The following is a 57671-nucleotide window of genomic DNA, read 5'->3' as shown; positions in this document are numbered from 1 at the left end:
ATCGATGTGAAACAGTTTTTAGGCGTTTTAAAAACCAATTCGGCGGCCAAAACAGCACAGAAAAAACCGGCTAAAAGGAATGTCAATTTCTCCAATCAGCTCAAATTGGTTATAGATAAATGTACCGCCGTGATCAATCTGAAAGCAGATAAAATTACGTACGGCGCCATGACCGCAACCAATACCAAAGCCACATTGCAAATGCTGAATTCTAAGCTTTTGCTAAAAAACGGAACGCTGCAAACCTCTGGCGGAAGTATTACTTTTAATGGTGCGATAGAACCCAAAGCCAATTATTACATTTTTAGTTCGACAGCGCAGGTGAACCGTGTAGATATTGCAAGTTTTCTCAAATCTTTCAATAATTTTGGAATCAAATCTTTCAGTCCCAAAAACATCAAGGGCCGACTTAGCAGCAACGCTAATGTAACGGGTTTTATGAGCGGCAAAGGCGACTTGATCGTGAACTCCATGCGAGGAAAACTGACTTTTAATGTCAATCAGGGCGCGTTACTCAATTTTGAACCGATTATGAAAGTCGGGAAGTTTGCTTTTCCGCTTCGCGATGTCGAGAATATTACTTTCAGCGATTTGTCGGGCGATTTAAATTTGCGTGGCGAACAGGTCGACATTAATAAATTAACGATTAGCTCCAGTGTTTTAAATTTTGATATAAGCGGCATCTATTCTTTCGGCCGCGGCACCAATCTCGCGCTTACTGTCCCGCTTAGAAATTCTAAAAATGATGCCGAACTCGAAAAAGAAGAACGCAAAGCCGTTCGCGAACGCGGCATTGTCCTGCATTTGATCGCTTATGATAATGAAGGAAAAATGAAGATTAAGTGGGGGAAGAAGAATAAATAAATCCCGTATTTATTACGCAGTGATAGTTTTTTGCTTATTATTAATCTTGTATAAGATATAATTCATTTATTACGGTTTTCCATAATATATAATTACTTAATTAAAGTATATTTGTTTTTATATTATTATAATTTTTTATTTTTGTAAGAAATTATCCGATTAATATATTGCGAATGCTAACGAAAGCATTCGAATTAAATATTTATGAATAATTCAATTATGGAAAACAATCTCAATTTTATTGATTTATTTGCCGGGGCATCTGGTATGTCTGAAGGATTTATCAAAGCAGGATTTAATCCAGTTTCTCATATTGAGATGAATCCCGAAGCTTGTTTAACTATAAAAACCAGAGCTGCATATCATTATTTAAAATCAAAAAACAATCTTGATTTATATTACAATTACATAAAAGGTGAGATCACACAAGAAGCTTTTTATAATGAAATTCCAAATAAAATTCTTTCTTCTGTTATAAATATTGAAATAAATGACGATACAATTTCCGGGCTTTTTGAAAAAATAAAGCAATCAGGAAAAAAGATCGACTTAATAATTGGAGGTCCTCCATGTCAGGCTTATTCATTAATGAGAAGACACCAGGATAAAATTGAAGAAGATCCAAGAAATAAATTATATATCCAATATGGAAGATTTCTTAAACAATTTAAGCCAAAAGCATTTGTTTTTGAAAATGTTCCAGGATTGCTAAGTGCAAGTAAAGGAGAACATTTTAAAAATCTGAAAGCTTATTTCAGAAGAATTGGTTACGAAGTTTATCATGAAACTTTAACAGCCTCTGATTACGGCGTTTTACAAGCTCGCAAAAGAATAATTATTGTAGGTTGGAAAAAAGAAAATGATTTTGGATATCCGGAATTTGAAAAAATAATTCAGCAGTACAAAGTAAATGACGCTTTTCAGGATTTACCAAAATTAAAACCTGGAGAAGGATACAAAACAGTAAAATATACGCAAACAAAAAACGAATATCTTGAAAAATTTGAATTGCGAAATGGTGTCGATTTTGTTACACAACATATTTCGAGACCTCATAATTCAAGAGATTTAGCTATTTACAAAACCGCAATTCAAAAATGGAATAAAGGAAAAGAGAGATTATCTTATCCTGATTTGCCTGAAGAATTAAAAACACATAAAAATGAAACTTCGTTTATTGATCGTTATAAAGTAGTTGATGGTTTAGGTGTTTCTCATACGGTTGTTGCTCATATTGCGAAAGATGGGCATCATTATATTCATCCTGATGAAAAACAGTGTCGTTCAATTTCTGTTCGCGAAGCCGCAAGATTGCAATCTTTTCCTGACGATTTTTATTTTGAAGGTTCTCGTTCTGCAGCGTTTAAACAAATTGGCAATGCTGTCCCTCCTTTAATGGCGAATGCAATTGCTAAAAAAATGAAAGAATTATTATGCCAGATTTAATCGAAAATAATGACAAACAATCTTTGGTGAGTTTTAAACCCAGAGCTCGTTTACTTATTCAATTGGGCGATCAACTTATTAAAAATGAAAGTATTGCTTTAGTTGAATTAGTTAAAAATTCATATGATGCTGATGCAAACGTTGTTAATATATACATGGAAAATGCAGAAGATCAAGATATAGGAATAATTATTATTGAAGATGATGGTTTTGGTATGAGTCCTGAAATTGTTGAAAATGTATGGCTTGAACCTGGGGCAGATTTTAAAAGCAAACAAATTAAAGAAGAGAGAACATCTCCAAAATATAGTCGATCTCCGATTGGTGAGAAAGGAATTGGTCGTTTTGGAGTTCATAAATTAGGAAATATCATCGAATTAACAACAAAAGCTGATGGTTTTAATGAAGTATATGTAAAAATAAACTGGGAAGATTTCAATAATTATAAGTATTTAAATGAAGTTCCGATTAATATCATTGAGAGATCAATACCAAAACATTTTAAAAATGGTAAAACAGGAACTAATATTATTATTAGTAAACTACGAAAGAAATGGGAGAGAGGAATTGCGCGAGAAGTTAAACGCTCTATCACCGCATTGGCTTCACCTTTCAAAAACGATGATTCGTTCTTACCTACTTTTGATGTTTTAGATAAGCCTGGTTGGTTTGATGGTTTATTAAAATGGGAGGATGTTAAAGATTTCTCATTGTTCAAATTTAAAATAACAATGGAAAATAGCTCAATAACTGATTTCGAATATTCTTTCATGCCTTGGCCCACGATGACTAAACTTAATGAGAGACATATCAAAATTAATGACGATTTAATCAAGACATTCAAAACTTTAAAATATAAAAATGATAAAGGAAAAGATGAATCTTTTTCTCTTTCAAATTATGATATAGGAAAAGTAATATTTGAAGGATATGTTTTTGATCAAGATCCATTTTTATTAAAAATGGGTGTTTCAGACAAAGTTGGTTTCAAAAAATATTTAAAATCAAATGGAGGTGTTAAAGTTTTCCGTGATGGTTTGCGAGTTTATGATTACGGTGAACCTGAAAATGATTGGCTAAATTTAGATTTTAGAAGATTCCAACAACCTACCAAAGCAATTAGTAATAACTTAATATTAGGAGCGGTTTATCTTGAAAGAAAAAGTAGTTCTGATTTAGTTGAGAAAACAAATAGGGAAGGTTTTGTAGAAAATGATGCTTATAAATTTTTCAGGAATTCTGTTTTACATTCACTAGAAATAGTTGAAACATTAAGACTTTCAGATAAAAAAAAATTAAAAGAAATATATGGAGCTACCCCAAAATCAGCTCCTTTAGCATCCACACTAAGCGAAGCGAAAAATTATGTTGAATTAAATATAAAGGATACCGGTGTAAAAAAACAGATTATCAAATATCTAGATAAAATTGAAAGTGATTATAAAAAGATTAGTGAAAATTTACTTAAAGCTGCTGGAGCTGGATTAAGCATGTCAGTTGTTGTTCATGAAGTTGAAAAAATTCTATTTGAAATAGAAAAAGTTTTGAAAAGCGAAAAAACTTCAAATAGAGCGTTGCAATTAGTAACTCATTTATCATCATTAATAGATGGATATGCAGAGATAATAAGAAAATCTAGTCAAACATCAGAAAACATTTCTCAAATTCTTGATCAAGCTCTTTTTAATACTGAATATCGACTTATGTCTCACAAAATTGAGACTGTAAAACAGTATAAAACATATAGAGGCACTAATAAAATTAAGATAGCAAAAAATCTACTTATTGGAACTATAATGAACATCATAGACAATGCAATTTATTGGCTAGACCAACAGTCTTTTGTTTCAATAGAAAAAAATGAATCTTTCATAAAAAAAGTTTTTATTGATATAAGAGAAGAAGAAAAATTCTTAAATCTTATTATTGCAGATAATGGTACTGGTTTTTTAATCCCTACTGACGACATTACAGAACCATTTGTTTCTGCAAAACCAGGTGGTATGGGATTGGGGTTACATATAGCAAGTGAAATCATGGAAGCTAACAATGGAAGATTATATTTTCCTAATGAAGGAGATTTTGAAATCCCTAGTGAATTTAAAAAAGGAGCGATAGTTGTTTTAGCATTTAAAAAATAAAATTTATGAATTTACCAATTAATGGAAGAATTGCTATAATTGATGATCAAATTAAACATGCATTGCCTCTTATACAGGTTCTTTCAAAAAACAGATTACCACATTCGTACTATTCTGGAGACTTGCTTTTTCTTCCTAATGAAGATATTGATAAGGATAATGATGTTAGATTATTATTTCTCGACATTAATTTAATCGATAATGGAGAACATGAAAATAAGGTTTTAAAATCAAGGTTAATTCCTGTTATAAATAGAGTTATATCTGAAAATAATTATCCTTACATAATAGTCTATTGGAGTAGACATGAACATCATAAGGCTTTAATAGAAGATGATATCTTTACAAATGAGTTGGTTAGAAAAAAGCCTATTGGGTATATTTCTGCAGATAAATCTAGTTTCTTTGATCTTGAAGGAAATAATTCAGAAGATTTTGACGACAAAATAGAAGAATTATTTACAAATATAAATACCAAATTTGAAGATTACAAATCGTACCAAATCTTATTAGAATGGGAAAATCAAGTTCATAATTCTGCGGATAAAACTTTACAAAATATATTTTCTCCATACCATCAATTCGAAAATTGGACAAACAATAGTAATTATATAATTAATAAATTAGGAAAGGCTTATTTAGGAAACTATTTTGAAGGTTCAAATCCAGAAGATAAAATAAAAGCTAGTCTTGTTTCATTTAATTCAATATTCAAAGATACAGTTGAAAATAATGTTTACAATCTAAAAATTGAAAGTCCTGTGGACTTAGTTTACACAAATGATGAAACTAACAAAGATTTGATAATTTCAACAATAAATGAAAAACTAAATTTAAGTAAAGACATTAAATCACTTTCCGAATCAGGAAATATTATTTTGTATAATGAAAAAGAAGAGATATTTAGTGCTCTGCTGCATAGGTTATTTTCATTATTCAAAATAAAAAGCAGTATTAAGGAAAAAAGTGAGGAAGAAATCGATGAGGCAATTTTAAAGAAAATTGCTGATACGGAATTCAAAACAATAAGAAGAGACATAAAAAAATCTTGGAAAAAGATCTCAGTAGTAGTTACTCCTGTATGTGATTTTGTTCAAAAAAACAATAATATATATGATAGGGTAGTTAAAGGGGTTTTAATTCCTAAAGATTATCAACAATATATTGATGATAAATCAGAAGCAATTTTTATTTGTCCATTTTCAATTAATTACGATAATATTGACTTTGTTTTAGTTTTAGATTTTAGGTACTTTATTACAACAGAGCTTGCAAAGGAAAATAATATTAGTCCAATCTATAGAATTAGACAAGAATTATTAGCTGAAATACAATCTAGACTAGCTAGGCATATTAATAGGCAAGGAATTTTATTTTTGGATTAAATTTGTAAAACATCTTAATTATAAATTTTAGAATCAAATGGACGTCCACAACCCAGAGCAACGCTCCAAAAATATGCGTGCCATCAAAAGCAGAGAAACTAAAGCCGAAATTGCTTTGGCAAAAGCTCTATGGAATCTGGGTTACAGATATCGTAAAAACAACAAAACCATTTTCGGCAAACCAGACTTAACTTTCAAAAAACTAAAAATCGCAATTTTTGTAGATTCAGAATTCTTTCACGGAAAAGACTGGGAAACCAGAAAGAAACCACAAACCAATGCAGAATTCTGGGTTAAAAAAATAGAAAGAAATATTCAGCGAGATATTGAAGTCAATGCGTATTTAGAATCTCAAAACTGGAAGATTTTACGTTTCTGGAGCAATGACATTAAAAAGAATTTAGACTCTGTTGTATTAGAAATCCAAACTGAAATAAACGAACGACAATCCTCAAAATAAAAAAGCCACTCCTTTACAAGTGGCTTTTCTCATTTCTAAAAAAATCACTCAACCTCCAAATATGGATCCAGAATCTCGGCCAATTTATTAAGCCAGTAAAAACTGTCTTCGAGATTGATAATCTCCGGTTTTAAGGTTTCATTTTCGCGCATAGCATTTAAAGCAAGTAAATAATTAACTTGTCGGATGGTTTTTGCCATACTTTTGGTGTCAATAGAATTACCAAAAAACTCCGTTAATCTTAGTTGGGTTTCTTGTAAAAGGGCGTTTGTACTCATAATCTTGAAATTTAGGAAATATAAAGCCCATGTGGGTTAGCTGTCCTACGTCTTCAAGAAAACGTTGCAGTTGTTTCCAATACTGCCAGCATACCACATGGGCAAAAAGTTTTATTGTTTTCATACTCTTGAATTTTAGGAAGTACAAAAATACGAAAACAAATCATATTTGTAAGATTTTTACTTTATTATATTAATAAAGCTTAAAAATAGTTTCTTCAAATCTAAAGTACAAAATTGACCTTTAAATAATTAAATTTTTCATAATCTTTCCTTAACTCGCTTGTCTTTTCTAATCAAAAAAGATAGCTTTGAGAAACAATCATTAAATTATGAACCATTATGAAAGTACAAATCAACACTGACAAAAATATTGAAGGAAGCGCAAGATTAGAAAGTTATTTTTCTGCCGAAATTGAAAAAAGCTTAGATCGTTTTGAAGATAAAATTACCCGCGTAGAGGTACATTTTGGAGATGAAAACGGAGAAAAATTCAGTCTGAACGACAAAAGATGTGTCATCGAAGTGCGTCCCGTAAAATTACAGCCTATTACGGTTACAGAACATTCAGATACCTTAGAAAAAGCTTTTAGCGGCGCTTTGGCAAAAGCCAAAAAGTCCCTGACTACCACTTTTGAAAAAATTAAAGAACATTAAAAAGAGGTTCAGAGGCGCAAAGGGACAAAGGTTCAGAGAAAACTCATAATCTTTGTCCCTTTGTTTTTCTATTCTTTGTCCCTTTGTCCCTTTGCTCCTTTGTTCCTTTTTTTTAAGATTTCGGAAGAGGTGCTCCAACGGCGATATCACATCGGTGTCCCGGTTTTCCGTGTGGCGGGTTCATTCCGTCTGCTACTTTATTTTCTGTTCCTTCTGTGCTCAACAACGCCGGAACCGGATTGGAAGCTGGCGGAGAAACAGTGAAATTCTGAGAAACCGAACCACTTTCTGCTGTATTTGTTGTAGTAACCTTTTTTGCTGCCGGAGAATTTAATGGCGCTCCAACCGGAATATCACATCTGTGCCCCGGCTGCCCGTGCGGCGGGTTCATTCCTTTTGCTGTTTTAACCTGCGTAGTCGTAGTCACCACTTGCTTCTGATTCGGATTTACCTGAACCGCCTGCCCTGCCGTTGCCGAAACTTGCCCTTGCTGTGCAGGGGCAGAATTTAAAGGAGCACCCACTGCAATATCGCAACGATGTCCCGGCTGTCCGTGTGCCGGATTTATTCCTTTTGTATCACCCAAAACTGTGTTTGGATTTGCCATCTGTGCCGTTGTCTGCGTTGCCGGAGCTGCTGCTTTTGTGCTGTCTTTTGCCAGTCCAAGTCTTACCAGTTCTGACGTTGCGGTGCTTTCCTGCGGTTCTAATTCCTTTTTACAGGAAACTAAAACTAAAGAAGAAACAACAATTGAGGTTATTAGGATTTTTGAATTCATCGATTTGGGTATTTTTAAAGCGCTCAAATATACTTGTTTTTTGAATTTAAACCATATAAGTAATGTAAGATAATTTAAGTTTAACTTTGATTAGGTTTGTCTTTTAGTCTCGCAAAGTCGCATTCCCAAGGCTTCGGGCGCAAAGAGTATAAAAACTTTGTGTCTCTGCAACTTTTCTAGAAACAACCCTATCTTTAATTAACTTATGCTACTTATATGGTAAAAAAAGTAATAACTTTAAACTTTTAATCTATATTTTATGAAAAAAATCACTTTACTTCTTTTATTTATCGGCGCTTTCGCGAATGCGCAAACCGACAAAAACAAAATTAATCAGACTCTGGACGCCTGGCACAAAGCTGCTGCAGAAGTTAAATTTGATGCCTATTTTGCTGCACTTGCAGATGATGCTATTTATATAGGAACCGATGCCACAGAAAACTGGACAAAACCGGCTTTTAAAATTTGGGCAAAACCTTATTTTGATAAAAAAACAACCTGGAGTTTTAAGGCTTTAGAACGTCATATCTTTTTTGATAAATCGGGAAAAATTGCCTGGTTTGATGAATTGTTAGACACACAAATGAAAATCTGCCGTGGATCGGGAGTTTTAGTAAAAGTGGGGAACGAATGGAAAATTCAGCATTATGTATTATCGATGACTGTTCCTAATGATGAGGTCGACGCTGTTACTAAAATAAAAGCACCAATCGAAGACGTTTTGATTTCTAAGCTTCAGAAAAAATAAACATTTTTACTATTTCTTATTATAAACATAACTTTTCTAGCACTTTATAAGAGTCATTGCTTAATTAATTTTAATAAATTCGTTAAAAACGGTGCTTTTTTCCAACTTTAGAATACCATACTGTCAAAAAAACAAGCTGTATTTTACAAAATCAATCAAAATAAAACACTAACCTCTATTTTAACAGCCTTCAAAACGAGAATCTTTATTTTTTTTTAACTTTGACCCCAAAAAAAATAGGGTTAAACAAAGTATTTTAAAATGAAAATAGAAAAACGCTGGATTATTTCCTTTATTATGATCAGTGTCGTTTGCACAATTGGTGCATTTTGGCCAACGGTAACAGAAAATAGTTATGTTTTATCAGAATTTGGAACAACCGACCATATTGTTCCTGCCGATGTTGCCTGGATGCTGACTTCGAGTTGCCTGGTTTTAATTATGACACCGGGATTGTCTTTCTTCTACGGCGGAATGGTAGGAAAGAAAAACGTTATTTCGACCATGCTGCAAAGTTTTATCTGTCTGGGCGTGGTAACGCTTTTATGGGTTGTGGTAGCCTTTAGCTTAGCTTTTGGAGAACCGGTTGGTTTTGGTTCCGGCGATCATTTTTACAGCTTTTTCGGAAACCCGATGACTTTTGCCTTTATGGATTATGTTGGCGTTTTGCCACATAAACAATTGGCCAACACGATTCCGTTTATGCTTTTTGCTTTGTTTCAGATGAAATTTGCCATCATTTGTCCGGCTATTATCACCGGTTCATTTGCAGAGCGTGTCCGTTTTATTTCCTATTTAGTTTTCATTAGTTTATTTACCATTTTCATATACGCTCCTTTGTGTCACGCCGTTTGGTATCCTACCGGAGTTTTAGGAAGTTATTTTGGCGTTAAGGATTTTGCGGGAGGAACTGTAGTACACATGAGTTCTGGTTTCGCTGCTTTGGCGGGAGTTATTGTTTTAGGAAAAAGAAAAAACAGCCAGCATATTCCAACTAATATTCCGTTTGTTTTATTAGGAACAGGAATGCTTTGGTTTGGCTGGTTCGGATTTAATGCCGGATCTGCGCTTGCCGCGAATGGTACAGCGGCAATGGCATTTGCAACCACCACTACTTCTTCGGCTGCAGCCATGTTAACCTGGATTTTCTTTGACCGGATGAACGGCAGAAAAGTTTCTGCGCTGGGCGCCTGTATAGGAGCTGTTGTTGGTCTGGTTGCGATTACGCCTGCTGCAGGATATATATCTGTCCCCGAAAGTATGTTTTTCGGATTTGTAACGGCTTTGGTTTCTAATACTGCTGTAAATTGTAAATACTCAAAAAGATTTGACGATACTCTAGACGTTTTTGCCTGTCACGGTGTGGGCGGAATTATGGGAATGATTCTGACTGCAGTTTTCGCTCACGGCGAAAATGCAAGCTTACTTCACGGCGGTTGGAGTGTTTTCGGACATCATATGATGGCACTGGTTCTGGTTTCTATCTTTACTTTCTTCGGAGCCTATTTCTTATTTAAAGTAACCAACTTTATTATTCCGTTAAGGGTTTCAGAAGAATCAGAACACATCGGACTGGATTTATCACAGCACGATGAAACACTCGATCCAAAATTATTAGCCGTTCCTGAAACACCGGAATATAACTAGATTTATGCCACGAATTACACGAATTTCCACAAATTATTTTAAAAACTCAGCTTTGCTGATGAGCGGTTTCAACTAAACTTAAAAAAAGAAAAATTCGTGTAAATTCGTGTAATTCGTGGCATAAAAATATAAACCTCATTTCTAAGCCAATTCATTCGTTTATATTCCTTAATTTTGCCGAAAATTTTTGTAAAAGTGGGAAGTAAAAATAAATTAAAAAGATTCAGAGAAAACGAAACATTTCAAAACGTTTTTCAACCAACGCGCGAAGAAGTTGTAGGCGATTTAATGCCTTTAAAAGGGAAGTGGAATTCTGATTTCTTTAAAAATGATAATCCATTAGTTTTAGAATTAGGATGTGGTAAAGGAGAATACTCTGTTGGATTAGCAGAAAAATACCCGGACAGAAATTTTATCGGAATCGATATTAAAGGGGCGCGTTTCTGGAGAGGTGCCAAAACCGCTGTAGAAAACGGACTCCATAATGTTGCTTTTGTGCGTACGCAAATCGAATTGATCAATCATATTTTTGCCGAAGGCGAAGTAGACGAAATCTGGATTACTTTCCCGGATCCGCAGATCAAATACAAAAGAACAAAACACAGGATGACCAATTCTGAATTTCTTCAGTTGTACAAAAAAATCCTTAAAAAAGACGGGGTTGTAAATCTTAAAACCGACAGCGAATTTATGCACGGTTATACCCTTGGATTGCTTCACGGAGAAGGACACGAAGTTTTATACGCCAACCATAATGTTTATAAAAATGAAGGAAGTCCGGAAGTTGTAACCGCTATTCAGACTTTCTACGAAAAACAATATTTAGAAATTAACAAGGCAATTACGTATATTCGTTTTAAAATTAAAGACTAATTTAATTTTAAAAACAAATTTTCCAATTCATTACAGTATTGAATGGCATTACTAACTCCACTACTTTCAGGCTTTGTGGCCGCTTTCATAGGTATTATTCCTCCGGGTTTAATCAACATGACGGCAGCCAAAATCAACATGAAAGAAGGAAAGAAAAATGCTTTATGGTTTGTAATTGGCGCTGTTTTGGTTATTCTTTTTCAGGTTTCGGTGGCAGTTTTATTTGCCCGCGTTATTGACAACAGACCCGATGTTTTAACCTTATTACGCGAAGTGGGATTCGTGATTTTTTCGATCCTGACGATTTATTTTCTTTTTATTGCAAAAGAACCTATCTCCAAAAAGAAATCCAAGATTAAAAAGAGCAGTAAAAAAAGCCGTTTCTTTTTAGGAATGCTTTTGTCCGGTTTAAACTTTTTTCCCATTCCGTACTACGTGGTTGTAAGTGTAACGCTCGCTTCATACCATCTTTTCGCATTCGAAAACAATGTGATTTTCACTTTTGTTTTTGGTTCTGTTTTAGGATCTTTTGCCGCGCTTTACAGTTATATCGCCTTCTTTGGCAGAATCGAAAAGAAAACAGATTACCTGATGCGAAATATGAACAAAATTATTGGAAGCATCACCGGATTAATTGCTATTCTGACTCTTTTCAATATCCTGAATTACTATTTCGGTTAGTATTTTCTCGGAGATGCTGCAGATTTGGCAGATTATTTTTTATTTTTAAATCTCTCTAATCCTCTTATTCCGAATAAATTATGCCTGAAGAAAACTTTTTTGAAAGAGTATATGTAATTGCAAGGCAAATTCCGTTTGGGAAAGTGACCTCTTATGGCGCGATTGCAAAAGCTTTGGGCGCAGGCCGTTCGGCGCGAATGGTAGGCTGGGCTATGAATGCCTGTCATAATATGGATGATATTCCGGCGCACAGAGTAGTCAACCAAAAAGGACTTTTGACCGGAAAACATCATTTTGACGGAACTAACTTAATGCAGCAGCTTTTGGAAAACGAAGGCATCAAAGTAGTCAATAACCAGATCGTAGATTTGGAAAAACATTTTTGGAAACCGGAGATTCAGGAATAATATTTTTTGAACGATATAAGTTATAACATGTTCAATTTAGTTTCCTGCAAGGTTTCCAAAACCTTGTAGGTTTGAGTTAACCACAACGCCTTTATACCTACAAGGTTTTAAAAACCTTGCAGGAAAGTCTATCAGATGAGGCAAATCACAAAGTCGGTTTTATCTTCATCGGTATTGTAACTCAGATAACCGCCGTGCGCTTCGATGATATTCTTAGAAAGTGTTAAACCAATTCCTGCACCATCCTTTCTCGTGGTAAAAAACGGAAGAAAAACTTTGTCCCGGATTTCAGCATCTACTCCCCGCCCGTTATCAGAAATAACAATAAAAAAACGATTGTTTTCTGTGTAACCCGAAATAATTAATTTCTTTTCTGATTTTTCTTTTAAAGCATGAATACTATTGGTAATCAAATTGATAATCACCTGCTCCATCTGATTTTTATCAATTAAAATAGAACGGGAACTGTTTATTTCATTAATCAGCTCAATATTCTCGGCTTTTAAAACCGGATTCATAATTCGAAGACAATCATCAAACAAAGCATTAATTGGGGTCATTTGTTTGTTTGGAGTTGGAAGCATAGCCAGTTTTCTGTAATTCTCCACAAAAACCTGCAAATGATCGCTTCGGTTTATAATGGTCGAAATACTACTTTTGATGTCATCAAAATCATCTTCTTCCAATTGATCCTGATCGACAATGTGAAGTAAATTCTGCGAAAGCGCACGAATCGGCGTTAGGGAATTCATCAGTTCATGCGAAATAATTTTCATAAGATTGATCCAGGCTTCTTTTTCTTTTTTCTCAATTACACGCTGAATACTGTCCAGTAAAATGATAAAATATTCTTTATCATACGTTTGTGTAATCGAAGTCTGAAGCATAAAAGTCTGCAAATCCTGATCCTCAATTTTAATCGAAATCGCTTTTTTAAGTTCGGTAAAACCTACGTTTTCAATTTCAGTGCAAAGGCCCGGCAGATAGTTCTGAAGATATTTCCAGTGACTTACCTTTGGCACTTTAAACAATTTCGAAAAGCAATCGTTCATTATAAAAATCGACCAGGAATCATTTTCTTTTTCTAAAATTAAAGCTGCAGTATCAATGCCATTCAAAATAGAACGGTAAATCAATTCTTTAGAATTCTGATCCTGTTTCTGTACTTTCAAAGTATCATATAATTGGTACAAACTTTTGAAATTGTCTTTCTTGTTTTCTTCGGAAAAATTGGCCGTAAAATCATTGTGCAGAATAGAATTAATGGTTTTGTCATAGAACAACAGTTGGTTTTTGACAAAAAAATACATCTCAAATAAAAATAATAAACCAAAGAAACCCACCAGAATTCCGTTGTATCGAAAATCTTTGTAAAAAAGTAAAGCGCTGCAAAGAAAGAGTATCATTAAAAACAAAACTCTCGCAAACAAGGCGTTATAAAATTTCCAGTTCTTCATTATTACTCGAATTGTCTCCAACCTGAGCTGAAGAGATAATTATTTTATAGAAACAGGCTTTCCTGATTATTACATCCGGCTCAGCTGTACGCTATTCATTTTCTTTAATTTTTTAAATCGTATTTTTCAATTCTACGATACAAAGCGGCGCGCGATAACCCCAGCTCTTCGGCCGTTTTGCTGATGTTGCCATTGTGTTTGAATAATGCTTTTTCGATTGCAGATTTTTCCATTTCAGACAAGGCATTTTCGTCATTTTCCTCCATTTCTTCAAAATCCAGAATATCCAGATCCAGTACAGAAATGGTATGGTTTTCTGCCAAAATAATGGCGCGTTCAATTTTATTTTCCATTTCACGGACATTTCCCTTCCATGGATATTTTTCAAGATAAGGGGCTGTATTTTCATCAAAATGCCATCCCGAAGCTTCGGAACCAGGATTGTACTTTTCGGCAATTTGTTCTAAAATGAAGTTCGCCATAGGCACTATATCATCTTTTCTTTCCCGAAGTGCGGGCAGATTTATTTCCATGGTATTGATTCGGTACAATAAATCTTCACGGAAAGTTTTATTTTTCACCTCAGCTTTAATATCGCTGTTTGTGGCCGCAATTACACGGACATTGAGCGGTCTGGGTTTGCTTTCGCCTAAGCGTGTAACGGTTTTGGTTTGTAAAACATGTAGTAATTTTGCCTGAAGATGCAGTGGGATATTTCCAATTTCATCTAAAAAAATAGTGCCGTTCGATGCAGTTTCAAATCTGCCGGCAGTATCTGTTTTGGCATCTGTAAAAGCCCCTTTTGCGTAGCCAAAAAGTTCACTTTCGAATAAATTATCACTTAACGAACCCAAATCTACATGCACAAAAGGCTGATTTTTTCGTTCTGAGTGTTGGTGAATGTAAGCTGCAAAAACATATTTTCCAGTTCCGTTTTCGCCCAAAATCAAAACATTGGCATCTGTTCTGGCTACTTTTTCGGCAATAGAATACGCTTGTTTGATCTTAGCCGAAGTGCCGACAAAATACTTCTTTTCGGTTTGGTCTGCTTTTTCAACAGCAGCTTTTTTGCTGTTTTTTCTGTTTTCTGTAATGGCTTTATCAATTACTTCAAGAAGTTTTTCATTGTTCCAGGGTTTTAAAACATAATCAAAAGCACCGATTTTTATTCCTTCAACTGCAGTTTCAATCTTTCCAAAAGCAGTCATTAAAATTACAATCGTATGGGGCGAAAGCGTCTTAATTTCCTTAAGCCAATGAATTCCTTCACGGCCGTCTTCAAAACCAATTCGATAATTCATGTCGAGCAAAACCACATTTATTTCATTTTCGTTCAGAATCGAAATAATTTTTTTTGGATTGTTTTCTGTAAAAATGGTTTCAAAATGTTTTTTCAGAATCATTTTTGCCGAAAAAAGAATTTCTTCCTGATCGTCTACAATTAGTATTTGAGCTTGTTTTTTTCGCATGATCGGTTTTTTGTGTTCGCTTTCGAACGGTCAGGTGTTCATTATCGAACACTGCTGTTTTTGGTTTGTTTTGAAAGACTCTTTAAAATCAATGCTTTACAAATAATAAATTTTATGGCACAATAATTATCTATTGACTATCAGTAAATTATTAAAGAAATGGACAAGTTAATTCCTCGTAAAAATAAAAAATTTAGATATTTAACAATAGCAATTGCTGTTTTTTTAGTTCTCGCGGTAATCGTTTTTTTTTCGTTTAGTACAAAAAGAACGCTGAATGTAAAAACAGAAGAGATAACCATTCAGAAAGCAGAAAAAGCTTTTTTTGAAGACTTTGTCGTTTTTCAGGCCAAAGTAGAACCTTTGAATGTCATGCTGGTAAACGTAACCGAAGGCGGATCTGTGAAAGAAATTTTTGTAGAAAACGGGGCAATGGTTACCAAGGGTCAATCGCTGGCCCGTTTGTACAATCCGAATACCGAATTGAATTATCTGACTCAGGAAACTGCTATTATCGAGCAAATCAATAATTTAAATACAGGAAAACTTAATATCAGGAACCAAGAACTGAATTTAACCAAAGATCTTGTTTTGATCGAACATGATTACAACGACGCGAAAAGGCTGTATGACATGAATGCTAAACTATACGACAAGGATGTAATTTCTAAAAATGACTGGAATACGTTTAAAGAAAGTCTTCGTTTTCAGGAAGAGCGTAAAAGAACGATTCAGCAAAGTGTTCAGAAAGAAAAACAAAGTAATCAGGTGCAGATTTCGCAAATCAACCGCTCTATTCAGACTATGGAAAAGAGTCTGGAAATTCTTAGAAATAACAAAAAGAATTTTTTAATTACAGCGCCCGAAACGGGAAGATTAACTTCTTTTGAACCAGTCTTAGGAAAATCTTTTCAGGCCGGAGCGAGCATCGGAAAAATTGACTCGAATAAAGGGTATAAACTTACAGCAGAAGTAGACGAATTTTATCTGGAAAAAATCAGGGAAGGTTTGAAAGGTCAGGTAGAATTTAAAGGAAAAAACCTGGAAGTTTTGGTAACAAAAGTAATTCCCGAAGTTAAAAGCGGTCATTTTACTGTAGAACTGGCTTTTACCTCTAAAGATAATATCGTTTTGCAGGACGGACTTAGTTTTGGCGTGAAACTCATTTTATCTGAAAAGAATAAAACTTTAGTGATTCCGAAAGGAAGTTTTAATCAGGAAACGGCAGGAAAATGGATCTTTGTAGTGAAAGGAAATAAAGCTGAAAGAAGAAATATTAAACTAGGACGCGAAAATCCTTCGTACTATGAAATTTTAGAAGGCATAAAAGAGGGAGAATCGGTAATTACTTCTTCTTACTCAGATTATAAAGATATCGAAGTACTTTCTTTAGAATAGTTTGTTTTGTTTCAGGTTTCAGGTTTCACGTAAACGAAGCGAACCTGAAACCTGAAATCTCAAACAAGAACAACATCAATCATCAATCAAAAAACGAATACAATAACATTTTAAAACCAAAAAATTATGATCACAATTCAGAATTTAACCAAAGTTTTTAGAACAGAAGAAATAGAAACTGCTGCTTTGAGCGGTATCAATTTAGAAATAAAAAAAGGGGATTTTCTAACCATTATGGGGCCTTCCGGCTGTGGAAAATCCACTTTACTGAATATTATCGGTCTTTTGGACAGTGCAAGTGACGGAAGTTATAAATTACTGGATCAGGAAATGATTGGTTTGAAAGAAAAAGGAAGAGCAAAAGTGAGAAAGGAAAATATTGGTTTTATTTTTCAGAATTTCAACCTTATCGACGAGCTTTCGGTTTATGATAATATCGAATTGCCTTTGCTTTATAACAATGTAAAAGCATCAGACAGAAAACAAAAAATTGAGGCAATTGCAGAAAAACTAAACATTTCTCACCGCTTGAAACATTTTCCGCAACAGCTTTCGGGAGGTCAGCAGCAGAGAGTTGCCGTTGCCAGAGCTTTGGTAAATGATCCGAAAATTATTTTGGCCGATGAGCCAACCGGAAACTTAGACAGTAAAAACGGTAATGAAGTAATGGAACTTTTAACCGATTTGCATGCTAAGGGCGCTACAATCCTGATGGTTACCCACTCTGATTATGATGCTTCTTTTTCGCAAAGAACCATTCATATGAAAGACGGAGTTATCTTTTCTGAAAAATTAAATCAACGCAATGTTGATGTTTTTATGGACGCTAAATAAGTATAAAATGATTAAAATTATTGTCACTGCACTCGTAGTTCTGGTAGAATTGGTCTGCAAAATTTTTACGATTATCTAAAACCACAGGTTTAAAAAACTGCCATATCAACTATTAAATATAATCAAAATGATTTTTAACTGGTTTAAAATATTTATATATCATTTAAAGCAAAGCAAGCTGTTTTCGTTTTTAAATGTTTTAGGATTAAGCATCGGGATTGCGGGTGTGATTTTCGCAATTTTATACTGGAACAATGAACATTCCTATGATCAGTGGAATCCGGAAAAAGAAAACGTTTACATGGTTCTCAATAAAATTGGAACCACCGGCGATACGTGGGCGACGAGCTCGATTCCTTTTGGAGAAACCTGTAAAGCTACAATTCCGGAGATTGAGCAAATTTGTTTTTTAAATACCTGGTACGACGAAGAAATTGTCAGATACCAGAATCAAAAACTGGTGGCAAAAAAAATAATGTCAAGTGATGAGAATTTCTTTGATTTTTTTCCTTTCGAAATTATAAAAGGAGCCAAAACAAACATTTTAAAAGAAAAGAACAGTGTGGCCATTTCTGAAGAGCAGGCAAAAATTCTTTTTAAAAATGAAGATCCAATTGGCAAATCTATTTTCTACAATGTTTCCAATTATACCGTTAAAGCGGTTTATCGTATTAAGCGGCCTTCGTCTGTCGAGCCAAATTATGTTTTTAGTGGTGTAAAAAGAGAAGGCGATTTAAACAGCTGGGGAAATTTCAACTACGGACTGCTGGTTAAAATCAAAAAAGGGGCAAGTCCGGAAGTGGTTCGGAAGAAAATGCACAACGTTAACTTTGTCAACAGAACCGTAAAAGATGCCAAAGCCAGTGGACAGACTGTGGCGCAGTATGTTAAAGAAAATGGTGAAATCAAAGTATTGCTGGATCAATTAAAAACAGCACGTTTGCATAGCACAAAAACTTCGGGATCTAATTTACCCGAAGGTGTGGGCAATTTAAAATTGCTTTACATTATGGCCGGTTTATCTGTTTTAATTTTAGTTCTGTCTTTGGTAAATTACATCAATCTGGCAACTGCATCGGCAATTAAACGCGCCAAAGAAGTGGGAGTACGAAAAATTGTGGGCGCTACAAAAAATCAAATTATTGCTCAATTTATCTTTGAAACTGCCATAATCGTCGTATTGGCCATTTTATTTGCGCTGGCGATTGTAGAACTTTCGCTTCCATACTATAATAATTTTCTCAATAAAACAATGACTATAAATGGCAGCGAATTTTACCTGCAGCTCATTTCGATTTTTGGATTAGTAATCATTCTTGCAGGTATTTTCCCTGCCATTTATATCTCTAACTTTGAAACTTTAAAAGTACTTAAGGGTAATTTTTCCAGAAGCAAAAGCGGAATCTGGATTAGAAATTCGATGCTTATTTTTCAGTTCGGAATCGCAGCTTTTTTTATCATAGGCGCTTTAATCGTTAACTCGCAAGTAGATTATATGATGAATAAGGACCTTGGATTTAGCGGCGATCAGGTTATTTCTATCCCGTACAATAAGCCGGACCGATCAAAAAGAACGGAGAAATACCTGGCTGACAAACAGGAAATTCAAAAAATTCCAGGTGTTGTCGAAGTTTCTACTTTTGCAGGTTCTTTTGGAGGAAGCACAAGCTCGAGTTCGGGTTTTAAACACAATGGGATTTTTGTGCAGCCAAGAAATGTCGAAATGGATTTTGGATTTCTCGATATGATGAAAATTAAAATAGTAAAAGGGCGTGATTTATCTCCTAAATTTTCTTCGGATACTATTGGAAGTATGTTAATGAATGAAACTTTGGTAAAAGAACTGAATTTAAAAAACCCTGTGAACACGATTATAACTTCCGGATGGGGAAATGAAACCGGTAACCTGAAATTTAAAATTGTAGGTGTTGTAAAAGATTTTAATATTACCGGTTTACAGGATAAAGTGCCGCCAATGGTTTTTATAAATCTAAAAACGCTGAAATGGAATAATTTTAATAATGTACTTGTGAAAGTTTCTCCAAATAATTTATCAGAAACTTTAGAAAAATTAAAAACCTACTGGGAGAAAAACGTAAATCCAGATTATCCTTTTGATTACGAATTTGTTAACAAAGGATTTGCTAAAACTTATGAAGAGCAAGTAAAGCAAAAAAACTTGTTTTTTATCCTGAATCTTGTCGTTATTATAATTGCTATCTTTGGCTTGTTTGCTTTAGCATCATTTTCGATGGAGAGAAGACTGAAAGAAATTGCAATTAGAAAAACATTAGGAGCAGAAACCGATATTTTACTAAAAGAATTATCAAAACAATATATTCTTTTCTGTTTAATAGGATTCGCAATCGGAATTATACCTGCTTACATTTTACTGCAAAAATGGCTTGAGGATTTTGCTTTCAGGATCAACATTTCTGTTGTTCCTTTTAGCACCGCACTAATTTCATTAGTAGTGCTTACTTTGATAATTGTCTTAACAAAAGCATATCAGGTAACCAAAATAGACGTTTTAAAATATTTAAAATACGAATAAGCTTGTAGACCATTTTTTTAAAAAGCCCGACAGATTTGAGTTAGATCCGTTGGGCTTTTATTTTTTAGATTACTTCATGGTAACAGAGTCAGAATAAAGCAATTTGTCTAAACTTTCATCTCTGTCATACACATCGGGAAAAAAATTGATTTCACCATTATCCTGCACCCAGGCTGTAAAGTATCCGATATAAACCGGAATTTTATTTTTAAGCATACAAGTGGTTTCTTTTTCACCGCTCATAGCTTTATCAATTTTATCTGCGGGCCAGTCGGGATCGTCTTTCAAAATTGCCAGAGCCAGTCCTTTTGCTTCTTTTACATTGATACAGCCATGGCTAAAAGTACGTTTTTCAAAAGTAAACAAACTCTTTGCGGGTGTGTCATGCATGTAAATATCATTCGGATTTGGGAACATGAATTTTACTAATCCCAAGGAGTTTTTGGGTCCTGGTTTTTGTCTTACTTTGCCTCCATTCCATTCCATATTATGGTCTGCTAAATAATTTTTATCACTTGCAATTTGCAGTTTTAATTCGTTTTGAATAATACTGTTCGGCACATACCAATAGGGACTAAAAACAATTCTGTCCATGGTGCCGCTAAAAATTACAGTCTCGGTTAACCTGCTTCCGACAAAAATATCAGAAACCAGTTCGTATTTTCCTCCTTTTACATAGAACATTCTAAACGACGGAATATTAACCATAACATATTCATTTGCTTTTGCCAGTTTGGTCGGAATCCATCGGCAGCGCTCCATATTTAGCATAATAGTTTTGATTCTTTTGCTAACAGGCTCATTCATCTGATTGATATGATCTCGTGTTATGATATAATTTGGCGTAAGAACATGCCTTAATTTATAATTCATAACAGCATCCATTAATTCCCTGTCATAAAAAGAACTTTTAGAATCTTGTTTAAGATCGCCAATCACAAATAAACGCTGTCTAATTTGTTTTATAACTACTGAAGTGTCGTCGGGTCTCAGATCTTTATAAGTTGCGCTGTCGATCGTAATTTTCTGCCAGAGATTATCTTTTTCTATTTTACGGTATTTCTTTAAAGCATCCTGAAGTTTGTAATATTGACTGAATAATAAATAATCGTCTTCATTCAATCTGTTAGAATCGACAATTAGAGAATCTAAAATTCGCGAATAAGAAATGGTTTTTGCAGGAAGATACCATCCAATTTTTTTTAAGGTCGCAGGATCGACGCCGGAATATACTTTGCTGGCATAAAACACATACATGTTTGTCAGTAATAATTCTGTATCGGTCTGAGTGGGAATTATATTGTCACTTTCGTTAAAAGCTGCATCAATAGTATCTTTGTAGGGCATTTCACTTTCAATTCCCTGATCTTTAAGCAGGTTTACTTTTTGATAAAGTAAGGCGGCAAATTCAGATATACTTTTATCGTCGTACCAAATAGACTTGTATTGCTTAGTTTTATAAATCTCTTCCACATCTTTTTGATATTTTTTAAGTTTCGGATACTTTTTAAAAAATGTAGTAAGAACAGCTGCATCAATTGTTAAGGATGTATAGTTAGAAATAGCTGATGAATTTCTATTTTTTTTGATTTCAGGAAATGACACAAATGAAAATGCACAAAAGCTAACCAAAACGAGAAGTGCTGAAAAAGTAAAATTTCGCATATTTTTAAAGTTTAAGTGGTACAAAGTAACTTTATAAAAAATATCGAAAACCCAAAAAAGATTCCTAAAAACAGGTTTTCAAATACTTTTACAACTGGAAATTCATTAAATGAGAGATCAAATATACAGAAGAATAGCGAGATTTGACTTTAAATTAGAAGAAAAATTCGACAAAAAAGACAGTTGTCTAATGATAAAAATAAAATTACGTGAGTAACAGAGAATTTCAGCGTAATTTATTCCTGAATTAATATTTTTATAATACAGACCATAATTTCGAATAATCTCCCTATCAATAATTACAATTCAAAAACACTTAATTCCGAACTTAATCTGTTATCTTTGCAAACTGAAATCAGTTTAAATAAATATAATTTTATAAAGTGTTTTCCCAGAATAAAAAAATAGCCCATTTACAATGAAACTAGATAGAAAAGAAATTCTAAAAGCTTTAGAGACAATCACTATAGCCGGAGAAGGAAAAAATATGGTGGAAAGCGGCGCTGTAACCAATGTTATTACTTTTGGTGATGAAGCTGTGGTAGATTTAGTATTGCACACACCTGCAATGCACATTAAAAAAAGAGCCGAAGACGATATTAAAAAAACAATTCATGATTTAATATCACCTGATGCCAAAGTAAAAGTAAATATCAAAGTGGAAGCTCCGGAAAAGCCTGAGATAAAAGGCCGTGCTATTCCCGGAATTAAAAATATTATTGCAGTTGCCTCTGGTAAAGGAGGAGTAGGAAAATCTACTGTAACTGCAAACTTAGCGGTAACGCTTGCAAAAATGGGTTTTAAAGTTGGAGTTCTTGATGCCGATATCTACGGACCATCGATGCCAATTATGTTTGATGTTGAAAATGAAAAGCCAATTTCTACAACAGTTGACGGAAAATCTAAAATGAAACCTGTTGAAAGCTACGAAATAAAAATGCTTTCGATCGGATTTTTTACTGCCCCAAGTCAGGCCGTAATCTGGAGAGGACCAATGGCTGCAAAAGCATTGAACCAAATGATTTTTGATGCAGACTGGGGAGAATTGGATTTTATGCTTCTTGACTTGCCGCCGGGAACCGGAGATATTCATTTATCTATTATGCAGTCACTTCCAATAACGGGAGCTGTTGTTGTAAGTACACCTCAGGCAGTTGCACTTGCAGATGCTAAAAAAGGAGTGGCGATGTTTATGCAGGATAACATCAATGTTCCTGTTTTGGGAATTATTGAAAATATGGCATATTTTACTCCGGAAGAATTGCCTGAAAATAAATATTATATTTTCGGAAAGGAAGGAGCAAGAAATCTGGCAGCAGACCTTGAAGTTCCATTTTTGGGAGAAGTTCCAATTGTACAGTCTATTCGTGAAGCGGGTGACTATGGTCGTCCGGCAGCTTTGCAGACCTCTTCGCATATCGAAAAAGTTTTTGAAGAAATCACCAGAAACGTTGTTCAGGAAACTGTAAACAGAAACGACAGCCTGCCAGCCACAGAAGCCATCAAAATTACCACAATGGCCGGCTGTTCTGCAGTAAAAAAGAACTAAATAATTAAGCTAATTTGTCAATTGGATAAATATTTAATTAACAAATTTCTAATCAAAATAAATAATAAGAAAAAGAGATTATTAGACAATGAATGGATTATCTAATTTTCTAATTGACAATTTTCTAATTAAAAAAAATATGACAACAGAAGAATTAACCAATAATGTTTTATTGGCCTTAGATGAGATAAGACCTTTTTTAAAATCTGACGGTGGAGACATTTCTTTGATTTCTATTGAAGACGATAAGCATGTAAAAGTTCGTTTGGAAGGCGCATGTATTAGCTGCAGTGTTAATCAGATGACTTTAAAAGCCGGAGTTGAAACTACAATAAAAAAGTACGCACCACAAATTGAAACAGTGGTAAATATTATGTAACAAAAGTAAAATGTTGGCCTAAGTCTGATTCTGTATTAACAAGAATAATAATCCTTATTACGATTTCTTTAAACAAATCATAAAAAAGCCTTCAAAAAGCAATCATTTTTATCATATTCATAAAAAAGAACTCAAAGTTTTAAGAGTTTTGGTTACACATTTATTACATTTTAAATTAAATTTGTAAACTAAATCCTTAATCCTGAAACTTATGAGAAACTTTTACGCTCTTTTTTTATTATTGTTTGTAAGCGCCGTAAATGCACAGCAGGGCCAAACACTTTTTGCTGACAAAGCCTGGGTAAGTGAAGCTGAAGAATGGTCGGACTTTCAATATTCGGGACAAATAATTTTTTCTACGAATGGGAAGACTGAAGAAGGTGCTTTGAGAATTGGCAATTATGATTTTTTATATGACCTTTGCGAAGGAAAAGCAAAGTTTACCAATAAGGCAACTTATAGTTCTGCCGATTTTTCGCATCCGCGAAAACTTAGCGCTCAGACGGACAAACAAGGAATATTGAATTCTACTTACGAGGGAACTTTAATATTTCAATCTGACAAAGACTATTATTCTGTTATTGCCCTGGTAACCATACTGGAAAAAGGCGGTAATATCATTGGCGTAAAAATGCGTCAGAAAGATGGAAATCGCAAAGAATATGCCTTTAGCTTAAAAGAAAAGAGTTAAAACTAACAAAGAATTGAACACGTTTTCAAGTTCTATAATAAAATCCCAATAACCAAAATGGATGTATTAATAAAGATTAAAGATCGAGAAGGAGTTGTACATGAATTACAGGCTCCAACTGATATGGCAATGAACATAATGGAATTGTGCAAAGCATACGAACTTCCTGTTGAAGGAACCTGTGGCGGAATGGCAATGTGTGCTTCCTGCCAATGTTATGTTTTAAACGATGTTGCATTACCCGAAATGGGAGATGAAGAGGAAGCCATGCTTTCAGAAGCCTTTTATGTTAAAGCCAACAGCCGTTTGGGTTGCCAGATTCCAATTACTACAGAACTTGAAGGTTTGGAGTTGGAACTAGCTCCCGAATACTAAAATATAAAAAAGCGAGAATTATTAATTCTCGCTTTTTTTGTTTTAATATTTTTGGATTAGATCATCCAGAGAAAACTCTCTTAATAATAAATCTAAGTATTTACCGCTACTACTCGATTCTCTCTGATATGGCGCAAATAAACTTGTAGATTTAAACTCTCCATTAAGCTCTTTTAATGGATATACTTACTTGGTATTACTCTATCTTCGCTAAACGTAAAAAGCCCCAGCCACAAAAAGACCTAATTACAATAGAATAAGACATCAATCGAAGCAGACCATTATTTTGTAAGTATATTTGCACTTTTAACAGAAAAAGTTCAATGAAGAAGACATTATTAGCTCTTGTAATTTGCTTAATTACAATACTTTCATGCAATACAAGCACTCAAAAATACACGATGCGGCCAATCAGCAACTTTATGAAAAAAAGAGTACCTGAAAAAAGACAGAGTACAATTGCATACGATATAAAGGGAATTAGTAAAGAAGGAGCCGAAGCAAATGCAACATATTTGGGAAACGAAATTAAATCCTGTAAAATAAATATTTACGGAGAAGCTGATCACACAGAGCTTATCTACGATTTTGAGGCCAATCAAATTTTAGTCATTGAAAAGAAACAAATCTATGCTAACACAAAAGCTACCACTTCTGGAAATTCTGTTGTTGAAAAACGAGTAAATTTCATAATTGGATACGACGGGAAATATATTAAGAAACCTAACAAAGACAATGAATTTGATCATTTCTACCTCGAAATGAAAAAAGTAGTTCCTTTTAAAATTTTGTAAAAAACAAATAGCTTATCCTATTAGTTTAATGTCTTTTACTGGCTTAATCATAAGCCACTCTCTAATAATTTTACCACAAACGAGAACTAAATTCTCTACAATAGTAAAATTAAATAACCAAATGAAAAAATTTTTCAATTACATTAGCATTGCTTTACTGGCAATAACATTATTCTCCTGCAACAAAAACGAATGGACTCCCGAAAACGAAAAGGAATTTAAAGAAGGCTTGAAAGAGGGAATTTTAAAAAAAGGACAAGGCATCTTATCTGAAGAACAGATAAATTATATTACTGATTGTTCGACTGAAAAGATCAAGGCTAGAAAAATTCAAATGAATGATCTTCAAAAACCTGAAAATGTAGCCCTAATGAAACAATTTGGAAAAGAATGTGCTCAAGAATGTGTTTCTAAAAATATTAAAAACACACAATTATCGAATAATTGGACTCCAAAAACAGAAAAACAATATAAAGAAATTTTAAAAAGCTCTTTTAAACAAAGTGCTGTCAGCAGCGACAAAGCCGAATTTCTGGCAGATTGTGTTATAACCAAATTGAAAGAACAAAAAATTGGACCAGCAGACCTGCAAGATCGTAAAAACGGAGATCTAGTTCAAAAAGTTGGATTTACTTGTGCGCAGGAAATGATCAAAAAGAAATAATTTTTCTGAATCTAATTTATAAATCAAAAAAACCGTAATCACATTTCTGTAATTACGGTTTTTCCTTTATAACAATTTTATTTAATCTCAGATATTATACCAGACCTGCCTGAATTAAATATTCGGCAATCTGGATGGTGTTTGTTGCGGCACCTTTTCTTAAGTTATCGGCAACAATCCACATGTTTAATGTGTTTTCCTGACTTTCGTCACGACGAATTCTTCCAACAAAAACATCATTTTTTCCTTCAGCGTATAATGGCATCGGATAATTAAAGGTATCTAAATTATCCTGAACCGTTACACCATCTGTGTGGTGTAAAATTTCACGAACTTCGTTTACATCAAAATCATTTGTAAACTCCACATTTACTGCTTCACTGTGACCTCCAACAACAGGAACACGAACTGCAGTTGCTGTTACTCTGATGGTATTGTCCGCAAGAATTTTTTGAGTTTCACGAACTAGTTTCATTTCTTCTTTCGTGTATCCGTTTTCTTCAAAACTATCGCAATGTGGAATCGCATTTCTATGAATCGGATATTTATATGCCATTTCGCCCTGTGTACCAGCATATTCATTTTCCAATTGTTTTACTGCCTTAACTCCGGTTCCGGTGATGGATTGGTAAGTCGAAACAATAATTCTTTTAATATTGTATTTTTTATGCAAAGGCGCCAAAGCCATCACCATTTGAATGGTAGAACAGTTTGGATTTGCAATAATTTTATCTTCTTTAGTTAATACAGAAGCATTGATTTCCGGAACCACTAATTTTTTAGTTGGATCCATTCTCCAGGCCGATGAATTATCAATTACAGTTGTTCCCGCAGCAGCAAATTTCGGCGCCCATTCTAATGAAGTATCTCCACCAGCAGAGAAAACAGCAATATCTGCTTTCATATCAACAGCTGTTTGTAAACCTACTACTTTGTATTTGGTACCTTTATATTCAATTTCTTTCCCTACTGATCTTTCAGATGCAACAGGAATTAATTCTGTAACAGGAAAATTTCTTTCTGCCAATACTTTAAGCATTACTTCGCCAACCATTCCGGTAGCACCTACAACTGCAATTCTCATTTTTATATTTTTAAATAATTCAATAATCTATTTTGTAAGGCAAAAATAAGTATAATAAAAGTCTCCACAAGGTTGTTCACAAAAAATAACAAAATGTTATAAATTAAACAAATTGTAAAAAAACCGTCTTGTAAGAGACGGTTACGTTAGACTTAGTGTAGCGGTATTATACTTTATTATTTTTTAATAGATCTCTAATCTGAGTAAGTAATTCTTCCTGAGTTGGTGCTGCAGGCTTATTCGGAGCCGGCTCTTCTTTCTTTTTAAGACTATTTATTCCCTTAATAATCAGGAACAAAACAAAAGCTACAATTAAAAAATTTATAACAGCAGAAAGAAACATCCCGTATTTTACGCCACCAAAAGCTGTTAAATCTTCAATTTTAGACAAATGAGCTGCATCCAGAGCTGGTTTTAATACTAAAGGTGTAATTACGTCTTCAATAAATGAGCTTACAATTTTACCAAAAGCAGCTCCAATAATTACAGCAACAGCAAGGTCAACTACATTGCCTTTCATTGCAAATGCCTTAAATTCTGAAAAAAATCCCATATCTGATTTGTTTAGTTCTTAAATAAATGAATATCGAAAATACGTAATTTTCCTTAAAATCACTAAGAAAAATTGCTTTACCACATAATAATTTATAAGAAAGTCCGGAAAAAATGAGTTTTTATAACTTATATGTTGCAAAAAAATTACCTAAAAAACACTCTTTTTACACGTTGCGAAATACTGGTCATAATCTCGTACGGAATGGTTTTTAAAGCTTCTGCCATTTCTATAACAGTTGGGCTTTCGCCGAAAATAATTACAGAATCACCTTCTTTACAATCTATTTCGGTGACATTGACCATTAACATATCCATGCATACGCTTCCTACAATTTTGGCTTTTTGATTTTTTATGGTCACAAAACCAACTTCATTACCCCACAATCTTGCTATTCCGTCTGCATAACCAATTGGAATTGTGGCAATTTTAGTCTCTTTTTCTGCCATAAATCTTCGTCCGTACCCAACGCTATCGCCGGCAGGAATGGAGCGAACCTGAGAAATAATTGATTTTAAAGTCCCCACGTTTTCCAGGTATTTTTGTTCTGCGGGATCATTTGACACGCCGTACAAACCAATTCCTAAACGAACCATATTATATTGTGCATTTGGAAAATTACTAATTCCGGAAGTATTTAAAATATGACGAATCGGATCGATATTTAATTCTCTAATTAATGCTGAAGATAATTTCTCAAACAAGGCAATTTGTTGATTGACAAAACCATAATGTTTCGGATCATCACTTGTTGCCAGATGCGACAAGATACTTTGAACACGAACGTCCGAATTTCCTTTTAAAGTCTGAATTAGTTCGTTGAGTGTATTTTCTTCAAAACCCAGACGATGCATTCCCGTATCAATCTTAATATGAATCGGGTAATGGTTTAAGTTCTTTTCGCGTGCCATCTTCAAAAATGCATTTAATCCTTTTATGCTATAGATTTCAGGTTCTAATTCATATTGAATGATGGAAGGAAAACTGGTCGATTCGGGATTTAAAACCATAATGGGAAGTTTTATTCCGCCGTTTTTCAGCAAAATTCCTTCATCGGCAAAAGCCACACCTAAGTAATCTACTTTATGATGTTCAAGCAATTTTGCAATTTCCAAACCGCCGTTTCCGTAACCAAATGCTTTTACCATTGCCATCATTTTGACATTTGCATTCAGTTTTGATTTGAAATAATTATAATTCTGGCTAATGGCATCAAGATTAATTTCGAGAACCGTTTCATGCGTTTTTTCTTCGAGAAGAGAAACGATTTCTTCAAATTTGAATGACCTTGCCCCTTTTATTAAAATGGTTTCATTGTGGAAATTCAGGTTCTCAATCTCAGCAATAAAATCTGCTGTGCTGTCAAACATTGTACTGTTTTTAAATTTATCCGAAAAGGATGAAATCGTTGATCCAATACCAATGATACGGTTTATTTTATTGTCTGAAATTAATTGTGCTACTTTAGAATACAATTCTTCGTTAGAAAAACCACTTTGAAAAATGTCTGATAAAATTACTGTTTTAGACGTTGCTTTAATTTTCTGACTTTCTAAAAAATCTAATGCGATCTTAAGTGATTGAAAATCGGAGCTATAACTATCATCAATTATAGTACAATTGTTAATTCCGTTTTTCACTTCCAGACGCATCTGAACCGGATAAAGCATCTTAATTCTGTTTTGAATAGTTTCCTGATCGTATTGGAAATGTAATAAAACCAGCAAGCACGAAATACTGTTTTCTACAGAAGCCAGATCATTAAAAGGAATTTCTAAACTAAAAACTTCATTTTTATAATGGTATTGAATAAAAGTGTGCTCGTTTTTGTTTTCTTTTTTTTCTATAAAAACATCTGCAGTCTGATCTGTAAAACTCCACGAAAAAAGTTTTGTGTTTTTAAATTCATTTAAATACCCATCAACTTTTGCGTTTTTTTGATAAATAATAACTGAAGCGTTTTTAAACAAAACCAATTTTTCTTTGATTTTCTGTTCTGGGTTTTCAAAACCTTCGTCGTGTGCAGAACCAATGCTCGTAAGAACTCCTATGTTGGGTTTAATAATTTCTTCCAGTTTACTCATTTCATTAACCGTCGAAATTCCTGCTTCGAAGATTCCGAGATTGTGTTTTTCATTAATGGCAATTACCGAAAGCGGTACGCCAACCTGAGAATTGTAACTTTTTGGACTTCTGATTATATTGTAATCGGGACTTAATAAAAAATTCAGCCATTCTTTTACTATGGTTTTTCCGTTGCTTCCTGTTAATCCGATAACCGGAAAATGGAACAAATTTCTGTAATAAGCAGCAAATTTCTGAAGTGCTTCAAGCGTATTTGCTACCACTAAAAAATTAGCTTTTTCTTTAAGTTGCTCCGGAATATACTGAACAACAAAATTCTGAACACCGTTTTCCATCAGATCAGAAATAAATAAATGCGCATCATTGTTTACCCCGCTCAGGGCAAAGAATAAAGTCTCCGATCCGTTTTGCAGTGAACGGCTGTCAATTGAAATATGATCGATAAAAACATCTTCATTTTGGCCCATCCATTCAGCATTTAGAACAGAAACAAGGCTTTTTACATTTAGACTCATTTAGAAATTTCTTTTTTTCAAAATTAAAACATTACACACAGAAAAGCGTCAGAGTTCGCAACGAATTACGCCCATTTTCACTAATTTATTTTTAGAAGAAACCGAATAATGCTTTGTAATCAAATAATCTGCTGCGAAAATGGCTATTGTAAATTATGTTAAAATTCGTGTATTTCGTGGCAAAAAGTTATATTTGTTTGGTACCACAAATTTTTGCGTTTTGAAAAAGTTACTTCCCATATTCTCCTATATATTACATCCGATTTTCATATCGCTGTATGCAACACTATTTTATCTCTACTATAAAGAAGATATATTTAGTACGCAGGAAAAATATTTTGTTTTAATACAGATTTTAGTGATCAATGTAATTGTACCGGTTTTGTTCTACTTATTATTACGATCAACGGGTTATGTAAAATCGATTATGCTGAGTCAAACCTCAGAGCGTACTATTCCTCTGGTCTTACAGTGTTTTCTATATATTTTGCTGGTTAAAAGAAGCATTGTAATCACGCGTTATCCCGAACTGCATTTCTTTTTTCTCGGAGCATTGTTCAGCACTATTCTGGCATTGGTTTTTGTGCTTTTTAAAATCAAAGCAAGCTTACACATGGTTGCCATTTCGGGATTAGCCATTTTTATAATCGGATTAAATATTCATCTTCAAATGCATAATCCGTATTGGCCGGCATTGTTTATTTTGTTGTCGGGAATTGTAGCGTCCTCCCGTTTAGAAATGAATGCGCACACCTCAAGAGAAATTTTAATTGGATTATTTGTCGGTATCATGCCTCAGTTGCTTTTTCTGTATTTGTGGCTATAAAATATAAAAAATCAATCCTGCATTAAGTGTTCTCACATTTAGCTTTTCTCCCGAAAGGGTTGTCGCAGATTTAAACAACGGATTTAACCCGTAATAAACGTAAAGATTCCAGGTATTGTAACCCGCAGAAAGATAAGGTCCGTATTGAAATTTATTAATATCCGGATTATTATTGATTTTATAAGTCTTCTCCCCATCATCAAGAATAGAGGAATTCGAAAAGACATAACTCATTTTTATTCCGGCATATAAACGCCAGAATTTAGAACTCTCAAAAGTAGAATTACGCCATCTAAATTCGATAGGCAATTCTACAGAGTACTGTCGGTAACGATTAGAAACAAATTCGCCATAACTATTTACTCCATATATAAGTGCACCATTAGCATCCTGGGAAATATTGATATTCTGATAATAATTTTGATAACTCAGTCCTAAACCGGCTGCAATGGCAACAGTTCTCGTTTTATTAAGCGGCATGTCACGAAGAAATCCGCCCGAAAGTCCGAGAGAAAATTTATTCTGCTTAAAATTTTCAGGAACATCCGTAAACATATTATAGGTAATCGAAAAATAAAACTGATCTTCCCGATATAAAGAATCTATCTTAACCAATGGTTTTATCTCGGGCTTAATTTCATTTTGGGCAAAAGAGTAGAAACAAGTCAGTAAAAATAAGCAATTGTATATAATACGCATGTGAAGGTTTGGTTTTAGGTATTTTTAAATAAACGGTTTTCGCTGTCTGTTTATTTTATATACAAATATAATATAATGCTTTGTTTAGATGATATTTCTATCCAGTTATTCTGTTTAATGCTTTAAAGTCTTTTTATTACATTATTTTCAGCAATCGTTATTTGAAGTCAAAAATTTAATCTGTTTTTCTTTTTATGTTTTATACCTTTGCGAAGCATGAAAAGAAAGCAGCTCATATTAAGTTTCTCTTTTGCTGTCACAATATTATTTTCGATATTGTTTCAGTCCATACACAGTTATGAGCATATTGCAAAACAACTTTCCGAGAAACAATGTCATCATAAATACAGTGATCCAAGTGGTGAAATTACCCACCAGCATCATGATTTTGAGGTTTGTTTTGTTTGTAATTTTGCCTTTGAAAGTTACATTGCTCCCGAAATTTTTCAATTTCAATTTCACTCTTTTAACCGAGAAACTCCCTATTTCTTCCCTTTTTCAGAGAAGATTTTTTCTGTTTCAACGACTTCCTGTTATTTACGGGGACCTCCTTCAGTTATCTTTTCGTAGGTTTCGATATTCGAAAAAAACTAATTCTTTCATTAAAATTCCAGAGTAACATTCAGTTTCCTAATCTCTTTATAAACCGGGATTAGAATGCTTTGCTGTTCATTGGTCTTTTATTCGAAGAAAATTCAAATTAATTTATAGTCTCATTTTCAAATGAAAAAAATAATAATTGCCCTTATTTTAGGGTTTTCGGGCCTGCTTAGTGCCCAAAATTCGGTTTCGGGAACGGTAACCGACGCTCAGAATCAGCCATTGCCTGGAGTTTCTGTTTATGCACCGGAATTACATAAAGGAACTACAACGGATGAAAATGGAAAATATCAAATGAATAATCTTCCAAACGGAAGCCTTCGTCTGGCTTTTTCTTTTGTCGGATATGCCAATCAGAATAATACAATTCAGAAATTACTAAAAGAAAACACACTTGATATTATTCTTGCAGAATCTATTCTGGAAATGGACGAAGTTGTAGTTTCTACTCCTTTTAACAAACTGCAATCGCAAAACGTAATGAAAATTGAGCATGAAAGCATTAAAACATTACAGCAAAAAGGAACCTCAACATTAATTGAAGGTTTGGCTACGATTCCCGGAGTTTCTCAAATTTCTACGGGAACTTCAATCGGGAAACCTGTAATTCGCGGTTTAAGCGGTAATCGCGTTTTGGTTTATTCGCAAGGTGTCCGTATCGAAAACCAGCAGTTTGGAGACGAACATGGTTTAGGTTTAAATGATGCCGGAATTGAAAGTGTCGAAGTTATTAAAGGCCCTGCATCCTTATTGTATGGTTCTGATGCTTTGGGAGGCGTTTTGTATTTTAACCCGGAGAAATTTGCTGATGCAGGAGATTTCACAGCCAATTTCAGTCAAAAATATTTCACCAATACACAGGGAAGTAATTCTTCTATCGGATTAAAAACATCTACAGACAACTGGAAGTTTCTGGCCCGTGGAAGCTATAATACGCACTCTGATTATAAAATTGCAGATGGTGACCGCGTGACAAATTCACGTTACAACGAAACCGATTTTAAAACGGGAATTGGCTACAGCAACTCGAGTTTTTCCAGTGTATTAAGATACAATTACAATAAACTGGATATCGGAATTCCTGAAGATGGAATTGCAGAACAATCTTCAAGCAAGGACACTCAATTTCCGAGACAGGGAATTTTTAATCATCTATTGAGTCTGAATAATGTTATCTTTTTTGAAAACTCTAAACTGGATGTTGATTTAGGTTATATTTCGAATGACAGAAGTGAGTTTGAAGACAGCAACGAAGCGTCTTTGCACATGAAACTGAATACGTTTAATTATAATGCAAAATACCACCTTCCTAAATTCGGAAAATTTGAAACAATTGTTGGTGTTCAGGGAATGCATCAGACCAATAAAAATTCCGGAGAAGAATACCTGATTCCGGATGCAACAACAAACGATTTTGGAGTTTTTGGAACAGCCAATTACGAATGGGACAACAGCGTTATCCAGGCCGGCGTACGTTTTGATAACAGAAACATAACTTCAATAGCACACGGAACAGAAGGCGAAGAAGGTTACTTTCAGGCTTTAGACAAATCATTTGACAGTTTTAATGCTTCTTTAGGGTACAAAACCAAACTGGCAGAACCGCTTACACTTCGACTAAATGTTGCAACAGGATTTAGAGCACCCAACCTAGCTGAATTAACTTCTAATGGCGTTCACGAAGGAACAAATCGCTACGAAATTGGAAATGCGAATTTAAAAACCGAACAAAATGTTCAAACTGATTTAAATTTAGAATACAAAAACACGCACTTTGAATTTTTCGTAAACGGATTTTACAATCACGTAAACAATTATATCTACACCTCTCCAACCGGAGACGTTTTAGACGACAATGATGTTTTTGCTTATGTTCAGGACAATGCCCAATTGTACGGAGGAGAGGTTGGGCTGCATTTTCATCCGCATCCACTAGACTGGCTGCATTTTGAAACGAGTTTTGAAACCGTAACCGGTAAAAAAGACAACAAAGATTATCTGCCTTTAATTCCGGCAAATAACTGGAACAATACTTTAAGAACAGAATTCAATATCAAAAATTTCTTAAGCGAAGGTTTTGCCTCGCTGAATGTTTCTTCGACTTTCAGTCAAGATAATGTAAGCGGTTTTGAAACGGCTTCTAAAGGTTACACATTAGTAAATTTAGGATTTGGAGGAACCGTAAAACTGGGAAAAACTGCCTTTGATCTTAACTTAAACGGAAACAATCTGTTTGATAAAAAATATATTGCACACCTTTCAAGATTAAAGACTGACGGTATTCCGAATATTGGAAGAAATATCGTGCTTGGAGTAAATTTTAATCTGTAACATTTTTAAACCATATAAGCCCTTTAAGTAAAAAATAACATCACGTTATTAAATGAACTTATATACTTATATAGTTTATTTTTTCCGCCTTGATTTTTCACAACAAAAAGTGCTATTTTTGTTACAACCGACAAAATTTAAATATGAAAAAAACATTTCTTATAATGGCAATCACAACTGCAGGAATTTCGTTTGCACAAAATAAAATTCAATATCCCCAAACTAAAAAAGGAGAAACCGTCGATGTTTATTTTGAGACCAAAGTGAGCGATCCTTACCGCTGGCTTGAAGATGATAAATCTGCTGAAACCGGAGCGTGGGTAAAAGCTCAAAATGAGGTTACATATAGTTATCTGGATAAAATTCCGTTTCGCGATGAACTTAAAAAACGAATGGAAACGCTTTGGAACTTCGAAAAAATCGGTGCTCCGTTTAAGGAAGGAAAATTTACATATTATTCTAAAAATAACGGACTTCAAAATCAGTCTGTGATTTACAGAAAAGATCAAAATGGTAAAGAAGAAGTTTTCTTAGATCCGAATACTTTTTCTAAAGACGGAACAACTTCTCTTGGCGGTCTGGATTTTTCTAAAGACGGAAATAAAGCAGCCTATTCTATTTCTGAAGGAGGAAGTGACTGGAGAAAAGTGATTATTATTGATGCTGTTTCTAAGAAAGTTCTGGAAGATACTTTGGTTGATGTAAAATTCAGCGGGATTTCATGGCATGGAAACGAAGGGTTCTATTACTCTAGTTATGAAAAGCCAAAAGGAAGCGAATTATCTGCGAAAACAGATCAGCACAAATTGTATTTTCATAAATTAGGAACTTCTCAGAAAGACGATAAAGTAATTTTTGGCGCAGACCAAAAAAGAAGATATGTTAGCGGTTATGTTACAGAGGACAACCGTTTCCTTATTATTACTGCTGCCAATTCTACTTACGGAAACGAATTGTATATTATAGACTTAACAAAAGCAAACAGTCCTATCGTTACCATTGTAGATAATTTTGAAAATTCTTATTCCATTATTGAAAATGAGGGAACTAGATTATTTATTGAAACCGATTATAAAGCGCCAAACGGACGTGTTGTTACAGTCGATGCCAGTAATCCGAAAATGGAAAACTGGAAAGATTTCATTAAAGAGACCGAAAATGTTTTAGCACCATCAACCGGGGCGGGATACTTTTTTGCCAATTATACAAAAGATGCTGTATCTCTTGTAAAACAATATGATTATAACGGAAAACTAATACGCGAAATCAACCTTCCGGCTGTTGGAACTGCGGCAGGCTTCGGCGGAAAAAAGAACGAGAAAATTTTATATTACAGCTTTACAAATTATACTACACCGGGAAGCATCTATTCTTTTGAACCTAAATCTGGAAAATCTGAAATTTATCAGAAACCAAAAGTCGATTTCAAAAGCGATGATTACGAATCAAAACAAGTATTCTATACTTCAAAAGATGGGACGAAAGTTCCTATGATTATTACGTATAAAAAAGGAACAAAACTAGATGGCAAAAACCCAACTATTCTTTACGGGTATGGCGGATTCAATATTAGTTTAACACCAGCTTTCAGCATTGCGAACGCTGTCTGGATGGAAAATGGAGGTGTTTACGCCGTTGCGAATCTTAGAGGTGGCGGTGAGTACGGAAAAAAATGGCATGACGCAGGTACAAAATTGCAAAAACAAAATGTATTTGACGATTTTATCGCTGCTGCGGAATACCTAATTGCTCAGAGATATACGTCCTCTGATTATCTTGCTATTCGCGGAGGTTCGAACGGAGGTTTATTAGTAGGCGCTACAATGACACAACGACCTGATCTAATGAAAGTAGCGCTTCCGGCAGTTGGCGTTATGGATATGCTTCGTTACAACGCATTTACTGCCGGCGCAGGATGGGCTTTTGATTACGGAACTGCTCAGGATAACAAAGAAATGTTCGAATATTTAAAAGGATATTCGCCTGTTCACAATGTTAAAAAGGGAACAAAATATCCGGCAACTATGGTAACTACAGGAGATCACGATGATCGTGTAGTTCCGGCACACAGTTTTAAATTTGCCTCTGAATTACAGGAAAAACAATCAGGAGATAATCCGGTTCTAATTCGTATCGATGTAAAAGCCGGTCACGGAGCAGGAAAATCTGTTGCGGCAACTATCCAGGAGAATGTAGACATTCAGGCGTTTACTCTTTACAATATGGGTTTTAAGTCCTTGCCTAAGAAATAAGACTTTTAAAATTTTTTTAGCCACGAATTCACGAATTATTTTTGTGAGTTTGTGGCTATTTTTTTTTGCCACGAATTACACAAATTATTATTTCACGCAGATTTAAAATGATTTTGGCTGATTGATACAGATTTATATTAAATCTGCGCAGATCTGCAAAATCTGCGTGAAATAATAATTCGTGAAAATTTTGTCCAATTCGTGGCAAACCTTTTTTAAACAATCCTTAAATTTGAATAACTAAAAAACAAAGAATGGAAAATATTAGATGGGGAATAATCGGCTGCGGAAATGTAACAGAAGTAAAAAGTGGTCCAGCTTTTCAGAAAATACCCAATTCTTCTTTAGTTGCTGTGATGCGAAGAGATGCGGCTCTTGCCGAAGATTATGCCAAACGTCATAACGTTGCGAAATGGTATTCTAATGCACAGGATTTGATTAATGACCCTGAGGTTGATGCTGTTTATATTGCGACTCCCCCATCTTCTCATAAAGAATATACTATTTTATGCGCCAAAGCCGGAAAACCCGTGTATGTCGAAAAACCAATGGCGCTGACTTTTGAAGAATGTAATGAAATGATCAGCGTTTGCAAAGAGCATAATGTGCCCTTGTTTGTCGCCTATTACAGAAGAGCTTTGCCTCGTTTTTTAAAAATAAAGGAAATAATTGACAGTGGAAAACTGGGAACCATAAGACATGTCAATTGTGTTTTATATCATCCTTTTGAGGAACGTTACGACGACGAAATCAATCTTCCGTGGACTGTTTTACCGCATATTTCCGGAGGTGGAATCTTTGTTGATTTGGCTTGTCACACTTTAGATTTTCTGGACTTTGTTTTAGGTCCGATACAATCTGTCCGTGGACATGCGACTTCGCAATTAAAGGCATATCCGGCAGAAGATGCTGTCTCGATGTCATTTTTATTCGAAAACGGAATTCACGGTTCCGGAATCTGGAATTTTGCAAGCTTTGAACGTTATGATAATACCGAAATTGTAGGCGATAAAGGTAAAATTTCATTTTCAACTTTTGGAAATGACCCTGTTCATATTCAATATGCAAATGGAGAAAAAGAAAGTATTGCAATAGAAAACCCACTTCATATTCAGCAGCCGTTTATAGAAACTGTTATGGCTGAGCTTTTGGGTAAGGAAAATGCTGCACCATCAAAAGGAATTTCCGGTGCCAGAACAACCTGGGTTATTGATGAAGTTTTGAAGGAATTTAGAGCGGCTTCAAAATAAACTGCCTCCCGATAAATCAGCAGGCAATTGAAAAAAAACTTTGTCCAAGTGTAAAACTTTGACAAGTTGATGTGACTAATAAAAAAAGAGGATATTCAATTGAATATCCTCTTTTTTGTAAACTATAAAACGGAGTAAAATTATAGGCTATATTTAAGACCGAAAGTCAAACCAAGACCTGAAATTCCAACATAAGAACTAATATCATCTGTAGCTCTTGTATTATCAAAACCAGCAGCATTAGTTACCTTACTGTTAGATGTTGAATTAATTTGTTCCACATATTTAGTATGATTTGCAGAATATGAAGCATCTGGACGGAAAGCTGTTGCTGTATTTAATTTATCTACACCATTTTCAGTATATACTTCAGTTTCTTTTGTTTTTCCATGTACTGTAAAGTTACGATACTCTAATTCTGCAAATAAAGAAATATGTGTTCCTAACTTATATGACGTACCCAAAGCAGCCAAGAATCCAACGGTTGGATTTGGTTTAACAACATCTTTTGTATAAGTGTTTGTTACTCCAGCCGGATTAGTATATGCTCTGGTTGTTTCGATTGTTAAATCACCGTGCACCGGAACAATAACTCCCACTTTTGTATATGGTTCAAAACCGTGTGCTTCTCCTAAAAACAGTACAAGTGCAGGAGCAATATCATAAGCACGAATTTTTCCTTCTGCTTTACCAGTTGCAAAAGTTGGTCCCGCTGCAACTAATCTATTGGTTGTTTCAACCATAGTTTTACTTGCACTGCTAAAGTAATTAGCAGAAACCTCCACACCTAAACGTGGAGAAAAACGATATCCGGCAGTAATACCAGAACGGAAACCTTCTCCAAAAGAACCATGATTAGTTTCTCTCGAAATTAAAGTTGTTCCATTTGCGGCATATACATCTGTATTTGGTAACGCGCCTGAAACAGTTGGAAATTCTGTTGCAGCAGTTTGCAAAAAGTATGACCCACCTAATTTAAAATACCAGCTCTCTGGCTTTTCTGTTGTCTGCGCCATTGTGGCCATAGAGCAAACTAATAATCCTAATAAAAATAGGTTCTTTTTCATAATTCTGATTTGATTAATTTATACAAACTTAGAATATTTTAACATCATCTTAAAGTTTGCAAGGTTAGACTTGGTACGAAAACGTTGTAATTTTGCGCAATATTACTAAAAAACTATTATGCATGCATATTTTTAACTAAAAAAAATAACATCTGTTTAAATTTTAACTGTTAATTTTTTAGTTCAATTTAAAGTTAATCTGCATTTTCTCTAATTCCTGCAATAATTCTGTTGAGATTCTTACTTTTAAACGACGACTCGGCATAGTTAATTTGGTTACTACTTTTATCTCTTCCACTTCATTAACTTCCTGAACTTTGGTGTTTTCGAGAGCCACATCTTCGCCTTCATTTTCATCTTCAAAAACAGCGTCCTCAGGTTCAAAATCGGTTGGTGTTTCAACCTCAACAAGACGTTTTATTTTTTCTAATTCCATGATTTCAAATGTCACCGAATTATCTCCCTTATTTTCATTGAATAAATGACTTAGTCTGTGAATAAATTCAGCCTGTAAATCTTGAATATTTAACAGCACAATTAACTTCTTCGCAAAAGATTCTAAAATATCCTGAAGCTGTCTGATTTCTACAAACTGCATTCTTGGATCTGATTTTTTGCCGGTATCATGATTGACCCAGCCGTCTTTTATCACAATCTTTAAATAAGCAAAATTATTCTGAATCAGGAAATGTCTGAATTTTAAATATTCTTCGCCAAAAATCTTAAACTCATAACTCTCATCATATCCTTCTAAATTGAAAACCGCCCAGCCTTTTCCATTTTTGGCCACACGATGCTGAACGTTATTGATAATCCCGGCAAAATTTAGATTTTTCCCTACATATTCGTTCATACTTTTTAATGCTTCCAGTCGGGCATTGCAGAAGTATTTCATCTCAAATCTAAAATCGTCAAGCGGATGTCCGGAAATATAAATTCCGACCACTTCTTTTTCTTTCGCCAGTTTTTCCATGGTGCTCCAGTCTTCACACGGCGGCACAACAGGTTCAGCAATTTGTACTTCGCTGGTTTCTCCAAACAAACTTACCTGCGATGAATTTTCATTTTCCTGAAACTTCGATCCGTAACGCATGGCTTTTTCGTAGAATGTAATTCCGTCGCCATCATCATGAAAATATTGTGCTCTGGTTGTTCCTTCAAATGAATCGAAACCTCCGGCAAGTGCTAAATTTTCAATTGCTTTTTTATTCGCAGCACGCAAATCAATTCGCTTTGCTAAATCGAAAATTGACTTATAACGACCGTCTTTTCTATTTGCTACTATGGTTTCTACAGCTCCTGATCCCACTCCTTTAATCGCTCCCATTCCGAAACGAACTGCATAATCATCATTTACTGTAAATTTATAGTACGATTCGTTTACACAAGGTCCTAAAACCTGTAGACCCATACGTTTACATTCTTCCATAAAAAAGGAAACCTGCTTAATATCATTCATATTATTAGAAAGTACCGCCGCCATATATTCTGCAGGATAATGCGCTTTTAAATAAGCCGTTTGATATGCAATCCATGCGTAACAGGTGGAGTGTGACTTGTTGAAGGCGTAACTCGCAAAGGCCTCCCAGTCTTTCCAGATTTTCTCCAGCACTTTGGCGTCGTGGCCTTTGGCAGCTGCCTGCTCCACGAATTTCGGCTTCATTTTATCCAGTACGTCTTTTTGTTTTTTACCCATCGCTTTACGCAAAACGTCGGCCTCACCCTTTGTAAATCCTGCCAAAGACTGAGACAAAAGCATTACCTGCTCCTGGTAAACTGTAATTCCGTAGGTTTCAGACAAATATTCGGCACAGGCATCTAAATCGTATTTGATTTCTTCATCGCCATTTTTTCTTCGAACGAATGAAGGAATGTATTCTAAAGGACCCGGGCGATAAAGTGCATTCATGGCAATTAAATCTCCAAAAACCGTTGGTTTCAGGTCTTTCATGTATTTCTGCATTCCGGGTGACTCGTATTGGAAGATTCCAACCGTTTCTCCTCTTTGGAAAAGTGCATACGTTTCTTCATCATCAATCGGGAAAGTATCCGGATCCAAGTCAATTCCCGTTCTGTATTTTACCAGTTTAACGGTATCTTTTATCAGGGTTAGGGTCTTCAGACCCAAGAAGTCCATTTTCAGCAATCCCGCACTTTCTGCAACCGAGTTGTCAAACTGGGTTACATATAAATCAGAATCTTTTGCGGTTGTAACAGGAACATAATTTGTAATATCCGAAGGCGTAATAATTACCCCGCAGGCATGAATTCCCGTATTTCGCATCGAACCTTCCAGAATTTTTGCCTGCTGAATCGTTTCTCCGGCCAAATCACCTTCGTTGGCAATGGCAATTAATTCTTTGACATTATCAAATTCGTCCGAGCGAAGGGCTTTTTTAACCTCGTCCTCACTTTCAGAAATAAAACGTGCCAGATTCCATTTGGACGGCATCATTCCCGGAATCAGTTTTGCAATTCTATCCGCTTCAAATAAGGGTAAATCCAGTACACGTGCCGTATCACGAATTGCCGATTTGGTTGCCATTTTACCGTAAGTGATAATCTGCGCCACCTGTTTCTGACCGTATTTATTGATTACATAATCCATTACACGTCCACGACCCTCGTCATCAAAATCGATATCAATATCGGGCATCGATACACGGTCAGGATTTAAGAAACGCTCAAAAAGTAAGTCGTATTTAATCGGGTCAATATTGGTAATTCCGAGGCAATAAGCAACCGCAGATCCAGCTGCAGATCCACGACCCGGACCAACAGAAACATCCATTTTTCTGGCTTCGGCAATGAAATCCTGTACAATCAAAAAGTAACCCGGATATCCCGAATTCGAAATGGTTAAAAGTTCAAAATCCAAACGTTCCTGAATGGATTCTGTAATTTCGCCATATCTTCTTTTGGCCCCTTCCATTGTAAGGTGTCTCAAATATTTATTTTCACCTCTAACTCCCCCATCTGCCTCATCTTCAGGAACTACAAATTCCTCCGGAATATCAAATTTTGGAAGCAATACATCGCGATAAAGTGAATATCCTTCTACTTTATCCACAATTTCCTGAATATTAATTATGGCATCAGGAAGGTCAGCAAAGAGTTTTTTCATCTCTTCTTCCGACTTGTAATAATATTCCTGATTCGGAAGTCCGTAACGATAACCACGTCCACGTCCGATTGGCGTTGCCTGTTTTTCACCGTCTTTTACACACAACAAAATATCGTGTGCGTTGGCATCTTCTTTATTTAAATAATAAGTATTGTTGGTCGCAATCAGCTTTACATTGTGTTTTTGCGAAAACTCAATCAGCGTTTTATTCACACGATTTTCATCTTCCTGATTGTGGCGCATAACTTCGAGATAGAAATCTTCACCAAATTGCTCTTTCCACCAGATCAAAGCTTCTTCGGCCTGGTTTTCACCGATATTAAGGATTTTACTCGGAATCTCTCCGTATAAATTCCCCGACAAAACCATTATATCCCCTTTGTATTGCTCAACAATTTTTTTGTCAATTCTGGGAACATAATAAAATCCTTCCGTGTAGGCTATAGAAGCCATTTTAGCCAAATTGTGATAGCCGGCTTTATTTTTAGCCAGTAACACCACCTGATATCCGTTGTCTTTTTTGGATTTATCTAAATGATTTTCACAAATATTAAATTCGCAGCCAACAATTGGTTTAATTTCAGTTTCTGTTGGCTCTTCTCCGGCATCCACCAACGCTTTATTTTTTCCTGAAGCTGCTTTATTGTGATTCATAACCGCACTCACAAAATGGAAAGCTCCCATCATGTTTCCAGTATCGGTCATGGCAACGGCCGGCATTCCGTTTTTGGCGGTAGCGGCAACGATATTTCCGATTCCGATTGTAGATTGAAGAACCGAAAACTGGGTATGATTGTGTAAATGCGCAAATTTTGCTGCTTTAAAATCGGCTTTCTCAGATTCTGAAACTACTGTCGGCGTATCATCAACCTGTAAAGCTTTGATTTGCTCCCTGACTTTTTCAGAAGCCGCTTTTAAGTTGATGTGTTTTAAACCAATTAAAGGAAATTCCTGTGGGTTTCTTTCCTGAAATTCTCTAAAATATTCTTTCGGAACATCCAGCTCTTCTTTTGTAAAAACTTCTCTTCTTACCAATTCCAGGAAACATCGTGTAGTTGCTTCAACGTCGGCGGTTGCGTTGTGCGCTTCCGCGAAAGGTTTATCGAAAAGATAACTGTGTAATTCTGTTAAGGTCGGAAGTTTAAATTTTCCTCCACGACCTCCCGGAAGTTGTAATAATGAAGCTGTAACCTCGGTACAGGTATCCAGAACCGGCATAGAACTCATAGGAGAATCAACGCCCATTCGATGAAATTCAGCGCCCATAATATTCACGTCGAAACCTAAATTCTGTCCAACGATAAATTTGGTTTTGCTTAATACGATATTGAATTTTTCCAAAACTTCAGCAAGCGTAATTCCTTCCGCTTCTGCCAACTCGGTAGAAATTCCGTGAATACGTTCGGCATCATACGGAATATTAAATCCGTCTGGTTTTACCAAATAATCCTGATGTTCGATGAGCTGTCCCATTTCGTCGTGCAGCTGCCAGGCGATTTGTATACAGCGCGGCCAGTTATCAGAATCGGTAATGGGTGCGTCCCAGCGTTTTGGCAATCCGGTTGTTTCGGTATCGAATATTAAATACATATATTTTTATAGAAAAATCAAAATTTAAATTGCTCCAAATCTAAACTATCCACAACATAAACCTCTGATTTTATGTGTGATGAGATATTTCAAAAGTAAAAAATGGAGAAAGTCAAATTTAGTCATTTTTTTGGGTAAAGAAAATAGATTAACTCTTAAAATTCATTCTTGCGAACTATTCAGTTTTCCTCTTAAAATTCATAAAATTTAATAAAATTAAACCTTTTGGATGTCGTAGTATTGAGATGTTTTATTAAGTCTGAATAGCGTTGTAAAAAAGTACATAAAAGCCCATATAATTCATAAAAGCTTTCATTTCGAAACAATTTAAAAACTGACAATTATTACTATTTTTATTCTATTTGTTACATTTTTTCAAAACAAAACCTTTATTTTGCAATTATTATCTAATAAATTTGCAAACCATTAAAACATAAAACAATTAAGCAGAATTAAATATAAAAAAGAAAAATCCAATCATTTTCTAAATCATTTTTCTGTCAAAACTAAAGTTATAAAATCCAATTAGCAATTTGTAATTTAGTTTGGGTATCGTATATAATGAAATATTGAAATTGACTGTTTTTTACCTTTTTTTACTTTTGCTTACCTATTATAATGAACAGGGAAAGCTGTAGTTATAAAATTACAATTAAAAAAAATAAAAAATGAGTAAGACATTATTTGACAAAGTATGGGATTCACACGTTGTGCGTAAAATTGAAGATGGACCAGATGTGTTTTTTATTGACCGTCATTTCATTCATGAAGTTACGAGCCCTGTTGCTTTTTTAGGATTAAAATCAAGAGGCGTGAACGTTTTATATCCGGAACGCACTTTTGCAACTGCAGACCACAATACACCAACCATAGACCAGCATTTACCAGTTCAGGATGCTTTATCTGCCAATCAGCTTAAGGCTCTTGAAGATAACGCCAACGAATACGGCATTTCGCACTGGGGATTGGGTCACCAAAAAAATGGAATTGTGCACGTAGTGGGTCCTGAAAACGGAATTACTTTGCCAGGTGCTACAATTGTATGTGGTGACTCGCATACGTCTACTCACGGTGCTTTTGGAGCGATTGCTTTTGGTATCGGAACTTCTGAGGTGGAGATGGTGCTTTCTACTCAGTGTATCATGCAGCCAAAACCAAAGAAAATGCGTATCAACGTAAACGGTCAATTAAGTAAAGGTGTTGGTCCTAAAGACGTTGCACTTTATATTATTGCTCAGTTAACTACTTCCGGAGGAACTGGATATTTTGTTGAATATGCAGGTGATGTTTTCGAAAACATGACTATGGAAGGCCGTATGACAGTTTGCAACTTAAGTATCGAAATGGGTGCTCGCGGCGGTATGATCGCTCCTGACCAGACTACCTTTGATTTTCTTGAAGGAAGACTTTACGCTCCAAAAGGAGAAGCGTGGACTAAAGCTGTTGAATATTGGAAAACTCTTAAAACAGATGCAGATGCTGTTTTTGATGCTGAGTTAAACATCAAAGCATCTGATATTGAACCAATGATTACTTATGGTACTAACCCTGGAATGGGAATTGGTATCACCAAACATATTCCGAACGCTGACCAGGTTGAAGGCGGAGAGGAAACATACAAAAAATCTTTGGCTTACATGGGCTTCAATGAAGACGATGTAATGATTGGAAAACCAATTGATTATGTTTTCTTAGGAAGTTGTACTAATGGACGTATTGAAGATTTTAGAGCTTTCGCTGAAATTGTAAAAGGAAGAAAAAAAGCAGATAATGTTACCGCCTGGTTAGTTCCGGGTTCTCACGTTGTTGAAGCGCAGATCAAAGAAGAAGGTATTTTAGATATCCTGACAGAAGCTGGTTTCGTATTACGTCAGCCGGGATGTTCTGCATGTTTGGCAATGAATGATGATAAAGTTCCTGCCGGAAAATACGCAGTAAGTACGTCAAACAGAAACTTTGAAGGTCGTCAGGGTCCTGGTTCAAGAACGCTTTTGGCAAGTCCGATTATGGCTGCTGCAGCTGCAGTTACAGGAAAACTAACTGACCCGCGTGAATTATTTTAATTCTTGCTATAAGCTGTAAGCAATAAGCTTTAAGCATGCAAACGATTAAAAAAGGGCCTAAAGCTTACCGCTTAAAGCCTAAGCAAATAATAAATATGCTGTAGAAAAAAGCCTAAAGCTTACAGCCTACAGCCTAAAGCAAAAACAAAAATGGCATACGATAAATTTAATATATTGACCAGCAGCGCAGTGCCGTTGCCAATTGAGAACGTAGATACAGATCAAATTATACCAGCTCGTTTCTTAAAAGCTACAAAACGTGAAGGTTTTGGAGACAATCTTTTTAGAGACTGGAGATACAACGGAGATGATACTCCAAAAGCAGATTTCGTCTTAAACAACCCAACTTACAGCGGAAAAATCTTGGTTGGAGGAAAAAACTTCGGTTCAGGATCTTCAAGAGAACACGCTGCGTGGGCAGTTTACGATTACGGATTCCGTGCGGTGGTTTCTAGTTTCTTTGCTGATATCTTCAAAGGAAACTGTTTGAATATTGGTGTTCTTCCAGTTCAGGTGAGCCCTGAGTTTGCTGACACTATCTTCAAGGCAATCGAAGCTGATCCTAAAACAGAATTAGAAATCAACTTACCAAACCAAACGATTACTTTGTTAGCAACAGGACAACAAGAATCTTTTGCTATCAACGGATACAAAAAGAACAATATGATCAATGGTTTTGATGACATTGATTATTTACAAAATATTAAAGAAGATATTGTGACTTTTGCCGATAAACTTCCTTATTAAAAACAACCCACAAAAAGCAGTTATTCAAGCTTCAACTTTAGGGTTGGGTTTAATAACTGCTTTTATAATTTACCTACAATTAGTTCGATTTAAAAATATTAAAACGGATTAAAATCATATCATATTTAGAATGGAAAAAAGAAAAATTGAAATAATGGATACAACGCTTCGTGATGGTGAACAAACCTCCGGAGTATCTTTTTCTGCTGCAGAAAAACTGACCATTGCGCAATTATTGTTGGAAGAACTAAATATTGATAGAATCGAAATTGCTTCGGCACGTGTTAGCGAAGGAGAATTTCAAGGCGTAAAAGGCATTATGTCCTGGGCCGAAGAAAAAGGATACACTAATAGAATAGAAGTTTTGACTTTTGTTGACGGCGGACTTTCTATAGAATGGATGAAAAAATCGGGTGCCAAAGTTCAAAACCTATTAACCAAAGGTTCTCTGAATCACCTGACACATCAGTTAAAAAAAACACCGGAACAGCATTTTTCTGAAATCGCTCAGACAATTGCATTAGCCAAACAAAACAATATCGAAACCAACGTTTATCTGGAAGACTGGAGCAACGGAATGCGAAATTCTCCTGAGTATGTTTTTCAATATTTGGATTTTTTGACCAAACAGCCTGTAAAAAGAATTTTACTTCCGGATACTTTAGGCGTTTTAATTCCGTCGCAGGCATTTGAATTTATTTCAAAAATAAAAGCAAAATATCCTCAAACTCATTTTGATTTCCATGCGCATAACGATTACGATTTAAGTGTTGCCAATGTTATGGAAGCTATAAAAGCCGGAATAAATGGTCTTCACGTAACCGTAAACGGAATGGGAGAACGCGCCGGAAATGCACCGTTAGAAAGTACTGTAGCGGTTATCAACGATTACATGCCAGAGGTAAGCATCAATATCAAAGAAACTTCATTGTATTCTGTAAGTAAACTGGTCGAAACTTTTACGGGTTACAGAATTCCTGCCAATAAACCAATAGTTGGTGATAATGTTTTTACACAAACTGCCGGAATTCACGCCGATGGAGACAACAAGAACAATCTTTATTTTAATGATTTACTTCCGGAACGTTTTGGAAGAAAAAGAAAATATGCGCTCGGTAAAACTTCTGGAAAAGCCAACATTGAAAAAAATCTTCAGGAATTAGGTTTAAAACTAAACAATGAAGATTTGAAATTGGTTACGCAAAGAATTATTGAATTGGGCGACAAAAAAGAAACGGTTACCAAAGAAGATTTACCTTATATTATTTCTGATGTTTTAGACAGTCATACCTATCAGGACAAAATTACAATCGATTCTTATATGTTGGTTCATTCTAAAGGAATGCGTCCATCAACCACTTTATCTCTTAATTTAAACGGAGAAATAATCGAGGAAAATGCACAAGGCGACGGTCAGTTTGATGCCTTTATGAATGCTTTATCCAAGATTTACAAAAGCAAAAAATTAACCTTACCAAAATTAATAGATTACGCAGTAAGAATCCCGCCGGGAAGTAGTTCCGACGCGTTATGCGAAACGATAATCACCTGGACAAACAATGGAAAAGAATTTAAAACAAGAGGTTTAGATTCTGATCAAACGGTTGCAGCAATAATTGCAACGCAGAAAATGCTTAATATAGTTACTTAAAATAGGGACAAAGGTCCACAGGTGCAAAGGGACAGAGTTTCCACCCAACACCTTTGAACCTTTGTCCCCCTGAACCTTTGAACCTTTTAAACAAAAAATAATGAAATTAAACATAGCCCTTTTAGCCGGTGACGGAATCGGACCAGAAGTTATCAATGAAGCTGTAAAAGTATCGGATGCTGTTGCACAAAAATTCGGACATGAAATTACCTGGAAACCAGCTTTAACTGGTGCTGCCGCAATTGATGCAGTAGGCGAACCTTACCCGGATTCAACTCACGAAGTTTGTAAAAATGCTGATGCCGTTCTTTTTGGCGCGATTGGCCACCCTAAATATGATAATGACCCTTCTGCACCTGTAAGACCAGAACAAGGTTTGTTAAAAATGCGTAAAGCATTAGGTTTGTTTGCAAACGTAAGACCAACTTTTACATTCCCTTCATTATTAGATAAATCTCCATTAAAAAGAGAAAGAATTGAAGGAACTGATTTGGTTTTCTTAAGAGAATTAACTGGCGGAATTTACTTCGGAGAAAAAGGAAGAAAAGATAACGGAGACACTGCTTTTGACAACTGTGTTTACACAAGAGCCGAAGTACAGCGCTTGGCTAAGAAAGGTTTTGAATTGGCGATGACAAGAAGTAAAAAACTTTGTTGTGTTGACAAAGCAAACGTTCTGGAAACTTCACGTTTATGGAGAGAAACAGTTCAGGCAATGGAAAAAGATTATCCGGAAGTTACGGTTTCTTATGAATTTGTAGATGCAGTTGCAATGCGTTTGGTACAATGGCCAAACTCTTATGATGTATTGATTACTGAAAACTTATTTGGAGACATCTTAACAGACGAAGCTTCTGTAATTTCCGGCTCAATGGGATTAATGCCTTCTGCGTCTATGGGAGCCGAAGTTTCTTTGTTTGAACCGATTCACGGTTCCTATCCACAAGCGACGGGATTGAATATAGCAAACCCAATGGCTACTATTTTATCTGCTGCTATGATGTTCGAAAGCTTCGGATTGATGGAAGAAGGAAAAGCAATGAGAGATGCTGTAAACAAGGCTTTAGAAGCTGGAATAGTGACGGAAGATTTAGCTGACGGAGGAAAAGCTTACGGTACAAAAGAAGTTGGTGACTGGTTAGCTTCGAATATATAAATTTTTGTTTCAGGTTTTATTTGTTTCAGGTCTCAAGTTCTAAAACCTGAAACTTGAAACCTGAAACAAAAACAAAACAAAATATAAAAGGGATCAACTTTCGTTGATCCCTTTTATATTTTAGAAAAAAAATATTAATATCCTCCTCTGTTACCACCACGGTCATTTCCACCACGGCTGTTTCCTCCACCATAACCACCACGGTCATTTCCACCACGGCTGTTATTATTGAAGCTTCTTCTTTCACCTTCTGGTTTCGGCTCAGATTTATTTACAACAATTGTACGTCCTGAAACTACAGCTCCGTTCAATTCGTCGATAGCTTTTTGTGCCTCGCTATCATTAGACATTTCAACAAAACCAAATCCTTTACTTCTTCCAGTAAATTTATCAGTTATAATTTTAACAGAGTCAACTGCACCATAAGCCTCAAAAGACTCTCTTAAATCTGCTTCCTCAATACTGAACGGAAGACTTCCAACGAAAATATTCATAGATACTATTTTATAATATTAAGCAAATGTAGTCTTATTTTTCTCTAATCTACTATATGTTAGTTTATTTAAGTTTTTATTTTGTTTTTTAACAACTAATTTCAATCTTATTATATTGAAAATTTACTGCCCGGACCTACAGGAATCTTATAGAAAACCCCTTCTGTAAAATGTATTTGCTGTTTCTCTGCATCAGGATTAACATTAGGGGCTGCAAACCGAAACGTTCCGGAAATAGTTTTTTCTTCGCTATTATATTCAGTTACAATAATTTGTCCGCTGCCTTTTGCTTCGCCCGTACTAAATTCTTCTTCCCGTCCTGGATAAGTATTTTTATAAGTAGCCTTCGTTATATTATCGATTCCTAAAGTATAACTCTTTTCAGATGGCCCGGGAATATAAAAGTTTATTTTTTCGTAACCCAGCGAACCTTCAATCATAAAAATTCCGTTGGAATCAGTTTCTGCTTTGTAATTTTGTCCTCTCCAGAACACATTATCCTTTAAAGTCTGAAAAGCCGGATTATTAAAACGTATATCCTCTGTGCAGGAAATAAAAAGGAGTAAAAATGATAAAACGTAAAAATATTTTTTCATAAGAAATGAAGAATTTATACAAAAGTACCGCATTACAATAAAAAAATGCCCCGATTAAAAGCTAAATAAAAGTAAAAATTACTATCAAATATATTTAGTTCATTTTCAAACGCATTATTGATAAAAAAATTATATCTTTGCGCCCTTAATTAACAGAGGTCGAGTACCTCAAATTTAATCATACGATTATGTCAGTAAAAATTAGATTACAAAGACACGGTAAAAAAGGAAAACCTTTTTACTGGGTTGTAGCTGCAGATGCACGCTCAAAAAGAGATGGTAAATACTTAGAGAAAATCGGTACTTACAATCCAAACACAAACCCTGCAACTATCGACTTAAACCTTGATAGCGCTGTTAAATGGTTACACAATGGTGCTCAGCCAACTGACACTGCAAGAGCAATTCTTTCTTACAAAGGTGCTTTATTGAAACACCACCTTGAAGGAGGTATTCGTAAAGGAGCTTTAACTCAAGAGCAGGCAGATGCTAAATTAGCAGCTTGGTTAGAGGCTAAAGCAGGAAAAGTTGACGCTAAAAAAGACGGCTTAACAAAAGCGCAAGCTGATGCTAAAGCTAAAGCTTTAAAAGCAGAACAAGAAGTTAACGCTAAGCGTTTAGCTGCTGCAGCTCAGGCTGAAGCTGATGCTATCGCTGCTGCAACACCTGCAGTTGAAGAAGAAGTTGCTGAAGTAGAAGAATCTACTGAAGAAGCTCCTGCTGCTGAAGAGAATAACGAAACAACTGAAGCATAATTTTACCCAGCGATAATGCGTAAAGAAGAATGTTTTTATTTAGGTAAAATCGCTAAAAAATTTAGTTTCAAAGGTGAAGTCCTGATCTATTTAGATACAGACGAACCTGAGTTATACGAAAATCTGGAATCAGTGTTTGTTGAACAAAACAAACACTTGGTTCCTTTTTTTATTGAAACCAGCTCTTTACACAAAAACGACTTCTTAAGAGTTCGTTTTGAAGATGTTACTACCGAAGAAGAAGCCGATACTCTTTTAGGAAGCGGCATTTACCTTCCTCTGTCTATGTTGCCAAAACTGAGCGGCAACAAATTTTATTACCATGAAGTAATTGGTTTCGAAATCGAAGACAAACGTCTGGGTGTTTTCGGTAAAATCACTTCTATTAATGACTCTACAGCACAACCTCTTTTTGAAGTGTTAAATGGTGAAGTTGAAATTTTGGTTCCGATGATTGATCATTTCCTTGTAAAAATTGATCGCGAGAACAAAAAAGTAATTATGGATCTTCCTGAAGGTCTGGTAGAAATGTACTTATAAAACATTTCGTTTCCGTATTTGAGTTTCCGTTCTTCTATTGTGCTTTAATTTCTAATGTTATATTATGTCTAAATTCACTTTCAAACAATTTTCTGTTTTGCAGGACAAAACCGCTATGAAAGTAGGTACAGATGGTGTTTTATTAGGCGCCTGGGCTCCCGTAGACCACAAACTGTTTAGTATTTTAGATATTGGTGCTGGAACCGGAATTATTGCTTTGATGCTGGCACAGCGCACTTCTGCAGAACAAATTGATGCTTTGGAAATTGACGAAGAAGCTTATGAACAAGCCGTAGAAAATTTTGAAAATTCTCCCTGGGGCGATCGCTTATTTTGTTTTCATGCCGGATTGGATGAATTTATTGAAGAACCCGAAGATGAATATGATTTAATTGTTTCAAATCCGCCTTTTTACGCTGAAGATTATAAAACCGAAAACGAACAACGTGATTTAGCGCGTTTTCAGGACGCTATGCCTTTTGAAGAATTGGTAGAAGCGGCCGATTTATTACTTTCAGAAAACGGAATATTTGCATTGATTCTTCCGCATAAAGAAGAAGAAAAATTTATCGCTTTAGCTAAAGAATACGAATTATATCCAGTAAAAATTACAAGGGTAAAGGGAACTCCTACTTCAGAAATTAAACGTAGTTTATTGGCTTTTAGCCGAAATAAAATTGCAGAAATCGAAGTCGATGAATTAATTATTGAAATCGACAGACATATTTACACCCCGGAATATATTGAATTGACAAAAGATTTTTATTTGAAGATGTAGCCATCATACATCTTTGTCAAAGTTTTAAACTTTGACAAGATTTTAAATTTACGTTAAATGCAATTAGTTAAGATTATGTCTGCTCAAAAATATTCTTAAACTGATACAAAACTCTCTCCAGAAGACGCAGGTCTTCGGTTACAATTTCTGCTCGCCCTTTCATTTCCTGCTGAAAGATTATTTTTTTATTGTACGACGTTTTCAATCCGTTTGGAAGAGCGACATCGAGTAATAAATTACCGTCTTTATCGGGAACTAATGAAATGTTTTTAATTTTCCCGTTTAAAACACCAAACTCCCTGTCCGGATAATTGGCTAAACGAATATTTACACGTTGTCCGACTTTTATCTTTCCCGAATTTAAAGCCGGTGCTTTTACTTTTCCTATAAAACCGTTTTTTGCATCTGGAATTATAGAAAAAACATTATCACCTGCATTGATAGTCTGATTTTCATTCCAAACCTGCAAAAAAGTAACCACACCACTTATAGAAGATTTTAATGCATACGCCAGTTCCCAGTCTCTTATTACCTTTTTTAACTGATAAAAAGATTGTGACATACTGCGACCTAAGTTAACTTCTTCCCTTGTGCTGTTTATTTGCGAATTCTGACTCGATTTTGTATTGTCAATCAAAGAGGAACGCAATTGGGAAATGGACGTTAAAAGGCTTTTATAATTCTTTTGAGCCTGAAGATAACCGAGTTTTTTAACTTCCATTTCCTGGGCAGAAATAATTCCTTTATTGAATAAGACTTCAAAACGGGCAATTTCATTTTTCTGAAGCACGAGTTCGCTTTCGTTAAGTGTTTTTTGCTGTTGTAAAATATCCAGTCTTTCCTTGATCTGTATTTTCTCTGAACTCTGCGCCCGGCTTTCTACTTCAAACGGATGAAGATTCTGATTCAGCTGCTGCGCCTGATAATCTTTTTGAAAAACCGCATACGCACTTTCAATTTCTCCTAACTGTGTGTTTTTCAGCAAAGCAAACGGAAATTCTTTTTTTGAATTATTGACATCATATTGATCTACAAGACTTTTTAGCAGAAAAACATCTTTGTAATTCGCTGTATTTTCTATAATGGCCAAAGTACTGTTCTTCGCTACAAGCGTTTTATTTTTTACTAAAATCGCCTCAATGCGACCTGAAGATTTGGAGACGATTCTTTCCGGCGGAATGTTGGTTGTAATTACAATTTCTGTATTTACCACATCAGGATATTTAACGAACCAGGAAACGAAAAATAACATGATAATTATGGCAAATATCAGAACGGTTCCCCATCGTATCATCCAATGCGGAACTTTGGTCAGAATGTCCTGAACTTCTTCACTTCTTAATTCGAATGTTTCCTCCGTCATGATTAATTTCCTAATTGCAGTTGATTTCGCACTAATTCAAAATAATTCCCTTTTTGTTCCACCAAGGCAGAATGGCTTCCAATTTCTATAATTTTACCTTTATCTAAAACCACGATCTGATCGGCGTTCATAACTGTACTGAGTCTGTGGGCTATAACAACAACCGTTTTTTCCTTGAAGAAAATATCGAGTTTTTTCATAATTTCCTTTTCATTATTAGCGTCTAATGCGGAAGTTGCTTCATCAAAAAATAAAATTTCAGGATTTTTATAGACTGCCCGGGCAATTAATAATCGTTGTTTTTGTCCGGTGCTCATTCCTAATCCTTCCGCGCCAATTTTGGTATTAAATCCTAACGGAAGTCCGCTAATATATTCTTTTATATTGGCAACATCTGCGGCATAAACTAATTTTTCCTTATCAATTCTGTCGGCACCAAAGGCTATATTATTGGCAATTGTATCACTAAAAATAAAACCTTCCTGCATTACCGCGCCAATGTGCGAGCGCCAGGCTTTTTGCGAAATATTTTTAAGTTGTGAATTGCCTATCAGCACCTCTCCTTTTTCCGGATCGTAAAATTTCAAAAGCAGTTTCATTAGTGTTGTTTTCCCGCTTCCGCTGACGCCAACTATTGCTGTAACTTTATTCGCGGGAATAATCAGGCTTAAATCATCTAAAACAGGAATATCTGAACCCAAGTAGCGATAAGAGAGATTTTTGATCTCAATATCTGAATTGTACGGAACATCGTTAGTCTGATGAAGTTCCTGCTGCGTCTCGTCTTCTTTTTGATGAATTTCGGATAGTCTGGCCAAAGAAATTTTAGCATCCTGCAATTCTCTTACAAATTCTATTAACTGCGTTATAGGACCGTTTAAACTTCCCACAATAGCACTTATGGCAAGCATCATACCCAAAGTAATAGAACCGTCGATCACTAGTTTTGCTGAAAGAAGTATTATAAATATATTTTTTAACTCATTAATTACCGATGAACCGATGGTCTGCGATTGTTCTAAAACCAAACCTTTAATCGAGACCCTGAAAAGTCTTGCCTGTACGTATTCCCAACCCCATCTTTTTTGTTTTTCTGCATTGTGGAGTTTGATTTCCTGCATTCCATTAATGAGTTCCATTACTTTACTCTGCTCGTTTGACACTTCGGCAAAACGTTTGTAATCCAAAACTTCTCTTCTTTTTAGAAATAAGGTTATCCATCCAAAATAAAAAACGCTTCCGATAAAAAACACTAAAAATATCTGCAAATTGAAATAAGCCAGAACGGCTCCCATCACAAACATGTTAAGTACAGAAAAAAGAACATTTAAAGAAGATGTGGTCAATATTTTTTCGATCCGGCGATGGTCATTGATGCGCTGCATAATATCTCCTGTCATTCTCACATCAAAAAAAGAAATCGGGAGATTCATCAGTTTTATGAAAAAATCTGAAATAAGAGAAATGTTGATCCGGGTTGATAAATGCAGTAAAATCCAGCTGCGGATTAATTCTAATCCTGTTCTTCCGGCAAATATGAAAAGCATTGCAAAAAGAATTAAATATATAAAATGTATATTTTGATTCTGAATGCCGACATCTACAATACTTTGTGTTAAAAAAGGAAAAATCAGACTGAGCAAACTACTCGCCAGAAGTCCGATACCTAACTGAACAAGAAATGATTTGTATTGAAATAAGTACTGGGAAAGAAACTGAAAACCCAAACCGGAATTTTCTTCTTTATCAAAATCGGACTGAAAAAATTTTGGCGTTGCTTCGATTAATAATGCAATTCCTTCCGGTGTGGCATCGCTGGCATTATTACCGATCCAGAACTTTACAAACTCCTTTTTATCGTATTCTAAAAGTCCAAAAGCAGGATCTGAAATATAATATTTGTCTTTTTTTATTTTATAAAGCACCACATAATGATCTTTATTCCAATGCAGGATACAAGGCAGTGGTGCTTCTTCAATTCTTTGGGCAGATAATTTAACTCCTAAAGTCCGGAAACCGATTTTTTCTGCTGCATCACTCAGAAAAAGCAAATTACTTCCTTCACGAGTCGTTTCGCTATAATCCCGCAACTCCTGAATATTGATTGTTTTACCGTAATATTTAGCAATAATTTTTAAACATGTCGGTCCGCAATCTTTATGATCTGCCTGTCTGTAATTGATGAATTTTTTCAATTTATTTTGATTTATTCAAGACCAAATTAATAAAAAAATTTCTTGTTAATCCATAAAAAAACAGAGAAGATACCATCTTCTCTGTTTTGGGTATTTAAAAACAAATTTTTTAGCAATACAATTTCTTTAGGACATGGCCGCGGTTCACCCTAACCAAATAAATTAAACCAGCGACCAACTCCTAAGAATCTTAGTACCAATCATCAATACTAAGAATTTGCTCAATGTTCCACGATCGAGCGCCCATACATTTAAAAAAAACATGACTAAATTCTAAATAAGGCTATATCGTATTACTTTTAAAAAAGTTAAAAATTAACAACAAAGACGACCTGTATCACAAATACCTGATGTTGTATTTAGCGGACAAGTTTCGCCTGCGGATATTAAAATGCATCCTGCTTCTAAAGCGTAAACCCAACATTCTGGAATTCCTCCCTTCATTGTTTTCTGCTCAGTTTTACTTATACTGTGAGCTCCGTTTAGACTTAAAATCTTCTTCAACATAATTAATACCATTTAATATATAGTAACTGCGTTTTTAGCTTTTTGTTACTATAGGTTCATTATTTAATTCGCAAGAATATTATTTTCAATCGTTACATCGTGACAATTGAGTTCTTGTGAATAATCACCCCCCAAAATGCGTTTTTGTTCTTTTTTGGTCAGCTTTTGGGTTTCTTTGCTTTTTAAAATCTTTTCTAACATAACTTGTATTTTACTGTTCTGAATTCAGCTTCAGATCTGTAAAAAACCTGATGCTTCTCAAATTCCTACTTTAACAGCTTCCGACATAATTATTTGGTATACAGGTCCAATATGCGGGCACTGTGCCAAATTCTGTACATCTTTTGGCTTTAAATCCATCATCACAAATAGGAGCATTTCCTCCATTTATTGTTTTTTGCTCATTTGCAGATAACTCTACTGCACCTTTCAACTTCAAAATATTCTTTAACATAACTGCAGGTTTTAATGGGGGAGGTTACTAATCTTATGCTGTTTTTTCCAATACCTGAACTTCTTCTACAAAATCATTTAAAAAATATTTCAATTCGTTCAGGTCATATTCATTTGGAAATATTTTTTCATTTACAATTTTAATTGGTGTATAATTAAAATTATTCATCGAGCACCAGTCGTATTGTTTCTGGATTTCCTGA

49 protein-coding genes (2 of these 49 cut by a window edge) are annotated in these 57671 nt (G+C 34.9%); 31 read left to right on the top strand and 18 right to left on the bottom strand.

Annotated elements, in window-relative coordinates; translation table 11 throughout:
• From ABEB31_RS04440 to ABEB31_RS04420, 5 genes are all read left to right on the top strand, one after another.
• On the top strand, positions 1-864 hold the final stretch of the coding sequence (locus ABEB31_RS04440; protein ID WP_347050140.1) for an AsmA family protein. The gene continues 1602 nt to the left of window position 1, outside the view; the window shows 864 of its 2466 coding nt (coding positions 1603-2466); its start codon lies beyond the left edge, outside the window; its stop codon occupies positions 862-864.
• A 204-nt stretch (positions 865-1068) separates the two neighbouring features.
• Positions 1069-2310: a DNA cytosine methyltransferase gene (locus ABEB31_RS04435; protein ID WP_347050139.1), complete on the top strand. Its 1242-nt coding sequence runs from the start codon at positions 1069-1071 to the stop codon at positions 2308-2310.
• Complete coding sequence (locus ABEB31_RS04430) at positions 2298-4451, top strand: ATP-binding protein (protein ID WP_347050138.1); 2154 nt, start codon at positions 2298-2300, stop codon at positions 4449-4451. The genes ABEB31_RS04435 and ABEB31_RS04430 overlap by 13 nt, the downstream gene beginning before the upstream one ends.
• Before the next feature lie 5 nt (positions 4452-4456).
• On the top strand, positions 4457-5836 hold the full coding sequence (locus tag ABEB31_RS04425; protein ID WP_347050137.1) for a hypothetical protein: 1380 nt from the start codon (positions 4457-4459) through the stop codon (positions 5834-5836).
• Between the two features lie 37 nt (positions 5837-5873).
• Complete coding sequence (locus ABEB31_RS04420) at positions 5874-6296, top strand: very short patch repair endonuclease (RefSeq protein WP_347050136.1); 423 nt, start codon at positions 5874-5876, stop codon at positions 6294-6296.
• Between the two features lie 44 nt (positions 6297-6340).
• On the opposite strand, the gene ABEB31_RS04415 is transcribed toward ABEB31_RS04420, so the two are convergent.
• A complete protein-coding gene (locus tag ABEB31_RS04415) occupies positions 6341-6574 on the bottom strand; it encodes a hypothetical protein (RefSeq protein ID WP_347050134.1) in 234 nt (77 codons plus the stop codon).
• A gap of 342 nt (positions 6575-6916) precedes the next feature.
• Here ABEB31_RS04415 and ABEB31_RS04410 point away from each other — a divergent pair, with 342 nt between their 5' ends.
• Positions 6917-7231 (top strand): HPF/RaiA family ribosome-associated protein, encoded by a 315-nt coding sequence (locus tag ABEB31_RS04410; RefSeq protein WP_347050133.1) that lies wholly within the window; start codon positions 6917-6919, stop codon positions 7229-7231.
• A 112-nt stretch (positions 7232-7343) separates the two neighbouring features.
• Here ABEB31_RS04410 and ABEB31_RS04405 read toward each other — a convergent pair whose 3' ends face one another.
• A complete protein-coding gene (locus ABEB31_RS04405) occupies positions 7344-8009 on the bottom strand; it encodes a hypothetical protein (RefSeq protein WP_347050132.1) in 666 nt (221 codons plus the stop codon).
• Positions 8010-8268: 259 nt separating this feature from the next.
• On the opposite strand from ABEB31_RS04405, the gene ABEB31_RS04400 reads away from it, so the two are divergent.
• The 5 genes from ABEB31_RS04400 (at position 8269) to ABEB31_RS04380 (ending at position 12365) form a co-directional block, all read left to right on the top strand.
• Complete coding sequence (locus tag ABEB31_RS04400; protein ID WP_347050131.1) at positions 8269-8757, top strand: nuclear transport factor 2 family protein; 489 nt, start codon at positions 8269-8271, stop codon at positions 8755-8757.
• A 261-nt stretch (positions 8758-9018) separates the two neighbouring features.
• Complete coding sequence (locus tag ABEB31_RS04395) at positions 9019-10404, top strand: ammonium transporter (RefSeq protein WP_347050130.1); 1386 nt, start codon at positions 9019-9021, stop codon at positions 10402-10404.
• A gap of 195 nt (positions 10405-10599) precedes the next feature.
• Positions 10600-11277: a tRNA (guanosine(46)-N7)-methyltransferase TrmB gene (gene trmB / locus ABEB31_RS04390; protein WP_347050762.1), complete on the top strand. Its 678-nt coding sequence runs from the start codon at positions 10600-10602 to the stop codon at positions 11275-11277.
• A 42-nt stretch (positions 11278-11319) separates the two neighbouring features.
• Entirely contained in the window at positions 11320-11958 is a 639-nt protein-coding gene (locus ABEB31_RS04385) for a LysE family transporter (RefSeq protein ID WP_347050129.1), read from the top strand.
• An 80-nt stretch (positions 11959-12038) separates the two neighbouring features.
• The gene (locus ABEB31_RS04380) at positions 12039-12365 is read left to right on the top strand and encodes an MGMT family protein (RefSeq protein ID WP_347050128.1); all 327 of its coding nucleotides are present in this window, start codon (positions 12039-12041) and stop codon (positions 12363-12365) included.
• A 131-nt stretch (positions 12366-12496) separates the two neighbouring features.
• On the opposite strand, the gene ABEB31_RS04375 is transcribed toward ABEB31_RS04380, so the two are convergent.
• The gene (locus tag ABEB31_RS04375) at positions 12497-13822 is read right to left on the bottom strand and encodes a sensor histidine kinase (protein ID WP_347050127.1); all 1326 of its coding nucleotides are present in this window, start codon (positions 13820-13822) and stop codon (positions 12497-12499) included.
• 104 nt (positions 13823-13926) lie between these two features.
• Positions 13927-15291, bottom strand: coding sequence for a sigma-54-dependent transcriptional regulator (locus ABEB31_RS04370; RefSeq protein ID WP_347050126.1), 1365 nt, complete (start codon positions 15289-15291; stop codon positions 13927-13929).
• A gap of 159 nt (positions 15292-15450) precedes the next feature.
• Between ABEB31_RS04370 and ABEB31_RS04365 the strand changes: the two genes are divergently transcribed.
• From ABEB31_RS04365 to ABEB31_RS04355, 3 genes are all read left to right on the top strand, one after another.
• Entirely contained in the window at positions 15451-16689 is a 1239-nt protein-coding gene (locus ABEB31_RS04365) for an efflux RND transporter periplasmic adaptor subunit (RefSeq protein WP_347050125.1), read from the top strand.
• Between the two features lie 126 nt (positions 16690-16815).
• Positions 16816-17523, top strand: a complete 708-nt coding sequence (locus tag ABEB31_RS04360) for an ABC transporter ATP-binding protein (protein WP_294780857.1) — start codon at positions 16816-16818, stop codon at positions 17521-17523.
• Positions 17524-17650: 127 nt separating this feature from the next.
• Positions 17651-20077, top strand: coding sequence for an ABC transporter permease (locus ABEB31_RS04355; protein WP_347050124.1), 2427 nt, complete (start codon positions 17651-17653; stop codon positions 20075-20077).
• 69 nt (positions 20078-20146) lie between these two features.
• Here ABEB31_RS04355 and ABEB31_RS04350 read toward each other — a convergent pair whose 3' ends face one another.
• On the bottom strand, positions 20147-21742 hold the full coding sequence (locus ABEB31_RS04350; protein ID WP_347050123.1) for a L,D-transpeptidase family protein: 1596 nt from the start codon (positions 21740-21742) through the stop codon (positions 20147-20149).
• A 418-nt stretch (positions 21743-22160) separates the two neighbouring features.
• Between ABEB31_RS04350 and ABEB31_RS04345 the strand changes: the two genes are divergently transcribed.
• The 6 genes from ABEB31_RS04345 to ABEB31_RS04320 all read left to right on the top strand — a co-directional run bounded on the left by ABEB31_RS04345 (position 22161) and on the right by ABEB31_RS04320 (position 26194).
• Positions 22161-23291 (top strand): Mrp/NBP35 family ATP-binding protein, encoded by a 1131-nt coding sequence (locus ABEB31_RS04345; protein ID WP_347050122.1) that lies wholly within the window; start codon positions 22161-22163, stop codon positions 23289-23291.
• 139 nt (positions 23292-23430) lie between these two features.
• Positions 23431-23670 (top strand): NifU family protein, encoded by a 240-nt coding sequence (locus ABEB31_RS04340; protein WP_057116000.1) that lies wholly within the window; start codon positions 23431-23433, stop codon positions 23668-23670.
• Between the two features lie 211 nt (positions 23671-23881).
• Entirely contained in the window at positions 23882-24361 is a 480-nt protein-coding gene (locus tag ABEB31_RS04335) for a hypothetical protein (RefSeq protein ID WP_347050120.1), read from the top strand.
• Between the two features lie 57 nt (positions 24362-24418).
• Complete coding sequence (locus ABEB31_RS04330) at positions 24419-24736, top strand: 2Fe-2S iron-sulfur cluster-binding family protein (RefSeq protein WP_347050119.1); 318 nt, start codon at positions 24419-24421, stop codon at positions 24734-24736.
• A 422-nt stretch (positions 24737-25158) separates the two neighbouring features.
• The gene (locus ABEB31_RS04325; protein ID WP_347050118.1) at positions 25159-25530 is read left to right on the top strand and encodes a hypothetical protein; all 372 of its coding nucleotides are present in this window, start codon (positions 25159-25161) and stop codon (positions 25528-25530) included.
• 121 nt (positions 25531-25651) lie between these two features.
• Positions 25652-26194 (top strand): hypothetical protein, encoded by a 543-nt coding sequence (locus tag ABEB31_RS04320; RefSeq protein ID WP_347050117.1) that lies wholly within the window; start codon positions 25652-25654, stop codon positions 26192-26194.
• A 94-nt stretch (positions 26195-26288) separates the two neighbouring features.
• On the opposite strand, the gene ABEB31_RS04315 is transcribed toward ABEB31_RS04320, so the two are convergent.
• The 3 genes from ABEB31_RS04315 to ABEB31_RS04305 form a co-directional block, all read right to left on the bottom strand.
• On the bottom strand, positions 26289-27278 hold the full coding sequence (locus ABEB31_RS04315) for an aspartate-semialdehyde dehydrogenase (RefSeq protein ID WP_347050116.1): 990 nt from the start codon (positions 27276-27278) through the stop codon (positions 26289-26291).
• Positions 27279-27444: 166 nt separating this feature from the next.
• Positions 27445-27831 carry a large conductance mechanosensitive channel protein MscL gene (gene mscL, locus ABEB31_RS04310; protein ID WP_347050115.1) on the bottom strand — a complete coding sequence of 129 codons (387 nt, stop codon included), beginning with the start codon at positions 27829-27831 and terminating at the stop codon, positions 27445-27447.
• Between the two features lie 146 nt (positions 27832-27977).
• Positions 27978-30431, bottom strand: a complete 2454-nt coding sequence (locus ABEB31_RS04305; RefSeq protein WP_347050114.1) for a bifunctional UDP-N-acetylmuramoyl-tripeptide:D-alanyl-D-alanine ligase/alanine racemase — start codon at positions 30429-30431, stop codon at positions 27978-27980.
• 220 nt (positions 30432-30651) lie between these two features.
• Here ABEB31_RS04305 and ABEB31_RS04300 point away from each other — a divergent pair, with 220 nt between their 5' ends.
• Positions 30652-31257, top strand: a complete 606-nt coding sequence (locus tag ABEB31_RS04300; RefSeq protein WP_347050113.1) for a hypothetical protein — start codon at positions 30652-30654, stop codon at positions 31255-31257.
• Here ABEB31_RS04300 and ABEB31_RS04295 read toward each other — a convergent pair.
• Complete coding sequence (locus ABEB31_RS04295; RefSeq protein ID WP_347050112.1) at positions 31252-31956, bottom strand: porin family protein; 705 nt, start codon at positions 31954-31956, stop codon at positions 31252-31254. The genes ABEB31_RS04300 and ABEB31_RS04295 overlap by 6 nt on opposite strands.
• A 723-nt stretch (positions 31957-32679) precedes the next feature.
• Here ABEB31_RS04295 and ABEB31_RS04290 point away from each other — a divergent pair.
• The 3 genes from ABEB31_RS04290 (at position 32680) to ABEB31_RS04280 (ending at position 38389) form a co-directional block, all read left to right on the top strand.
• Positions 32680-34887, top strand: a complete 2208-nt coding sequence (locus tag ABEB31_RS04290; protein WP_347050111.1) for a TonB-dependent receptor — start codon at positions 32680-32682, stop codon at positions 34885-34887.
• 143 nt (positions 34888-35030) lie between these two features.
• Entirely contained in the window at positions 35031-37139 is a 2109-nt protein-coding gene (locus ABEB31_RS04285; RefSeq protein ID WP_347050110.1) for a prolyl oligopeptidase family serine peptidase, read from the top strand.
• 254 nt (positions 37140-37393) lie between these two features.
• Positions 37394-38389 (top strand): Gfo/Idh/MocA family protein, encoded by a 996-nt coding sequence (locus ABEB31_RS04280; RefSeq protein WP_347050109.1) that lies wholly within the window; start codon positions 37394-37396, stop codon positions 38387-38389.
• A 140-nt stretch (positions 38390-38529) separates the two neighbouring features.
• On the opposite strand, the gene ABEB31_RS04275 is transcribed toward ABEB31_RS04280, so the two are convergent.
• Together ABEB31_RS04275 and dnaE are read right to left on the bottom strand one after the other, a co-directional pair.
• On the bottom strand, positions 38530-39456 hold the full coding sequence (locus tag ABEB31_RS04275) for an outer membrane beta-barrel protein (protein ID WP_347050108.1): 927 nt from the start codon (positions 39454-39456) through the stop codon (positions 38530-38532).
• Between the two features lie 178 nt (positions 39457-39634).
• Positions 39635-44170: a DNA polymerase III subunit alpha gene (gene dnaE / locus ABEB31_RS04270; RefSeq protein WP_347050107.1), complete on the bottom strand. Its 4536-nt coding sequence runs from the start codon at positions 44168-44170 to the stop codon at positions 39635-39637.
• Between the two features lie 668 nt (positions 44171-44838).
• Between dnaE and leuC the strand changes: the two genes are divergently transcribed.
• From leuC to leuB, 4 genes are all read left to right on the top strand, one after another.
• A complete protein-coding gene (gene leuC, locus ABEB31_RS04265) occupies positions 44839-46233 on the top strand; it encodes a 3-isopropylmalate dehydratase large subunit (protein WP_347050106.1) in 1395 nt (464 codons plus the stop codon).
• A 150-nt stretch (positions 46234-46383) separates the two neighbouring features.
• Positions 46384-46980, top strand: coding sequence for a 3-isopropylmalate dehydratase small subunit (gene leuD, locus ABEB31_RS04260; RefSeq protein ID WP_347050105.1), 597 nt, complete (start codon positions 46384-46386; stop codon positions 46978-46980).
• A gap of 130 nt (positions 46981-47110) precedes the next feature.
• Positions 47111-48631 (top strand): alpha-isopropylmalate synthase regulatory domain-containing protein, encoded by a 1521-nt coding sequence (locus ABEB31_RS04255; RefSeq protein WP_347050103.1) that lies wholly within the window; start codon positions 47111-47113, stop codon positions 48629-48631.
• Between the two features lie 100 nt (positions 48632-48731).
• Positions 48732-49787, top strand: coding sequence for a 3-isopropylmalate dehydrogenase (leuB, locus tag ABEB31_RS04250; protein ID WP_347050102.1), 1056 nt, complete (start codon positions 48732-48734; stop codon positions 49785-49787).
• Between the two features lie 134 nt (positions 49788-49921).
• Here leuB and rbp read toward each other — a convergent pair whose 3' ends face one another.
• Positions 49922-50281 carry an RNA-binding regulator gene (gene rbp / locus ABEB31_RS04245; protein WP_347050101.1) on the bottom strand — a complete coding sequence of 120 codons (360 nt, stop codon included), beginning with the start codon at positions 50279-50281 and terminating at the stop codon, positions 49922-49924.
• A 110-nt stretch (positions 50282-50391) separates the two neighbouring features.
• A complete protein-coding gene (locus ABEB31_RS04240) occupies positions 50392-50877 on the bottom strand; it encodes a DUF6252 domain-containing protein (RefSeq protein WP_347050100.1) in 486 nt (161 codons plus the stop codon).
• 188 nt (positions 50878-51065) lie between these two features.
• Between ABEB31_RS04240 and ABEB31_RS04235 the strand changes: the two genes are divergently transcribed.
• From ABEB31_RS04235 to ABEB31_RS04225, 3 genes are all read left to right on the top strand, one after another.
• Positions 51066-51632: a 30S ribosomal protein S16 gene (locus ABEB31_RS04235; RefSeq protein ID WP_347050099.1), complete on the top strand. Its 567-nt coding sequence runs from the start codon at positions 51066-51068 to the stop codon at positions 51630-51632.
• A 15-nt stretch (positions 51633-51647) separates the two neighbouring features.
• Positions 51648-52172, top strand: coding sequence for a ribosome maturation factor RimM (gene rimM, locus ABEB31_RS04230; RefSeq protein WP_347050098.1), 525 nt, complete (start codon positions 51648-51650; stop codon positions 52170-52172).
• 64 nt (positions 52173-52236) lie between these two features.
• Positions 52237-52950 (top strand): tRNA1(Val) (adenine(37)-N6)-methyltransferase, encoded by a 714-nt coding sequence (locus tag ABEB31_RS04225; RefSeq protein WP_347050096.1) that lies wholly within the window; start codon positions 52237-52239, stop codon positions 52948-52950.
• Between the two features lie 73 nt (positions 52951-53023).
• Here ABEB31_RS04225 and ABEB31_RS04220 read toward each other — a convergent pair whose 3' ends face one another.
• The 5 genes from ABEB31_RS04220 to ABEB31_RS04200 form a co-directional block, all read right to left on the bottom strand.
• On the bottom strand, positions 53024-54313 hold the full coding sequence (locus ABEB31_RS04220) for an HlyD family secretion protein (protein WP_347050095.1): 1290 nt from the start codon (positions 54311-54313) through the stop codon (positions 53024-53026).
• A 2-nt stretch (positions 54314-54315) separates the two neighbouring features.
• The gene (locus ABEB31_RS04215) at positions 54316-56508 is read right to left on the bottom strand and encodes a peptidase domain-containing ABC transporter (RefSeq protein WP_347050094.1); all 2193 of its coding nucleotides are present in this window, start codon (positions 56506-56508) and stop codon (positions 54316-54318) included.
• Between the two features lie 570 nt (positions 56509-57078).
• Complete coding sequence (locus ABEB31_RS04210; protein ID WP_347050093.1) at positions 57079-57216, bottom strand: hypothetical protein; 138 nt, start codon at positions 57214-57216, stop codon at positions 57079-57081.
• A 70-nt stretch (positions 57217-57286) separates the two neighbouring features.
• Positions 57287-57469, bottom strand: a complete 183-nt coding sequence (locus tag ABEB31_RS04205) for a hypothetical protein (protein ID WP_347050092.1) — start codon at positions 57467-57469, stop codon at positions 57287-57289.
• A gap of 33 nt (positions 57470-57502) precedes the next feature.
• A protein-coding gene (locus ABEB31_RS04200; protein WP_347050091.1) for a vitamin K epoxide reductase family protein crosses the window boundary here: on the bottom strand, positions 57503-57671 show its 3' portion. Its footprint extends 1388 nt past the window's final position; the window shows 169 of its 1557 coding nt (coding positions 1389-1557); its start codon lies beyond the right edge, outside the window — the gene reads right to left on this strand; its stop codon occupies positions 57503-57505.

It is taken from the genome of Flavobacterium olei, from assembly GCF_039749035.1.
GTDB classification, from domain to species: Bacteria; Bacteroidota; Bacteroidia; order Flavobacteriales; family Flavobacteriaceae; genus Flavobacterium; species Flavobacterium olei.
This window is presented reverse-complemented; position numbering and strand designations above follow the sequence as displayed.

Coding starts and splice junctions, on each gene's coding strand:
- ABEB31_RS04340 (WP_057116000.1), top strand. CDS start 23,431: ATGACAACAGAAGAATTAACCAATAATGTTTTATTGGCCTTAGATGAG.
- leuC (WP_347050106.1), top strand. CDS start 44,839: ATGAGTAAGACATTATTTGACAAAGTATGGGATTCACACGTTGTGCGT.
- ABEB31_RS04210 (WP_347050093.1), bottom strand. CDS start 57,216: ATGTTAGAAAAGATTTTAAAAAGCAAAGAAACCCAAAAGCTGACCAAA.
- ABEB31_RS04220 (WP_347050095.1), bottom strand. CDS start 54,313: ATGACGGAGGAAACATTCGAATTAAGAAGTGAAGAAGTTCAGGACATT.
- ABEB31_RS04285 (WP_347050110.1), top strand. CDS start 35,031: ATGAAAAAAACATTTCTTATAATGGCAATCACAACTGCAGGAATTTCG.
- ABEB31_RS04335 (WP_347050120.1), top strand. CDS start 23,882: ATGAGAAACTTTTACGCTCTTTTTTTATTATTGTTTGTAAGCGCCGTA.
- ABEB31_RS04435 (WP_347050139.1), top strand. CDS start 1,069: ATGAATAATTCAATTATGGAAAACAATCTCAATTTTATTGATTTATTT.
- ABEB31_RS04325 (WP_347050118.1), top strand. CDS start 25,159: ATGAAAAAAAGAGTACCTGAAAAAAGACAGAGTACAATTGCATACGAT.
- ABEB31_RS04235 (WP_347050099.1), top strand. CDS start 51,066: ATGTCAGTAAAAATTAGATTACAAAGACACGGTAAAAAAGGAAAACCT.
- ABEB31_RS04405 (WP_347050132.1), bottom strand. CDS start 8,009: ATGAATTCAAAAATCCTAATAACCTCAATTGTTGTTTCTTCTTTAGTT.
- ABEB31_RS04415 (WP_347050134.1), bottom strand. CDS start 6,574: ATGAGTACAAACGCCCTTTTACAAGAAACCCAACTAAGATTAACGGAG.
- ABEB31_RS04365 (WP_347050125.1), top strand. CDS start 15,451: ATGGACAAGTTAATTCCTCGTAAAAATAAAAAATTTAGATATTTAACA.
- ABEB31_RS04430 (WP_347050138.1), top strand. CDS start 2,298: ATGCCAGATTTAATCGAAAATAATGACAAACAATCTTTGGTGAGTTTT.
- dnaE (WP_347050107.1), bottom strand. CDS start 44,170: ATGTATTTAATATTCGATACCGAAACAACCGGATTGCCAAAACGCTGG.
- mscL (WP_347050115.1), bottom strand. CDS start 27,831: ATGGGATTTTTTTCAGAATTTAAGGCATTTGCAATGAAAGGCAATGTA.
- ABEB31_RS04375 (WP_347050127.1), bottom strand. CDS start 13,822: ATGAAGAACTGGAAATTTTATAACGCCTTGTTTGCGAGAGTTTTGTTT.
- ABEB31_RS04290 (WP_347050111.1), top strand. CDS start 32,680: ATGAAAAAAATAATAATTGCCCTTATTTTAGGGTTTTCGGGCCTGCTT.
- rbp (WP_347050101.1), bottom strand. CDS start 50,281: ATGAATATTTTCGTTGGAAGTCTTCCGTTCAGTATTGAGGAAGCAGAT.
- leuB (WP_347050102.1), top strand. CDS start 48,732: ATGAAATTAAACATAGCCCTTTTAGCCGGTGACGGAATCGGACCAGAA.
- ABEB31_RS04395 (WP_347050130.1), top strand. CDS start 9,019: ATGAAAATAGAAAAACGCTGGATTATTTCCTTTATTATGATCAGTGTC.
- ABEB31_RS04255 (WP_347050103.1), top strand. CDS start 47,111: ATGGAAAAAAGAAAAATTGAAATAATGGATACAACGCTTCGTGATGGT.
- ABEB31_RS04205 (WP_347050092.1), bottom strand. CDS start 57,469: ATGTTAAAGAATATTTTGAAGTTGAAAGGTGCAGTAGAGTTATCTGCA.
- ABEB31_RS04305 (WP_347050114.1), bottom strand. CDS start 30,431: ATGAGTCTAAATGTAAAAAGCCTTGTTTCTGTTCTAAATGCTGAATGG.
- rimM (WP_347050098.1), top strand. CDS start 51,648: ATGCGTAAAGAAGAATGTTTTTATTTAGGTAAAATCGCTAAAAAATTT.
- ABEB31_RS04225 (WP_347050096.1), top strand. CDS start 52,237: ATGTCTAAATTCACTTTCAAACAATTTTCTGTTTTGCAGGACAAAACC.
- ABEB31_RS04380 (WP_347050128.1), top strand. CDS start 12,039: ATGCCTGAAGAAAACTTTTTTGAAAGAGTATATGTAATTGCAAGGCAA.
- ABEB31_RS04410 (WP_347050133.1), top strand. CDS start 6,917: ATGAAAGTACAAATCAACACTGACAAAAATATTGAAGGAAGCGCAAGA.
- leuD (WP_347050105.1), top strand. CDS start 46,384: ATGGCATACGATAAATTTAATATATTGACCAGCAGCGCAGTGCCGTTG.
- ABEB31_RS04355 (WP_347050124.1), top strand. CDS start 17,651: ATGATTTTTAACTGGTTTAAAATATTTATATATCATTTAAAGCAAAGC.
- ABEB31_RS04280 (WP_347050109.1), top strand. CDS start 37,394: ATGGAAAATATTAGATGGGGAATAATCGGCTGCGGAAATGTAACAGAA.
- ABEB31_RS04315 (WP_347050116.1), bottom strand. CDS start 27,278: ATGAGAATTGCAGTTGTAGGTGCTACCGGAATGGTTGGCGAAGTAATG.
- ABEB31_RS04320 (WP_347050117.1), top strand. CDS start 25,652: ATGAAAAAATTTTTCAATTACATTAGCATTGCTTTACTGGCAATAACA.
- ABEB31_RS04385 (WP_347050129.1), top strand. CDS start 11,320: ATGGCATTACTAACTCCACTACTTTCAGGCTTTGTGGCCGCTTTCATA.
- ABEB31_RS04330 (WP_347050119.1), top strand. CDS start 24,419: ATGGATGTATTAATAAAGATTAAAGATCGAGAAGGAGTTGTACATGAA.
- ABEB31_RS04425 (WP_347050137.1), top strand. CDS start 4,457: ATGAATTTACCAATTAATGGAAGAATTGCTATAATTGATGATCAAATT.
- ABEB31_RS04420 (WP_347050136.1), top strand. CDS start 5,874: ATGGACGTCCACAACCCAGAGCAACGCTCCAAAAATATGCGTGCCATC.
- ABEB31_RS04275 (WP_347050108.1), bottom strand. CDS start 39,456: ATGAAAAAGAACCTATTTTTATTAGGATTATTAGTTTGCTCTATGGCC.
- ABEB31_RS04345 (WP_347050122.1), top strand. CDS start 22,161: ATGAAACTAGATAGAAAAGAAATTCTAAAAGCTTTAGAGACAATCACT.
- ABEB31_RS04370 (WP_347050126.1), bottom strand. CDS start 15,291: ATGCGAAAAAAACAAGCTCAAATACTAATTGTAGACGATCAGGAAGAA.
- ABEB31_RS04240 (WP_347050100.1), bottom strand. CDS start 50,877: ATGAAAAAATATTTTTACGTTTTATCATTTTTACTCCTTTTTATTTCC.
- ABEB31_RS04360 (WP_294780857.1), top strand. CDS start 16,816: ATGATCACAATTCAGAATTTAACCAAAGTTTTTAGAACAGAAGAAATA.
- ABEB31_RS04400 (WP_347050131.1), top strand. CDS start 8,269: ATGAAAAAAATCACTTTACTTCTTTTATTTATCGGCGCTTTCGCGAAT.
- ABEB31_RS04295 (WP_347050112.1), bottom strand. CDS start 31,956: ATGCGTATTATATACAATTGCTTATTTTTACTGACTTGTTTCTACTCT.
- ABEB31_RS04350 (WP_347050123.1), bottom strand. CDS start 21,742: ATGCGAAATTTTACTTTTTCAGCACTTCTCGTTTTGGTTAGCTTTTGT.